Source organism: Marinobacterium sp. YM272, assembly GCF_050908845.1.
GTDB lineage: Bacteria > Pseudomonadota > Gammaproteobacteria > Pseudomonadales > Balneatricaceae > Marinobacterium_D.
The window spans coordinates 4,179,980-4,235,402 of the sequence record NZ_CP194171.1 but is presented as its reverse complement, the minus strand read 5'-3'; the positions used below and the strand labels follow the sequence as shown (position 1 = coordinate 4,235,402).

Annotated in this window: 57 protein-coding genes (2 of these 57 cut by a window edge); 33 read left to right on the top strand and 24 right to left on the bottom strand. The window is 59.5% G+C overall.

Annotated features, from left to right (window positions below; all coding sequences use genetic code 11):
• On the bottom strand, positions 1-189 hold the beginning of the coding sequence (locus ACQUQP_RS19030) for a paraquat-inducible protein A (protein ID WP_432696607.1). The gene continues 462 nt to the left of window position 1, outside the view; only the first 189 of its 651 coding nucleotides appear in the window; the start codon lies at positions 187-189; its stop codon lies off the left edge, out of view.
• 104 nt (positions 190-293) lie between these two features.
• On the opposite strand from ACQUQP_RS19030, the gene pdxH reads away from it, so the two are divergent.
• Both pdxH and ACQUQP_RS19020 read left to right on the top strand, forming a co-directional pair.
• Positions 294-944 carry a pyridoxamine 5'-phosphate oxidase gene (gene pdxH, locus ACQUQP_RS19025; protein WP_432696606.1) on the top strand — a complete coding sequence of 217 codons (651 nt, stop codon included), beginning with the start codon at positions 294-296 and terminating at the stop codon, positions 942-944.
• Between the two features lie 44 nt (positions 945-988).
• Complete coding sequence (locus ACQUQP_RS19020; protein WP_432696605.1) at positions 989-1,456, top strand: FKBP-type peptidyl-prolyl cis-trans isomerase; 468 nt, start codon at positions 989-991, stop codon at positions 1,454-1,456.
• A 99-nt stretch (positions 1,457-1,555) separates the two neighbouring features.
• Here the strand turns inward: ACQUQP_RS19020 and ACQUQP_RS19015 are convergent, their stop codons facing one another.
• Both ACQUQP_RS19015 and ACQUQP_RS19010 read right to left on the bottom strand, forming a co-directional pair.
• Complete coding sequence (locus ACQUQP_RS19015; RefSeq protein ID WP_432696604.1) at positions 1,556-1,888, bottom strand: hypothetical protein; 333 nt, start codon at positions 1,886-1,888, stop codon at positions 1,556-1,558.
• A gap of 613 nt (positions 1,889-2,501) precedes the next feature.
• Positions 2,502-2,702 carry a hypothetical protein gene (locus ACQUQP_RS19010; protein ID WP_432696603.1) on the bottom strand — a complete coding sequence of 67 codons (201 nt, stop codon included), beginning with the start codon at positions 2,700-2,702 and terminating at the stop codon, positions 2,502-2,504.
• Between the two features lie 214 nt (positions 2,703-2,916).
• On the opposite strand from ACQUQP_RS19010, the gene ACQUQP_RS19005 reads away from it, so the two are divergent.
• Positions 2,917-3,051: a hypothetical protein gene (locus tag ACQUQP_RS19005; RefSeq protein WP_432696602.1), complete on the top strand. Its 135-nt coding sequence runs from the start codon at positions 2,917-2,919 to the stop codon at positions 3,049-3,051.
• Positions 3,052-3,103: 52 nt separating this feature from the next.
• Here ACQUQP_RS19005 and ACQUQP_RS19000 read toward each other — a convergent pair whose 3' ends face one another.
• Positions 3,104-5,830 (bottom strand): DUF2339 domain-containing protein, encoded by a 2,727-nt coding sequence (locus ACQUQP_RS19000; protein WP_432696601.1) that lies wholly within the window; start codon positions 5,828-5,830, stop codon positions 3,104-3,106.
• Positions 5,831-5,946: 116 nt separating this feature from the next.
• Here ACQUQP_RS19000 and ACQUQP_RS18995 point away from each other — a divergent pair, with 116 nt between their 5' ends.
• Together ACQUQP_RS18995 and ACQUQP_RS18990 are read left to right on the top strand one after the other, a co-directional pair.
• Positions 5,947-6,282 (top strand): hypothetical protein, encoded by a 336-nt coding sequence (locus ACQUQP_RS18995; protein ID WP_432696600.1) that lies wholly within the window; start codon positions 5,947-5,949, stop codon positions 6,280-6,282.
• A 69-nt stretch (positions 6,283-6,351) separates the two neighbouring features.
• Positions 6,352-6,756: a DNA-J related domain-containing protein gene (locus tag ACQUQP_RS18990; RefSeq protein ID WP_432696599.1), complete on the top strand. Its 405-nt coding sequence runs from the start codon at positions 6,352-6,354 to the stop codon at positions 6,754-6,756.
• A gap of 1 nt (position 6,757) precedes the next feature.
• Here ACQUQP_RS18990 and ACQUQP_RS18985 read toward each other — a convergent pair whose 3' ends face one another.
• Positions 6,758-7,210, bottom strand: a complete 453-nt coding sequence (locus ACQUQP_RS18985; protein WP_432696598.1) for a YaiI/YqxD family protein — start codon at positions 7,208-7,210, stop codon at positions 6,758-6,760.
• Between the two features lie 64 nt (positions 7,211-7,274).
• Positions 7,275-7,805 (bottom strand): DUF3750 domain-containing protein, encoded by a 531-nt coding sequence (locus ACQUQP_RS18980; protein WP_432696597.1) that lies wholly within the window; start codon positions 7,803-7,805, stop codon positions 7,275-7,277.
• A gap of 129 nt (positions 7,806-7,934) precedes the next feature.
• Between ACQUQP_RS18980 and ACQUQP_RS18975 the strand changes: the two genes are divergently transcribed.
• Complete coding sequence (locus tag ACQUQP_RS18975; protein WP_432696596.1) at positions 7,935-8,282, top strand: DUF4870 family protein; 348 nt, start codon at positions 7,935-7,937, stop codon at positions 8,280-8,282.
• Positions 8,283-8,330: 48 nt separating this feature from the next.
• Here the strand turns inward: ACQUQP_RS18975 and ACQUQP_RS18970 are convergent, their stop codons facing one another.
• Both ACQUQP_RS18970 and ACQUQP_RS18965 read right to left on the bottom strand, forming a co-directional pair.
• Positions 8,331-8,900: a DJ-1/PfpI family protein gene (locus ACQUQP_RS18970; RefSeq protein WP_432696595.1), complete on the bottom strand. Its 570-nt coding sequence runs from the start codon at positions 8,898-8,900 to the stop codon at positions 8,331-8,333.
• A 59-nt stretch (positions 8,901-8,959) separates the two neighbouring features.
• The gene (locus tag ACQUQP_RS18965; RefSeq protein WP_432696594.1) at positions 8,960-9,757 is read right to left on the bottom strand and encodes a TSUP family transporter; all 798 of its coding nucleotides are present in this window, start codon (positions 9,755-9,757) and stop codon (positions 8,960-8,962) included.
• 232 nt (positions 9,758-9,989) lie between these two features.
• Between ACQUQP_RS18965 and ACQUQP_RS18960 the strand changes: the two genes are divergently transcribed.
• The 6 genes from ACQUQP_RS18960 to ACQUQP_RS18935 all read left to right on the top strand — a co-directional run bounded on the left by ACQUQP_RS18960 (position 9,990) and on the right by ACQUQP_RS18935 (position 14,853).
• Complete coding sequence (locus ACQUQP_RS18960; RefSeq protein WP_432696593.1) at positions 9,990-11,006, top strand: ABC transporter substrate-binding protein; 1,017 nt, start codon at positions 9,990-9,992, stop codon at positions 11,004-11,006.
• A gap of 9 nt (positions 11,007-11,015) precedes the next feature.
• Positions 11,016-11,798, top strand: a complete 783-nt coding sequence (locus ACQUQP_RS18955; RefSeq protein WP_432696592.1) for an ABC transporter permease — start codon at positions 11,016-11,018, stop codon at positions 11,796-11,798.
• The gene (locus ACQUQP_RS18950; protein WP_432696591.1) at positions 11,783-12,514 is read left to right on the top strand and encodes an ABC transporter ATP-binding protein; all 732 of its coding nucleotides are present in this window, start codon (positions 11,783-11,785) and stop codon (positions 12,512-12,514) included. Before ACQUQP_RS18955 ends, ACQUQP_RS18950 begins: the two co-directional genes overlap by 16 nt.
• 17 nt (positions 12,515-12,531) lie before the next feature.
• Positions 12,532-12,834 carry a hypothetical protein gene (locus ACQUQP_RS18945; RefSeq protein WP_432696590.1) on the top strand — a complete coding sequence of 101 codons (303 nt, stop codon included), beginning with the start codon at positions 12,532-12,534 and terminating at the stop codon, positions 12,832-12,834.
• 298 nt (positions 12,835-13,132) lie between these two features.
• Complete coding sequence (locus ACQUQP_RS18940) at positions 13,133-14,464, top strand: sulfite oxidase (protein WP_432696589.1); 1,332 nt, start codon at positions 13,133-13,135, stop codon at positions 14,462-14,464.
• A gap of 11 nt (positions 14,465-14,475) precedes the next feature.
• Positions 14,476-14,853: a hypothetical protein gene (locus ACQUQP_RS18935; protein WP_432696588.1), complete on the top strand. Its 378-nt coding sequence runs from the start codon at positions 14,476-14,478 to the stop codon at positions 14,851-14,853.
• A 160-nt stretch (positions 14,854-15,013) separates the two neighbouring features.
• Here the strand turns inward: ACQUQP_RS18935 and ACQUQP_RS18930 are convergent, their stop codons facing one another.
• On the bottom strand, positions 15,014-16,189 hold the full coding sequence (locus ACQUQP_RS18930; protein WP_432696587.1) for an acetylornithine transaminase: 1,176 nt from the start codon (positions 16,187-16,189) through the stop codon (positions 15,014-15,016).
• Positions 16,190-16,603: 414 nt separating this feature from the next.
• Between ACQUQP_RS18930 and ACQUQP_RS18925 the strand changes: the two genes are divergently transcribed.
• The 6 genes from ACQUQP_RS18925 (at position 16,604) to ACQUQP_RS18900 (ending at position 22,496) form a co-directional block, all read left to right on the top strand.
• Positions 16,604-18,055, top strand: coding sequence for a C13 family peptidase (locus tag ACQUQP_RS18925; RefSeq protein ID WP_432696586.1), 1,452 nt, complete (start codon positions 16,604-16,606; stop codon positions 18,053-18,055).
• Positions 18,056-18,159: 104 nt separating this feature from the next.
• On the top strand, positions 18,160-19,026 hold the full coding sequence (locus tag ACQUQP_RS18920; RefSeq protein WP_432696585.1) for a bifunctional methionine sulfoxide reductase B/A protein: 867 nt from the start codon (positions 18,160-18,162) through the stop codon (positions 19,024-19,026).
• Positions 19,026-19,442 carry an alternative ribosome rescue aminoacyl-tRNA hydrolase ArfB gene (gene arfB, locus ACQUQP_RS18915; protein ID WP_432696584.1) on the top strand — a complete coding sequence of 139 codons (417 nt, stop codon included), beginning with the start codon at positions 19,026-19,028 and terminating at the stop codon, positions 19,440-19,442. Before ACQUQP_RS18920 ends, arfB begins: the two co-directional genes overlap by 1 nt.
• A 109-nt stretch (positions 19,443-19,551) precedes the next feature.
• Positions 19,552-20,223 carry a hypothetical protein gene (locus ACQUQP_RS18910; protein ID WP_432696583.1) on the top strand — a complete coding sequence of 224 codons (672 nt, stop codon included), beginning with the start codon at positions 19,552-19,554 and terminating at the stop codon, positions 20,221-20,223.
• Positions 20,224-20,312: 89 nt separating this feature from the next.
• On the top strand, positions 20,313-20,738 hold the full coding sequence (locus tag ACQUQP_RS18905) for a YbaN family protein (RefSeq protein ID WP_432696582.1): 426 nt from the start codon (positions 20,313-20,315) through the stop codon (positions 20,736-20,738).
• Between the two features lie 171 nt (positions 20,739-20,909).
• Positions 20,910-22,496: an ABC-F family ATPase gene (locus ACQUQP_RS18900; protein ID WP_432696581.1), complete on the top strand. Its 1,587-nt coding sequence runs from the start codon at positions 20,910-20,912 to the stop codon at positions 22,494-22,496.
• A gap of 42 nt (positions 22,497-22,538) precedes the next feature.
• On the opposite strand, the gene ACQUQP_RS18895 is transcribed toward ACQUQP_RS18900, so the two are convergent.
• The 12 genes from ACQUQP_RS18895 to ACQUQP_RS18840 form a co-directional block, all read right to left on the bottom strand.
• Complete coding sequence (locus ACQUQP_RS18895; RefSeq protein ID WP_432696580.1) at positions 22,539-23,528, bottom strand: ABC transporter ATP-binding protein; 990 nt, start codon at positions 23,526-23,528, stop codon at positions 22,539-22,541.
• The gene (locus ACQUQP_RS18890; protein ID WP_432696579.1) at positions 23,525-25,222 is read right to left on the bottom strand and encodes an ABC transporter permease; all 1,698 of its coding nucleotides are present in this window, start codon (positions 25,220-25,222) and stop codon (positions 23,525-23,527) included. Before ACQUQP_RS18890 ends, ACQUQP_RS18895 begins: the two co-directional genes overlap by 4 nt.
• The gene (locus ACQUQP_RS18885) at positions 25,223-26,182 is read right to left on the bottom strand and encodes an ABC transporter substrate-binding protein (RefSeq protein WP_432696578.1); all 960 of its coding nucleotides are present in this window, start codon (positions 26,180-26,182) and stop codon (positions 25,223-25,225) included.
• Positions 26,183-26,366: 184 nt separating this feature from the next.
• Positions 26,367-27,059 (bottom strand): mobilization protein, encoded by a 693-nt coding sequence (locus ACQUQP_RS18880; protein WP_432696577.1) that lies wholly within the window; start codon positions 27,057-27,059, stop codon positions 26,367-26,369.
• 195 nt (positions 27,060-27,254) lie between these two features.
• Positions 27,255-28,007, bottom strand: coding sequence for an aspartate/glutamate racemase family protein (locus tag ACQUQP_RS18875; protein ID WP_432696576.1), 753 nt, complete (start codon positions 28,005-28,007; stop codon positions 27,255-27,257).
• A 16-nt stretch (positions 28,008-28,023) separates the two neighbouring features.
• Complete coding sequence (locus ACQUQP_RS18870; RefSeq protein WP_432696575.1) at positions 28,024-29,304, bottom strand: TRAP transporter large permease; 1,281 nt, start codon at positions 29,302-29,304, stop codon at positions 28,024-28,026.
• The gene (locus ACQUQP_RS18865) at positions 29,301-29,837 is read right to left on the bottom strand and encodes a TRAP transporter small permease (RefSeq protein ID WP_432696574.1); all 537 of its coding nucleotides are present in this window, start codon (positions 29,835-29,837) and stop codon (positions 29,301-29,303) included. Before ACQUQP_RS18865 ends, ACQUQP_RS18870 begins: the two co-directional genes overlap by 4 nt.
• Positions 29,834-30,829 (bottom strand): TRAP transporter substrate-binding protein, encoded by a 996-nt coding sequence (locus tag ACQUQP_RS18860; protein WP_432696573.1) that lies wholly within the window; start codon positions 30,827-30,829, stop codon positions 29,834-29,836. Before ACQUQP_RS18860 ends, ACQUQP_RS18865 begins: the two co-directional genes overlap by 4 nt.
• A gap of 54 nt (positions 30,830-30,883) precedes the next feature.
• The gene (locus tag ACQUQP_RS18855) at positions 30,884-31,708 is read right to left on the bottom strand and encodes a fumarylacetoacetate hydrolase family protein (protein ID WP_432696572.1); all 825 of its coding nucleotides are present in this window, start codon (positions 31,706-31,708) and stop codon (positions 30,884-30,886) included.
• Entirely contained in the window at positions 31,708-33,159 is a 1,452-nt protein-coding gene (gene hydA, locus ACQUQP_RS18850; RefSeq protein WP_432696571.1) for a dihydropyrimidinase, read from the bottom strand. Before hydA ends, ACQUQP_RS18855 begins: the two co-directional genes overlap by 1 nt.
• On the bottom strand, positions 33,159-33,911 hold the full coding sequence (locus tag ACQUQP_RS18845) for a maleate cis-trans isomerase family protein (protein ID WP_432696570.1): 753 nt from the start codon (positions 33,909-33,911) through the stop codon (positions 33,159-33,161). The genes hydA and ACQUQP_RS18845 overlap by 1 nt, the downstream gene beginning before the upstream one ends.
• Positions 33,912-34,104: 193 nt before the next feature.
• Complete coding sequence (locus tag ACQUQP_RS18840; RefSeq protein ID WP_432696569.1) at positions 34,105-34,791, bottom strand: GntR family transcriptional regulator; 687 nt, start codon at positions 34,789-34,791, stop codon at positions 34,105-34,107.
• Between the two features lie 331 nt (positions 34,792-35,122).
• On the opposite strand from ACQUQP_RS18840, the gene ACQUQP_RS18835 reads away from it, so the two are divergent.
• From ACQUQP_RS18835 to ACQUQP_RS18815, 5 genes are read left to right on the top strand one after another with little or no spacing between them, the layout of a single operon-like run.
• A complete protein-coding gene (locus ACQUQP_RS18835) occupies positions 35,123-36,160 on the top strand; it encodes a TRAP transporter substrate-binding protein (RefSeq protein ID WP_432696568.1) in 1,038 nt (345 codons plus the stop codon).
• A 19-nt stretch (positions 36,161-36,179) separates the two neighbouring features.
• Positions 36,180-36,770 (top strand): TRAP transporter small permease subunit, encoded by a 591-nt coding sequence (locus ACQUQP_RS18830; protein ID WP_432696567.1) that lies wholly within the window; start codon positions 36,180-36,182, stop codon positions 36,768-36,770.
• Positions 36,770-38,065: a TRAP transporter large permease gene (locus ACQUQP_RS18825; RefSeq protein WP_432696566.1), complete on the top strand. Its 1,296-nt coding sequence runs from the start codon at positions 36,770-36,772 to the stop codon at positions 38,063-38,065. Before ACQUQP_RS18830 ends, ACQUQP_RS18825 begins: the two co-directional genes overlap by 1 nt.
• An 18-nt stretch (positions 38,066-38,083) precedes the next feature.
• Entirely contained in the window at positions 38,084-39,517 is a 1,434-nt protein-coding gene (locus ACQUQP_RS18820) for an amidase (RefSeq protein WP_432696565.1), read from the top strand.
• Positions 39,518-39,577: 60 nt separating this feature from the next.
• A complete protein-coding gene (locus ACQUQP_RS18815; RefSeq protein ID WP_432696564.1) occupies positions 39,578-40,891 on the top strand; it encodes a DEAD/DEAH box helicase in 1,314 nt (437 codons plus the stop codon).
• A 5-nt stretch (positions 40,892-40,896) separates the two neighbouring features.
• Here ACQUQP_RS18815 and ACQUQP_RS18810 read toward each other — a convergent pair whose 3' ends face one another.
• Positions 40,897-41,919 carry a GlxA family transcriptional regulator gene (locus tag ACQUQP_RS18810; protein ID WP_432696563.1) on the bottom strand — a complete coding sequence of 341 codons (1,023 nt, stop codon included), beginning with the start codon at positions 41,917-41,919 and terminating at the stop codon, positions 40,897-40,899.
• A gap of 138 nt (positions 41,920-42,057) precedes the next feature.
• Between ACQUQP_RS18810 and ACQUQP_RS18805 the strand changes: the two genes are divergently transcribed.
• The 5 genes from ACQUQP_RS18805 (at position 42,058) to ACQUQP_RS18785 (ending at position 46,649) form a co-directional block, all read left to right on the top strand.
• Entirely contained in the window at positions 42,058-43,149 is a 1,092-nt protein-coding gene (locus tag ACQUQP_RS18805; protein WP_432696562.1) for a class I SAM-dependent methyltransferase, read from the top strand.
• 50 nt (positions 43,150-43,199) lie between these two features.
• Entirely contained in the window at positions 43,200-43,979 is a 780-nt protein-coding gene (locus ACQUQP_RS18800; RefSeq protein WP_432696561.1) for a PhzF family phenazine biosynthesis protein, read from the top strand.
• A 117-nt stretch (positions 43,980-44,096) separates the two neighbouring features.
• Complete coding sequence (locus ACQUQP_RS18795; protein WP_432696560.1) at positions 44,097-45,095, top strand: acyltransferase family protein; 999 nt, start codon at positions 44,097-44,099, stop codon at positions 45,093-45,095.
• A gap of 41 nt (positions 45,096-45,136) precedes the next feature.
• On the top strand, positions 45,137-45,793 hold the full coding sequence (locus tag ACQUQP_RS18790; RefSeq protein WP_432696559.1) for a DsbA family oxidoreductase: 657 nt from the start codon (positions 45,137-45,139) through the stop codon (positions 45,791-45,793).
• Between the two features lie 226 nt (positions 45,794-46,019).
• On the top strand, positions 46,020-46,649 hold the full coding sequence (locus ACQUQP_RS18785; RefSeq protein WP_432696558.1) for a hypothetical protein: 630 nt from the start codon (positions 46,020-46,022) through the stop codon (positions 46,647-46,649).
• A gap of 87 nt (positions 46,650-46,736) precedes the next feature.
• On the opposite strand, the gene ACQUQP_RS18780 is transcribed toward ACQUQP_RS18785, so the two are convergent.
• Positions 46,737-47,147 (bottom strand): host attachment protein, encoded by a 411-nt coding sequence (locus ACQUQP_RS18780; protein WP_432696557.1) that lies wholly within the window; start codon positions 47,145-47,147, stop codon positions 46,737-46,739.
• Between the two features lie 404 nt (positions 47,148-47,551).
• Between ACQUQP_RS18780 and ACQUQP_RS18775 the strand changes: the two genes are divergently transcribed.
• Together ACQUQP_RS18775 and trpB are read left to right on the top strand one after the other, a co-directional pair.
• Positions 47,552-48,148 carry a YitT family protein gene (locus tag ACQUQP_RS18775; protein WP_432696556.1) on the top strand — a complete coding sequence of 199 codons (597 nt, stop codon included), beginning with the start codon at positions 47,552-47,554 and terminating at the stop codon, positions 48,146-48,148.
• Between the two features lie 101 nt (positions 48,149-48,249).
• Entirely contained in the window at positions 48,250-49,449 is a 1,200-nt protein-coding gene (gene trpB / locus ACQUQP_RS18770) for a tryptophan synthase subunit beta (protein ID WP_432696555.1), read from the top strand.
• 184 nt (positions 49,450-49,633) lie between these two features.
• Here trpB and ACQUQP_RS18765 read toward each other — a convergent pair whose 3' ends face one another.
• Positions 49,634-52,489 carry a valine--tRNA ligase gene (locus tag ACQUQP_RS18765; protein ID WP_432696554.1) on the bottom strand — a complete coding sequence of 952 codons (2,856 nt, stop codon included), beginning with the start codon at positions 52,487-52,489 and terminating at the stop codon, positions 49,634-49,636.
• A gap of 220 nt (positions 52,490-52,709) precedes the next feature.
• On the opposite strand from ACQUQP_RS18765, the gene ACQUQP_RS18760 reads away from it, so the two are divergent.
• The 3 genes in view from ACQUQP_RS18760 to ACQUQP_RS18750 are tightly spaced (at most 1 nt apart) and all read left to right on the top strand, a layout consistent with a single transcriptional unit that may run on beyond the window.
• Entirely contained in the window at positions 52,710-53,819 is a 1,110-nt protein-coding gene (locus tag ACQUQP_RS18760) for an MlaE family ABC transporter permease (protein ID WP_432696553.1), read from the top strand.
• Entirely contained in the window at positions 53,819-54,655 is an 837-nt protein-coding gene (locus ACQUQP_RS18755; protein WP_432696552.1) for an ABC transporter ATP-binding protein, read from the top strand. Before ACQUQP_RS18760 ends, ACQUQP_RS18755 begins: the two co-directional genes overlap by 1 nt.
• 1 nt (position 54,656) lies before the next feature.
• On the top strand, positions 54,657-55,423 hold the 5' portion of the coding sequence (locus tag ACQUQP_RS18750) for an MlaD family protein (protein WP_432696551.1). The gene runs 172 nt beyond the window's last position; only the first 767 of its 939 coding nucleotides appear in the window; its start codon is at positions 54,657-54,659; the stop codon falls past the right edge of the window.

Here is a 55,423-nt window from a genome sequence, read left to right as displayed (position 1 = left end):
CGGCAGCAGCAGGATCAGTCCGGCCAGGGCCAGGGCCAGCGAGCGTTCCACGCTGTTAGGGTGACTGGAGATCAGGCGGGAACCGCAGCGGGGGCAGTAAACGACCTCGTCGCCGCTGATGACAGGTCGGCTCAGCAGCAGGTCGCATTCGTGGCAGGCGATGTGATCGTTGCGATTCAGGGTACTCATCCAGCTCCGGCTCAAGCAAACTGCGCGCAAAATGATCGGGCGCAGAACATCCGCTTTCGTATCGTATATAGTACCGCCTTCGAAGTTTCCCACAGGAGAGCCCAATGGCAAACCAGATTAGCGACATCAGTGCACTGAGACGCGAATATGCGGCCACAGGCCTGCACCAGGCCGACCTGAATGCCGACCCCTTCGCACAGTTTCAGCTGTGGCTCGACAAGGCCCGCGAGGCACACCCCGATGATGCCACCTCGATGACGCTGGCCACCGCCGATAGCGAGGGGCGTCCCGCTGCACGCATCGTACTGCTGAAGCACTTCGACAGTCATGGCTTCTGTTGGTTTACCGATTTTCGCAGTGAAAAGGGCCAGCACCTGGAGCAGAACCCCTATGCGGAGCTGATGTTCTACTGGTACGGACTGGATCGCCAGGTGCGTATTCGCGGACCGGTGGAACAGCTTGAGTACGCCTTCGGTGAGCGTTACTTCAATGAACGCCCGTTGGGCAGCCGGCTCAGCGCCGCGGTTTCGCACCAGAGTTCGACCGTGGACAGCCGCGCTACACTGGAAAAAGCGGTCAGCGAGATGAGCGCACAGAACCCTGATGGTAAGATTGCGTGCCCGGACACCTGGGGCGGTTACCGCCTGATCCCGGAGCGTTTCGAGTTCTGGCAGGGGCGGGAAAACCGTCTGCACGACCGCTTTGTCTACGCCCTGGAAGATGGCAAGTGGCAGACCTGTCGCCTGCAGCCCTGAGACTTTACCACCCGAATTAATACCGGCTATCGGACACGAGAACGATGAAAATCACCCGCGACTGTGCAGTTTACTTCCGTTACAACCTGGCTCCGGCAGGAGAAACCCTGGAGGCGCCGGTCGATGACGATCCGGTACTGAGCTATCTGCATGGTCAGGGGCAGATCGTGCCTGGACTGGAAGCGGCACTGGAAGGCCACGAAGCCGGCGACAGTTTCAACGTCGAGGTGAGCGCGGATCAGGCCTACGGCCCGCGCGACGAAAGCCGCATCGAGCGGGTGGAACGGGAGGCATTTGCCGGCGTTAAAAGCCTGCGCAAGGGAGCCCTGGTGCAGGTTAGTGATGAGTCGGGTAAGCCTGCACTTGCCCGGGTGCTGGCGCTTGATACCCGCGAGGTCGAGCTGGACATGAACCACCCCTATGCGGGCATGGACCTGGCCTTCAGTGTCGTTGTGGTTGAGGTACGCCCGGCCACGGAGCAGGAGTTGGCTGAAAAGTCTGTCAGCAACTGAACCTGGGCGTCGACGCCGGCTTGGCGTAGATCCGCCCTAACCCGCGAATCTCCTTCGCACTCTCAGCCCCGATTATCCGAGCTGCCGAAACTCGGCGGCTCAGGATACCTTTTCCCGCCATTTCAGATCGCCAATCTGCACGTTCAGCCATTCAAAGCCTATACGCCGTGCGACCGCAGCGGCCCCATCCAGGCTTTTAAATTCACGTTCCCCTTTTGAGCGCTGAAGATTCAGTGTCACGACTTCGCTATCGCGAGTTACAAATTTCAATGTCCATCCACGGGACATCGAAATCGGAATCGCCTGGCATGACTCAAACACTCCAGCTTTGAAAAGCAGCTTAATCTCCCTTTCCTGCATCTTTAAAACCTCTTTTTGATTAATCGTTAATCTTATATTGATTATTCTATAGCCAATGTTTGATTTGAGCAACTAAATCGTCGCTTTTTTAACCAAATAAGCTATTGTTTTTAAAGAGATTTTTTGACTTTACTCCAGGCGTTTTTCAGGGTTTGAGTTTTGGTTTTAAGCTATTGATTTATAAGTAAATTTTTCATTAATTCTTTTATAATAATTTGTTTTATGAATGTTTGATTTTATATTTAGATTTCTAGTTATTGGGTTTTTGATCAATCAAAAAATAGAAAATGAAAGACTGTAAGCGGAAAGTGAATAACGGCTGTTGAAAATGCCGATAGAAAGAGGCCGTTGGGGAAGGAGAATGAGCAGGAGAGCAGGAGAGTGAATGATGTTGTTAACCGGAGCAGCAGGCCGGAGTGGGAACAGGCGCGGGACAAGGGCTCGAAAATAGCCGGGTAGCAACGTTTCTGGATACAGACACCTCAGCGGGGCGCTGGGCACCTGGTGGCGGTCTTAGACCTGAAAACAGAATACGCGGGGCTGGGAGCCCAGGCTCCGGGGCCGGCGGGTCGGTTTAGGGGATAAAGCGGGGAGTGGCGCGGGGCAATAATCGTAAAATCCAGGTATGACAGGGTCTCGGCGGGAGGGAATCCGAACCCTGTTATACCTCGATGTAGAGCGTCGATCAGCTCTCTTTGGCGACCGCCAGGCGGGCTCGCAGAGCATCTTCAACCCGTGTCAGATGCTCCTGCATCTCCTTGACGGCGGCGTCACTCTCGCTGAGCTCGGGGGTGTAGCGGAACATATCCAGCATCTCGACCAGGAAGCGTTCCTCATTCATCTGTTTGAGCTGTTCAGCTGACCAGATTTTAGTTTTGGTGGGCATGGTCTTCTCCTTAATCAACAGGTCTCTGCTCTGCGTTTACTGTAGATAATAAAACTCTATCAAGCCGGCAGATTATTGCATCTTGTCTACTTCAGTAATGGGACAGAAGACCTTTTTTTTCAAGAGAAGAGTGGCTTGAGCTGGGTCAATATACCAGGGGGCGGTGAGGAGTATTCTAGCTTCAACGTTAATACAGAAAGAAAGGGTGACTGTTATGTTTGGTGTTGATGCCTACAGCCTTGAAGTGCTTGTCCCCAGCGTAGTCGGCGTTGTCGCAATGGCCGGGGTTATGATCTGGGCGTTTGTAAAAGTGCGCAAATTGATGAACGAAGAGCACAGCCACAAGTAACAGTACTGTCGGTAAAAAGTACTGTCGGTTGTCCCTCGTAATACAGGCTCGCTTAGGCGGGCCTGTTTCGTTTTTGGCCCTCTCTAGTAGTGCTTGGCCCCAAGTGTTGATGAATCCAGGCCAGTAGCAGCAGAACCAGTCCCAATCCCATGAAGGAGGCGACGCGCAGAAGCCCGTCGAGCCCTTCCATATCGATGACGAATATTTTCAGGATATCCAGAAACAGCAGCGCCATGGCAGCGCGGTACAGCTGTTGGCTGTCACGCCGAATAGCCCAGGTCATACCGGCGGCGGCCATCAGCAACCAGACCACTGAATAGGTATAGAGCTCTGGATTATCCGTTGGCAGCGCCAGGCTCACTGCTCCCTGCCAGAGGTGCCTGATCTCCAGTGATACGAACAGCAGCAGGCTCAGGCCGGCGCCCAGCATCGCCCAGGGTCGAACTCTTGGCCGGTAAAAGCGCCCCAGCGCCAGCAATAGCAGCACCGGCGCGCCGTAGGCCAACAACAGCATATTCCAGATCGGTGTGGGCGCAATCGGCGTAGCGCCCCAGAGAGGATTATCCCGCATCAGCACGATCAGCAGATGATTCAGCGTGGCCATCAGCAGGAGTGCCGCGGCAAGAAACCGGTACAGGCGGCCCAGAACCTGACTCAATCCGGCTCGCCAGTAATAGACGAGGCCGGCACAGCCCCAGATCAGCGTATTGATCGATGCTTCGGTAAAGCTGTAGCGGTGTCCGAAAATCTCGCCGTCATACAGCCAGTAGCGCAGTTCCGTGCCCAGCGTCAGCACCAGTAATGTCGCGGCGGCACCCTGCAACCAGGCGCGCAGCTTGATATCGCTTTGGCTCAGTTGAGCGGCGATGAAGCAGCTGAGTGTTGAGCCGCCATAGGTCCATAGAGACCAATGCGTATCGTTGGCGTAGGTGGCAAGCCAGGGGTTCAGTGTCAGCCGGCAACCGACCGCGATAATCACCAGCCGGATCAGCCAGGGGATCAGTGGCTGCGGGCAGCGCTGTTGTATGGCGGCCAGCGACATCAACTGCAGGGCCAATGCGAGTGTCAGCGTGGCTTCATCGAACCAGATCACCGCGGCCAGTGAATAGGCCAGGTGCGAGCTTGCGATCAGGGCAATAATCACCGCCGAGGGCGCCGATTGGGCGCGTAGCTGGCGCGCCAGTGCCAGGTAGCCGATGCCGAGCGCCAGTGATGCGCCACCCCAGCGCCACTCCGTATCGAGTTCCGCCAGCAGCAGGTAGGCCAGTGCCAGCATCAACAGTGGTGACAGGCAGGCGGTGCTGGACCAGATGCCGGGGACAGCGCCTTTGCGGTTCAGGTTCCAGCTGCCGAAGGCGGCACCGAGCAGGCCGAGTAGTGCCAGCAGTGCGATCAGATAATCCCGTTCGCTCTCGCCGGGTGCCCGCAGCGTCACGCCATGGATATCCAGCTGCAGGAACTGACCGAGCAGAGCAGCCGCCAGACCCATCAAAAGCAGGCCGGGCAGTGGTGCCAGCAGCGCGCGACGGCTGGCCGCGTGCAACAACAGTAGCGGCAGCAACAGCTGGCTCCATACTGAGGTAAAGCTCAGCGTCTGGGTAAGCAGGTCGAAACTCTGCGCGGCGCACACCAGCAGCAGTGCCAGTAACAGCGCATGTTCATCGCCGCTGGCGGCGATAAATCTGTGCAGATAATGATGCTCAGTCTTCGCCTTGTCTTTTTGAATCAGCAGCCAATCCAGTCGCGGCGCCGCGAGCAGGGCCCAGCCGGTGCCGAACAGGTAAAGCGTGCGGCTAACCTCATCGGCCGGCGGTGTCAGCCAGCTCAGTCCCCACCAGGCCAGGGCACCGATGACCACACCACACCAGAGCCATAGCCGCCAGACATAGCGCAGCAACACCAGCACCGAGATGGTCAGTATCAACGAGTAGATCAGCGCGCCCTCGATCTGCTGGCTACCGGTATCGACCAGAACCGGCACCAGGTAACCACCGAGCATACCCAGTGCGGCGAGCAGCGGGCCGTGGACCAGGGCCAGTCCCAGGGTGATGACGGAGACCAGCGCCATAGCGGCAAAGACCAGCCCGGGTGGTACATAATCGAGTTGGTGCAGGCTGGCCAGCAGTGCAGCATAAAGCACAATGCTGGCGCCACCGGCCAGAGCGGCGAAGACATCATTCTGTCCCTGGCGCTGGCGTAACCACTCGGCGAGACCGTGTAACACAACCCCGGTCAGCAGCGACAGGATGATGCGGCCTCCCGGTCCCAGCAGGCCCTGTTCGATGGAGTAGCGCACCATGAAGATACCGGCCAGGCCGACACAGGTGCCGCCGAGCCAGATCATCCAGTGCCGGCGCAGATGTTCAGCCAGTAGATCGGAACGCGCAGTGCTACCGGGCAAGGGGGCTGATTGTTCCTGCCTGGATGCCGTGGCGGCGGAAACGTCGGCGGCCACTTTGCCGGGTTCCCGGCCCCAGGCATCCATGGGTTCCGGTTGCGGTTGCGGTTGCGGTGGCTGTGGAGCGGGCGGTATCTGTTCAGGGCTGGGCGGTTCAGGGATGTCAGGTTTCGGGGGCGGTTGTTCGGAAGGTGCGGCGGGGGTGGATGATTCCGGACCTGAGGGCTGGATCAACTGCCTGCGCAGCTGCTCGATCTCTGCTTCCATCTCCCTCAGCCGCTCATTCAGCGAGTTTTGGCGGCTAAACGCCAGCATGCCGAGGATGCCGCCGGTCAGCAGAACCAGCAGAAGCAGCAACAGTAAAATCAGTAACACGGCCATGTGTTGATTTCCCTCAACCCGGTTGTCTGAAGCATAATCGATGCACTCACTATTGCCCATGTGGCGAGCAGGGGTATAGGTTTTCCCCTCTGGGTGATGGAAGGAGAGGTCGATTGATGAATATCTGGGCACTGGACAAGGATCAGAGTATCCGCCATCTACTGCTGATGCTGACCACCCAACTGGGTGCTGGCGCCTTTGTTGTCGATGAGCAGACAGAGTGCGATCGCAACGCCGTGTTCATCCATCATGCCGAGGATCCTGCCCTGCGTGCTTACCTCTATACGGTTGGCCAGCAGGAGGGGCGCTATGGGATACACCTCGAATATCCGCCGACGTCGGCCGCCGCCGTGCTGTTCGAGGCCAATGAGAACCAGTCACTGGAGGCGGTGGTCGAGAGCCTGGCCGTCCATTTCGATATACCGGTCATTGCGCCTCTGCCGAGCCGCTGAAGCCTGTCTATAATTTAATCATGACGTTGTCACAGAGCCGGCTGGGAAACGAAGGTAGCAGGTGTCGTTATGGTTAACCCGGTATTGCCCCAAGTACTTGCCGAATTGCGCGCGCACCCGGAAGGGGTCAGCGAATACGGCCTGATGAAAATCCTGGATCGGCAGCAGCTGTTCGAGGAGCAAAATGAAGCGGGGCCGGGACTGCTGCCGCTGTATCGCAAACATTTCCTGATCATGAATGCGCTCTACGATCTGCAGGATATCCTCTGGCAGGAGGAGCACCGCGTGCTGGATATATCACCCATGCATATCGCGCTGCATGAACGCCAGGCGGATAACGCCGATGAGGAGCCGGACTGGTATCCGCTGCTCAGTGAGTATTACCTGGATTGGGATGTCTACCGTGAAACCACCGCCGAGGATGTCGACCGGATGATGGCGGCCCTGAAGGAGCAGTCTTCACTGCCCCATTAGTTCACTGGCGTTTTGCCTTGGCGATCAGCGTATCCAGGTGGCGTGCGAACTCACGGCGGTCGGTCTGGTTGAGGGCGGCCGGGCCTGCGGTTTGAACGCCGCTGGAACGCAGGGTCTCAAAAAAGTCGCGCATGTTCAGGCGCGCCCGCACATTGTTGGCGGTAAAGAGTTCACCGCGGGGGCTCAGTGCCAGGGCGCCCTTGTCGATCACCTCGGCGGCCAGCGGAATGTCGCTGGTGATCACCAGGTCGCCGGCTTCGGCGCGGCGCACGATTTCGTTATCGGCAACGTCAAACCCGGCGCTGACCTGGATCGCCCGAATCAGCTTCGATGGCGGCGTGCGGATATACTGGTTGGCGACCAACAGGGTTTCGATCTCTGCGCGTTCGGCGGCACGAAAGATAATCTCCTTGATCACCACCGGACAGGCGTCCGCATCTACCCAGATTTTCATCGCAAACCCCCGCTTAATCAGAAGGCCGCCACTCTAGAGCAGTGGCGGTCGATGCGCCAGTGATTCAGTCCGCCCAGCCGGAACCGATGGCACGGAACGGCATATCCAGCCCCAGTTCCGGAATCTGCAGGCCGACCCAGGCGGGGAAGGTGTTGCTGTTGGGACCGGGGAACACCCGGTACTCGTGCTTCCACGGATAGCGCTGCACTGCGGATTCGATCTTGTCGATCAATGCCTCAGCCTCAGGCCCGCGCTTGTCGAGAATGATCTCCGGTCGGGCGCCATACCAGTAACGGTCCGGTTTATCCCGGGTCGAGCGCAGCACCGGCAGTCCCTGACGTTCGCGCCAGCCCACCACTTCATGCACGGTGTAATGATCGGCATTGCTCGGCTTGGTCGCTATCCAGGTGTGCACCGCGAAAATGCCACGCCAACCCCAGGCGTCCGCGGCATAGACCTGCACCACGGCTTCCGGCGTTGCCGAGGGGGCCGGGGCGATGCCGGCGGACTCGCGGCTCGCCGTTTGCCAGCCATCATTGGAACAGCCAGCGACCAGTGCGGTCAGCAAAAACATGGCGGATATGCGTTTCAACATCTGTCTCTCCCCGGGTCTGGTAACGTCGGCAGTCAGTCACTGCCTGGTGGCTTGGAGCGGCAACGCTTCCTTGTCATACTGACTTCTGAAAACCTCTCTTTGTTCACGATCTTTCTTCAAGGCATCTCCATGACCTATACCCTGATACCCGAAGACGAAGACCGGAACCTGAAGAATATCACCACCCTGGTTTACGCTCTGCAGGCCGCCTCGTTCCTGATCGGGATTAGCTTCCTGGTAGCACTGATCATTAACTACGTGAAACTCCAGGATGTCCGCGGAACCCTGTATGAATCCCACTTCAGATGGCAGCTGCGCACCTTCTGGTACAGCGCCTTCTGGTTTTTCGTCGGTTTCCTGTCGACGATCATCCTGGTGGGTTACGCGATCCTGGCTATCAATACGGTCTGGGTAATCTATCGGATTATCAAGGGCTGGCTGCGTCTCAGCGAGGGGCGACCGATGTATATCGACTGATGAGCGATAACAGCGGGCCGACAGATCTGCCGGCCCGGCAGGACAGTATCAGTTGTTAAGCAGCGTCATAAACTGGGACAGCCAGGCGGGGTGAGCGGGCCATGCGGGAGCAGTGACCAGGTTGCCATCGGTGGTCGCCTGATCCACCTCGATCTCGGCGAACTCGCCGCCGGCCAGGCGCACCTCCGGTGAGCAGGCCGGGTAGGCGGAGCAGCGGCGCCCCTTGAGTACGCCAGCGGCGGCCAGCAGCTGGGCACCATGGCAGATAGCGGCCACCGGTTTGTTGGTATCGAAGAAGTGGCGCACCATCTCGATGACTTTTGCATTCAGGCGCAGATACTCCGGTGCGCGGCCACCGGGAATCACCAGGGCATCGTAGCTGGCCGGGTCGATCTCATCGAAGCTGGCGTTCAATGCAAAACGGTGCCCCGGTTTCTCGGTATAGGTCTGATCACCCTCAAAATCGTGAATCGCAGTGGCCACGCTGTCGCCGGCTTTTTTGTCCGGGCAAACCGCATCTACCTGGTGGCCTACTGCCATTAGTGCCTGGAAGGGCACCATGGTTTCGTAATCTTCGGTGAAGTCGCCGGTGATCATCAGAATCTTCTTGCTCATCACACTCTCCTTGAATGGGACTGCCTGTTATTGAATCGGCATCGGTACGGGTGTGCCTTACATCAGCCGGCGAAGAAGCTGTCGATCAATTCGCCGGGCGAAAGTCCGAACCGGTCCAGCAGCAGTTTAGCCGACATCAACAGAGTGATAATGACAATCAGCGGACGGACCAGGCGGGTACCACGACTGACCACCAGCCGGGCACCGAGTTGGCCGCCGATCAGTTGTCCCGCCGCCATGGCGAAACCGGCCAGCCAGACTATATGGCCGCTGAACAGGAAGAAAAGCAGTGAGGCGAAATTGGAGGTGAAGTTCAGCACCTTGGTATGCGCGGTGGCACGGGCCAGGCCGAAACCGGCCAGTGTGACGAAAGCGAGGGTGAAAAAGGTACCGGTGCCAGGACCGAAAAATCCGTCATAAAAACCGATCGAGAAGGTGATGGCGGTGCTGAACAGCAGTACGCTGATCCGCCGCTCCCGGTCCTGGTCGCCGATCCTGGGTGAAAAAGCGAAGTAGAGTGCGATCACAATCAGCAGCGCCGGCATCACCGCGGCAAGAACAGTGCTATCGATCAACTGAACCGCCAGCGTGCCCAGCGCCGAGCCGACAAACGTACAGAGGATCATGGTGCGCATCTCACGCAGATCGACCAGGCGTTTGCGTACAAAGTAGAGAGTCGCGGCCAGGGTGCCGAAACTCCCCTGTAGCTTGTTGGTGGCCAGCGCCTGCACCGGACTGAGACCGCTGGCCAGCAGCACCGGCAGCGTAATCAGACCGCCGCCCCCGGCGATCGCATCGATGGTGCCAGCACCGAGGCCGGTGATCAGTAACAGCAGGATCAGATTGAGATCCAGTTCCATGGTGGTCTTCCTGATGGGCCGCGAATGGCAGTAGAAAAGATCTGCCGCGGATTATCCCGTAAATCAAACGGGGCGTCATGGAGAGCCGCGTTTCCTGCCCCGGTGACGGCGCCTGGATAGGCAATATTCGAAAATAATCATATTCATAAACGATCTAATTCCGACCTTTTTACTTTGTTTTTGTTTATATAGGATTATTGCTCCCGATAAACACTGTCTCTGGAGTGCCATCATGCGTCGTTTATTTTCCCTGCTCTCCGCCGTGCTCCTGGGTTGGAGCAGTTTTGCCTTTGCCAACCAATCGCTTGAAGTCGGTTACATGCCGATCATCCCTGTTTCCCAGTCCTTTGTGGTGCTGGAAGGGGATGCCCTGGAGCATGCGGGCGTCAGCGATCCCGACCTGATCAAGTTCCAGAATGGCCCCGCCATAGTTCAGGCACTGCTGGCCGGTCAGCTTGATGTGGCGTACATGGGTATTGGCCCGGCCATGGTGGCCCGCGCCAAGGGCGCTGATATCAAGGTGGTTGCCTCCAATATCGTTGAACAGATCAGCCTGATCTCACTGGGCGAGCTGGCGCCTTACTTTGCCGACGGCGAAGCGGCCACAGCTTTCCAGCGCTTCAAGGCGGACAAGGGGCGTAAGGCGGTGATCACCACCTTCCCCCAGGGCTCGGTTCCTGAGACCGTGCTGCAGTACTGGCTGCGCAATCAGCTGGGTCTGAGCGAGCAGCAGATTGGCGACAACATCGACATCATCTACCAGGGCGCGGCCCAGGTGCAGCAGTCGCTGATGACCGGCGCTGTGGACGGTGCCGCGATCCTCGAGCCGATTGTCAGCATCGTGCTGGATCGCAAGGAGGAGGCAAAGGTTGTGGCGGCCGGCTCCGAGATGTTCCCGAACCAGCCCGGTGCAGTGCTGGCGGTGCGCGAACACCTGATCAACGACCGGCCCGAGCTGGTCAAGGCGCTGGTTAAAGCGCACATCGACGCCACCGAGCAGCTGCGCAACCAGCCGGAACAGGTGGCCAGCGCGGTGGGTAAATACGTGGGCGGTGGACGTCTGCCGGCGGATATCGTGCTCAAGGCGCTGCAGCGCTCCGGCCATCAGTTTGAAGCCAACCCCAATGCCATTGTCGATGGCACCCTCACCATGCGCGACTTCCAGGCCGAGCTGGGTACGCTGAAAGCGCAGGTCAACCTGGACGAGCTGTTCGATACCCGTTTCTACGATGAGCTGGCTCAGGAGTAAGGGCCAGCGATGACGCAACAGGTACATCCTCTGGCCCGCTCCCCCTGGGGGCGGGCTTTGCTAGGTCTGATCGGTGTGGCGGCCTTTGTCGCCCTGTGGAAGTTCGCTCAGGTGTCCGGCTGGGCACCCTCCGGCACCATTCCCGATCCTTTCCTGCTGCCACAGGCGCTCGAGGATGAGTGGAGCTCCGACCGGCTGCTGCCGGCGATCCTGTCGAGCCTGGTGCATTACGCCTGGGGTCTGGCCCTGGGCACGCTGTTTGGTTTTCTGGTGGGCACTCTGGCCGCCTCTTCATCGATGCTGGATGCGCTGCACGCCTGGCTGGCGCGGATTCTGCGGCCGATTCCCCCCTTGGCCTGGGTGGTGTTTGCCATCGCCTGGTTCAAGGTCAGCCATGCCGGCGCGGCCTTCGTTATCGCCATCGGCGTATTCTGGGTGAACTACTTCGCCACCTATTCCGCCGTGCGTCATGTGGACCCGAAATACTATGAATTGGCTCGTGCTTTCGGTCAGGCCGGCCATCTGCGTCAGGGGCTGCAGGTGACCCTGCCCGGTGCTGCGCCGGGGATCTTCTCCGGTATCCGTACCGGCATCGGCCAGGCGTGGATGACGTTGATCGCCGCCGAGCTGCTCGGCGTGCCCGGCATGGGGCAGGAGATGAACTCCGCCGCCGGCGTCGGTGCCTATGAAGCGGTGGTGGTCTACATGCTGGTTATTTCACTGGTTTATACCCTCAGCGATACGATTTTTGCCCAGGTTGAGAAGCGAGTACTGAGATGGCGTCCATCCTGAATATCGAGAACCTCAGCTACCACTACGGCAACAGCGAGTCGCCGGTCTTCAGCGGACTGAATCTGCGCCTGGAACCGGGGGAGTTCATCGCTGTGGTCGGCGGCTCCGGTGTGGGCAAGTCCACGCTGCTGCGCTGCGTGGCGGGTCTCGCCGATGCCAGCGGTGGCAATATCACCTTGAACGTGCCCCATAACGACACCCGCCGCCGTCGCGGCATCGTGTTTCAGGATGGCCGCCTGATGCCCTGGCGCCGGCTGCGCGCCAACGTGGCTTACGGCCTCAAGGGCCTGAAACTGACTGCCGAGCAGAAACGGGAACGGGTCGATGAGGTGCTCAAACTGACGCGACTGGAAGAGTTTGCCGACCGCTGGCCACATCAACTCTCCGGCGGGCAGGTGCAGCGCGGCGGCATTGCGCGGGCACTGGCAGTACATCCGCATCTGCTGCTGATGGATGAGCCGTTCAGCGCGGTGGACGCGATCACCCGCCGTCACCTGCAGGATCAGCTGCTGAGTATTTGGGACAAGACCCGCAAGGCGGTGCTGTTTATCACCCACGATATCGAAGAGGCGGTTTATCTGGCGGACCGGGTGATCGTACTCGCTGGTTCGCCTGCTAAAATCGCTCTGGACCGTCGGATCGAACTGCCCCGGCCGCGGGGACGCGGCGCTGAAGAGTTACAGCATCTGGCGGACGAAATCTCCCAAGCCATCTGATTGTTGAGGATAGAGCCATGGCGGCGATCAAACTGATGATTCATGCGCCCACCCCAGAGGCGCTGAAGCGTGCACAGAACAATGCCCGTAACCTGCTGAAGCTTGAAGACGATGCCGAGGTGGAGATCGTCGTCAACGGCCCCGCGGCTGCCAGTGCCGTGACGATAAGCGACGAAACGATTCTGCCGCTGCTGGTTCTTTGCCGTAACAGCCTGGATGGCCAGCAGCTTGAAGAACCCGAGGGCGTGCGTGTGGTTGCCGCTGCGGTGCAGTACCTGGCGAGGCAGCAGGCCAGCGGCTGGGCTTATATCCGCGCATAAGCCAAAGCAGGGTTTATAGATCCAACAATCATTAGAATAAATTAATATAAGGAAAGACGAATTTAAAAGTGGCTGCTAGTCTTGAAACTGACATTTCATAGAAATGAGTTGGTTTCGGCTGGTTGGCCCGGGAGGCCCTGATTTAAAACATAACTCCCCTGACCAGCTCCGAAGGGTAATACCTATAAAAATATGCCCGGTAAACAGTGAAGGTCAGGCGCAGGTATTCATAGATGAATAGCTCCGCCGCTTGCCGATTACGCTGAACTCCTGAACCGGGCCCTTAGGAGAGTGCGTGATGTCCAAAAACAAAGAGAACGAGACGCGCGGCCTGCACGCGCTTTATTCTGAGGACCCCGAAAAGGCGGATCGCCTGCTCTGGGGGCGGGTTGTCGACCCGGAATCGCGACGCGGTTTTCTCAAGAAAAGCGGGCTTGCCGCCATGGGGGCAGCGATCGGTGCCGCAGCCATTCCCTTTGCCGATAAAATGCCGGGTGGCCTGATCCCGGTTGCCCTGGCCGACGACCAGACCCCCTTCATGCTGGAGGGCAAGGATGGTCTCACCATCCTCAATGACCGACCAATCAACGCCGAAACCCCGCCTCATCTGCTTGATGATGATATTACGCCGGGAAGCCGCATGTTCGTGCGCAACAACGGTATTCCGCCGGCCATCGAGAATATCGATCCGGCCACCTGGGAGCTGCGCATCGACGGTGAATCCTGCGCCAACCCGATGACCTTCACCATCGCCGAGCTGAAGCAGAAGTTTGAACACCACACCTACCAGTTGCAGGTCGAGTGTGGCGGTAATGGCCGCAGTGAGTATGTGCCTTCGGCCAGTGGTAACCAGTGGACCACCGGCGCCGTGGCCTGTCCGACCTTTACCGGCGTGCGGCTGCGCGATGTGCTCGAAGCCTGCGGCATCAAGGACGACGCTGTCTATATCGGTTACTACGGTGCCGATACCCACGTCAGCGGTGATCCCAGCCGCACCCCGATCTCCCGTGGCGTACCTATGCATAAGGCGCTGGAAGATGAGTCGCTGATCGCCTGGGCGATGAACGGCGAAGATATTCCGTATCTCAACGGTTATCCGCTGCGCGTTGTCTGCGGTGGCTGGCCGGGTTCAGTGTCCGGCAAGTGGTTGCAGCGGATCGTTATCCGCAACCAGAAACATGACGGCACCAAGATGGGAGCGCCGTCATACAGCGTGCCGAAGAATCCGGTGGCGCCGGGTACCGACGTGCCCAAGTCCGATTTCGTCACCATCGAGTCGATGCCGGTGAAATCGCTGATCACTTATCCCGAGTCGGGGCTTACCCAGTCCAAGGGCGAGACGCTGGTGGTGCGTGGCCATGCCTGGGCCGGCGATCTGGCGGTGGATAAGGTGCATATCTCCATCGACTTTGGAGCCACCTGGATCGAAGCGGATCTGAAGGCACCGGCCAACCGGCTGGCCTGGCAGCGCTGGAGTACGGCGATCAATTTCCCCGAGATCGGCTATTATGAGATCTGGGCCAAGGCCACAGATTCGGAAGGTCGCTCGCAACCGATGGTCGTTCCCGGATGGAACCCGAAAGGCTATCTCAATAACGCCTGTCACCGCATCGCGGTGCAGATAGTCTGAGGGGGTGTGCCATGTTAGCGCGACGCATGCGCCGGCTGCTGTTGCCGCTGGCGCTGACGCTCCCTCTGGGAGCCTGGGCTGAAACCGATCCGGATAGCGGGCTGGTGATCGACGATGGCTGGGAAACGGTGAAATCCACCTGTACCGCCTGCCACTCCGGTGCGCTGGTGACGCAGAATGCCGGCTCCCGTAACCGCTGGGAGTACCTGATCCGCTGGATGCAGGAAACCCAGGGACTCTGGCCTCTGCCACCGGAGATGGAGAATACGATTCTCGATTACCTCGCCAAGCATTATGGACCCAAGGAGGGCGCCCGCAGGCCGCCGCTACCGCCGTCCATGATGCCGGAAAATCCTTACAAGGCCGCGAAGGAGGATACGGCCGGATAAGCGTGGAAGTCAGGGGAAGGTTGCTCTGCCCCTGCGCCCGACCCGCCGGATTCTGGCGGGTCGGGCTTTCGCATAGAATGAGGCGCGCCCCCGCGCAGATTGGCCGTGGCATGGTGGTTATTTTCGACCTCGGCGGTCAATCGCGACGGTGTCGTCGCTCCTACTTTGATTGGGTGCGCTGAATCGCCAGCTCCAGCAACCTGCCCATCTCGATGATCTCCTCACTGGTCACATTCAATGCCGGCATAAACCTCAGGCTGTTGGGCCGCGGCGCGTTCAACAACAGGCCCAGATCAAAAGCATGCTTAACCAGTGCCGGCGCATTGACAGTGCCGGTATCCAGTGCCAGCAGAAGCCCGGCGCCCCTGACTCTGCCCATGCCGTATCTGGCCGCAAGGTCGGTCAGCACCGCGCTGAGTGCCCGGCTGCTCAGGTTTATCTGCTCCATAAACCTGTCATTTGTGACCTGCTCCAGTACAGCCAGCGCCACAGCGCAGACCAGCGGATTACCGTTGAAGGTGCCGCCCTGATCACCGGGCTCAAAACAGCAGACCCGCTCTTTGGCCAGCAGGGCCGAGATCGGCACACCTCCGCCGAGCCCCTTGCCCAGGGTCATTACATCCGGCTCGATGCCCAGCGCCTGGAAGCGGAACAGGCTACCGGTCCGGCCGATACCGGTCTGCACCTCGTCCAGCATCAACAGTATTCCGTGCTGGTCCGCCAGCGCTCTCAGCCCCTGCATAAACGTCTCGCTGGCCGGTACTACCCCGGCTTCGCCCTGTATCGGCTCCAGCATAATTGCCACGGTATCGGCGTCGATGGCCCCGGCCACCGCGTCCAGGTCGCCATAGGGGACTTTGGTAAAACCGGGCACCTTGGGATTGAACAGCGGTTCGAAGGCGGGTTTGCCGGTGGCCGACATGGTGGCCAGGGTCCGGCCGTGAAAGCCGTTTTCAAAGGTGATGATTTTCCAGGCGCCGTTACGCTGCTTGGCGCCCCATTTCCGGGCCAGCTTGATCGCGCCCTCGTTGGCTTCTGCTCCGCTGTTGGCGAAGAATACCTGGTCCAGGCCGCTGAGTGCCGCCAGGCGGTTGGCCAGCTTTACCGCCGGTCCGTTATAAAACGCGGGGCCGGGGTTGAGCAGTTGGCGGCTCTGTTCAACCAGTGCGGTGCTGATCACTGCCGGGCTGTGGCCCAGGGTATTGACGGCCCAGCCCTGGACAAAGTCGAGCCAGGCGTTGTTCTGTTCGTCGAACAGGTAACTGCCGGCACCCCGGGTAAAGGTGATTTGCGGCCTGGGCGCTATCTGCATTAGTGCGCTGTAATCGTTGTTCATGCTGTTTCCTCAGGTTTTTCAACAGCGGAGATCTGCCGCATCCGGTCAGCACAGGACGGGGCTCGTGAGCTGTTGTTGAGTAGTCAGAGATATCGGTGAAGTGGCTGGATTCAGTCAGCCGGAAACGACAAAGGCCGCCGGGGATACCGGCGGCCTTTGTCGAAAACCTCGGCCTGACTCAGTCAGGCAGGGGAGCACTTATCGGGCAGGCAGGCGAGATCCCAAGGGAAACCTTGTGGAGTGAGCCTGTCGTCGAAGTGCGGATGTGATCGTCATAACCTCGAGTATTTCAGAGTTTTCCTGGCGGCGGAAGGGGCGTGCTGACAAAAGTTCATTCCGGCGCCGGCTCTGAATAGCCGACATTCAGGTACACTGAAAAATGATCGACAGAGGTGTGCGAACGACAGGTGGAAGATGACAGAGCAGCGGCGGGAAATCGACAAGCTGGGCGCCAATCTGGGTGGTGGTTTCCGCCTCGCCTTCGGGTTCTCGCTCAGCAAAGCCCGTTTCCATTACAGCCTTGGTCAACTGATCGCACTGGTGGTGCTGTTAGGCCTGCTTCAGGTGGTGCTGGCTTTTGCTGCGGTTGATCCTCCTCGGGTATTCAATCCCTATGGCGCCAACTACCTGGCGGCACTGAACCTCGGGGTGATGCTTCTACTGCTGGTTATTACGCGGCTTGCCGGCGGCGGGGCGAGAGTATTCGGGCGCACGCTGATCGCTGTGGCGGCGGCAGAGTGTTTCATGCTGCTGGGGGCGCAGCTGGGCACCGGGCTTATTGCCCTGCTAGAGCTGCCGTTCAGTTATTACTGGGCCGGCTTGTGCCTGTTTCTTGGCTGGCAGTGGCTGGTGCTGGCTCGTGCGCTGGGGGCAAACCGGCAGCTGGCCCGGTTGCGCGTTGCCCTAACCGCCGGGTTGTTTCCACTCGGCCTGCTGGCCAGTTTCTGGGTGTTCCCGCAGATCCTGCTCTGGTACACCGACTATCCCGAGCAGGAGCGAGCCCCCCGGGCTGCGCTGAATGTGGAAAAAATCTATTACGCCCAGCCGCAGTTGCTGGCCGAGTCCCTGTCGGCGCTTGCGCCGGGTGAAAGCGGCAAGACAGAACTCTATCTGCTGGCGCTGGGCGGCTACGGTGAAGAAAATGTGTTCCTCAACGAAGTGGAATATGTGCGTGAGCAGTTCGACACTCATTTCGGTACCGCGGGGCGTTCGCTGGTGCTGGCCAATAACCCGGCCACCACGGAGCGATACCCGCTGGCCAATGCGCATAATCTTCAGAGCGCGCTGGATGCGCTCGCTGAGCGGATGAACCTGAACGAAGACCTGCTGTTTCTGTTCATGACCTCCCACGGCAGTTCTGACCACCACTTCTCTTTGCAACTCGGTGATCTCGGCCTCAATGACCTGCGGCCGGTACAGCTGCGCGAAGCGCTGGACAAGGCCGGTATCCGCTGGCGGGTGCTGCTGGTCTCAAGCTGCTACTCCGGCGGGTTTGTCGAGGCCCTGAAGTCCCCTGAAACCCTGGTGATCACGGCAGCGGCGGCGGATCGAAGCTCCTTTGGCTGTGGCGCGCAGAGCAACTTTACCTATTTTGGCGATGCTTATTTCCGCCAGGCTCTGCCACGTGAGCCACGCTTTATCCAAGCCTTCGATCTGGCCCGTGACTGGGTAACGCAGCGGGAAGCGTCCGAGTCATTCATACCTTCCAGACCGCAGCGTTTTGTCGGTGCCGAGATCGAGACCAGGTTGCGTGCCCTGTACCGCGAATCAGCGATGAACAGGGCCATCGAGCTGGCGGAACGTGCCGAGGCGTGCCGACTTGAAACCGGGCGCAAGCCCTGTAGCCTGAGCATTGACCGGGATTAAAGCGCCGACTCATCCTTTTTTCGGCAGCATCCGTACCCATAAACAGATTAGCGGCCAGTTCGGCAGCAGCCGGACCGGCAACCAGACAGAGATTGAGGGTGAACATGAGTTACAAGCAGCTGACACCGGAAGAGCAGTACGTGATTCTGCGCAAGGGTACAGAGCGGCCCTTTACCGGCAAATATGACGACTTTTTCGAAACCGGCGTGTACACCTGCAAACAGTGTGGTGCGCCGCTTTACCGCTCGGAAGACAAATTCCCCTCCCATTGCGGCTGGCCCAGCTTTGATGACGAGATCGAGGGGGCGATTCGCCGTGAGGTGGATGCGGACGGACGTCGGACCGAGATCCTCTGCGCCAACTGCGACGGGCACCTCGGGCACGTTTTCGAAGGTGAAATGCTCACCCGCAAGAACGTGCGCCACTGCGTTAACTCCATTTCCATGGATTTTATCAGCGCTGAAGAGCTGGCCGACAAAGCGGGTGGTCACCTGAAAAAGGCGTATTTTGCCGGCGGCTGCTTCTGGGGCGTGGAACATCTGCTGCAGCAGGTTCCGGGCGTGGTTTCCGTGGTGTCCGGCTATATGGGCGGGCATGTGGAAAACCCAAGCTACGAGCAGGTGTGTTCGAAAACCACCGGGCACCTTGAGACGGTGGAGGTGCTTTACGATTCTGCCCAGACCGACTTCGAAACCCTGGCAAAACTGTTCTTCGAGATTCACGATCCGACCCAGGACAACGGCCAGGGGCCGGATATCGGTCCGCAGTACGCCTCTGCCATCTTTGTTAATGATGACAAGGAGCGTGGCATCAGCGACAAGCTGATCGGGCTGCTGGAAAACAAGGGGCTGGATGTGGTGACCCGGGTGCTGCCGATGCAAAAGTTCTGGCGTGCCGAAGAGTTCCACCAGGACTACTACGTGCGCACCGGTAAAACCCCTTACTGCCACAGCTATCAGAAGCGGTTCTGATGCTGGAGATATCACGCAGCGTTCAGATACCGGACGATGAGATCGAGCTGACCGCCATCCGCGCCCAGGGTGCGGGCGGTCAGAACGTCAATAAGGTGTCCAGTGCGATCCATCTGCGCTTCGATATCCGCGCTTCATCGCTGCCGGACTTCTACAAGGAGCGGCTGCTGAGTCTGAGTGATAACCGCATCAGCCAGGACGGTGTCATCGTGATCAAGGCGCAGCAGTTCCGTACCCAGGAGAAGAACCGGCTGGATGCTCTGGAGCGGCTGCGCGAGCTGATTCAGAGTGTCGCCAAGGTGCAGAAAGCACGGCGCGCCACCAAGCCCAGCCGCAGTTCGCAGAAAAAACGTATGGACAAGAAAACCCAGCGCGGCAAAACCAAATCGATGCGCGGCCGGGTCAAGGATTTCTAAGGCTGCAGCCGGTCGTCTGCAACGCTATACCTGGCGTCCAACTTACTGACTCCCCCGGTTGGCTCTGGTAGGGTCAGGTTCAGGACTTAGAAGCTTACCGAGGGACCCCATGCGAGTATCGATCTTTGCAACCGCGTTGGCCGCGCTGCTGAGCACCGGCCCTGTTTTTGCGGCAGCTGCCGATGACGCGGCGCTGGAAAACTACCTGCGCAGCAAGCACTACATGGACCGTTTGTTCAAACTTGGGCTCTACTGGGACCGCACAGTGCTCAAGCGACAGACACAGTGTGAACAGCAGTACGAGGTGGAACCCACCACCTTCATGCTGATGGATCCGCCGCTCTTTGAGCCGGGTAACCCGGTGCCGATGCGGGGCATCTGGCAGCAGCGTTTCCGTCTCAGTCGTTGTGGCGAGACGGTCACCTATAACGCCATAGCGGTCGCGAAACAGGGGAATGTGGAACTGCAGCCTCAGGTGCCGGGTGAGTCCCGTGCCGGCCCCAGTCTGATCAAGGATCTATACGAGCAGGCGGTTGCTGTCGAGTCATCACACCTGGCGGCGTCTCAGGGAGAGTGTAAAAAGGTGCTGGTCACCGACACCTGGGTCAGTCTGCCGCCGGCGGAACGCTTGATCGCCGGGAAGAAAGTACAGAATGTCTGGGAAGAGGTCTGGACCATGGACCGTTGCGGTGCCGACTTCAGGATGAGCTTCTGTTTTAAACCCAGCGCGCAGCAGGGCGGTGTGGACTGGGCACCACGTAACTGTGATTCCCTATTATAGCATCGCTTTATTAAACGCATTGACAGGATCTGGCGCGCTCGGTCAGCGGGTTATCTATACTGAATGGCATGGGCGCGGAGGTTAAGCGAATGAACAGAGTCAACGAGCAGGAGGTGAACAGTCGCGGCGGTTTGCGCTGGTTCTGGCTGGCGTTGACTGGTGTTGCACTCGGCTTGGCGATACTCGGTGCCATCCTGCCGGGCCTGCCGACGACGGTGTTTGTACTGATAGCCGCCTGGAGCGCGTCAAAATGTTCGCCGCGGCTGCGCAACTGGCTGGAAAATCACTCCCTGTTTGGAGAGCGCCTGCGTAACTGGGAGCAGGGCGGTGTGATCGACCGTAAATCCAAGATCACCGCCAGTATCGGCATGTGCCTTGCGGCGGTGATAGTGGTGTATGTGATCGGCCATCCGCTGCTGCTGATGCTGATTCTAGGCACCATCGGGGTGGGGGCGCTGGTGGTCTGGTCGCGTCCCGAACAGTTACCGGAGAGCTCCCGAAATTCCCGCTGCTAATCGGGCTGTTAATCCGTACGCTTTTCCCTTGCTTTGTCAGCGCTTTATCCGGGCTTGCCCTGTGGTTAGATGCTGTCCTGTGGCATAATGTCGGCCATACAGAGCGGTCTCTTCAAATCGTCAGTCCGCCTTCCGAATAACTCCCCCTCTTTATAGTTTCAGGTGTCTCCATTGCTGACCACTGCCAACATTACTATGCAGTTTGGCGCCAAGCCGCTGTTTGAAAACGTCTCCGTCAAATTTGGCGACGGTAACCGCTACGGCCTTATCGGCGCCAACGGCTGCGGTAAGTCCACCTTCATGAAAATCCTCGGTGGTGACCTGGAGCCGAGCAGCGGTAACGTTTCCACCGATCCGAACGAACGTCTCGGCAAGCTGCGCCAGGATCAGTTCGCTTACGAAGAATACAGCGTGATCGATACCGTCATCATGGGCAACGAAGAGCTCTGGGCGGTGAAGTCCGAGCGCGATGCCATCTACGCCAAGGCGGAGATGACCGAGGAAGACGGTATCCGCGCCGGTGAGCTGGAAGCGGAGTTCGCCGAGATGGACGGCTATACCGCCGACTCCCGTGCCGGCGAGCTGCTGCTGGGTCTGGAGATTCCTGTGGAACAGCACTACGGCCCGATGAGCGAAATCGCGCCGGGCTGGAAGCTGCGTGTGCTGCTGGCACAGGCGCTGTTCTCCGATCCCGATATTCTGTTGCTCGACGAGCCGACCAACAACCTGGATATCAACACCATCCGCTGGCTCGAGGGCGTACTCAATCAGCGCACCTGTACCATGGTGATCATCTCGCATGACCGTCACTTCCTGAACTCGGTCTGCACCCACATGGCGGATATCGATTACGGTGAGCTGCGCGTCTATCCGGGCAACTACGATGAGTACATGACCGCGTCGACCCAGGCGCGGGAGAAGATGCTCTCCGATAACGCCAAGAAAAAGGCCCAGATCGCTGATCTGAAATCCTTCGTCAGCCGCTTCTCCGCCAACGCCTCCAAGTCACGCCAGGCGACTTCACGGCTGAAGCAGATCGACAAGATCCAGCTGGAAGAGGTGAAACCGTCCAGCCGTCAGAACCCGTTTATCCGTTTTGAGCAGGCGAAGAAGCTGCACCGTACCGCGCTGGAAGTGGAAGGCCTGGCCAAGTCCTTCGATGAGCCGGTGTTTGCGGGCCTGAACCTGAATGTGGCGGTGGGTGAGCGGATCGCGATCATCGGCCCCAACGGTATCGGCAAGTCCACGCTGCTGAAGTGCCTGGTCGGCGATCTGGAACCGGATGCCGGCACTGTGAAATGGTCGGAAAACTCCGAGCTTGGCTACTACGCCCAGGACCACGCCCACGAGTTTGAAGAGGACAAGAACCTCTACGACTGGATGTCCTACTGGGGCAAAGAGGGCGATGACGAGCAGGTGATCCGTGGCACCCTGGGGCGTCTGCTGTTCTCGCAGAAGGAGATCGGCAAGTCGGTGAAGGTGATCTCCGGTGGTGAGCAGGGCCGCATGATTTTCGGCAAGCTGATCCTGCAGCAGCCCAACATCATGCTGCTGGACGAGCCCACCAACCACCTGGATATGGAATCGATCGAGTCGCTTAACCTGGCGCTGGAAAACTACCCCGGCACGCTGCTGTTCGTCAGCCACGACCGGGAGTTCGTCTCCTCACTGGCGACCCGTATCATCGAACTGACTCCCAATGGGGTCGTCGATTTCCACGGCGACTACGAAGAGTACCTGAAAAGCCAGGGAAACTGATTTAAGGCTCCGGTCAGTGGGCAGAGAACGCGGCTTCAGCTATCAGAGATAACTGAGCAGCGTTTCCTGCTCCACGGTGATCCGCACCGGCTGGCCTGCCGAGAGCAGCCGGTCAGTGAACAGTTTCACCGGGTGGCCATCTACCTCGGCTACCACCTCGTAACGATCATCGATATAGAGGCTACTGAGCACAGTGGCTTCTATCCCTTCACCCGTTTCAGCCAAACGTACCGCGCTGCGCGGAATCATCACCTCTGCGGTGGCATCAGGCCGGCCGGGCAGCACCCGGGCTGGCAGGATATTTCCGGCATCGAGAAAACGTGCCGCCCAGACATCCACCGGAGCGCGGAACAGCTCCTCCGGGCGCCCATACTGGTGGCAGACGCCATCCTTCATTAGCGCAATGCGATCCGATAAAAGCTGTGCCTCGCGCCGGTCGTGGGTGACGTTGACGCAGGTCTGGCCAAACTGCTGCGCAAGCATACGGATCTCCTGGCCCAGCTCCTCCCGCAGGTTGGCATCCAGGTTGGATAGGGGTTCGTCAAACAAGATCAGTGCCGGGCGGGCCGCAAGCGCGCGGGCGATGGAGACGCGCTGTTTCTGACCGCCTGACAGTTGTTCGGGCAGCTTGGCGGCCTGATCGGTCAGGCGCACGGCGCCGAGCACCTCGGTAATGCGGCTATCGATTTCGTGCCGCGGGAGCTTGAGCATTTTCAGTGGAAAGGCGATGTTCTTCGCTACGCTCATATGGGGCCAGAGTCCGTAATCCTGGAACACGAAGCCGAGGCGGCGCAGCTGCGGTGGCAGGATCAATCCTTTGTCGCAGTCCAAAAATTCCCGCTCACCGGCGCGGATCACACCGCTATCAGGTGTTTCCAGCCCGGCAATAATGCGCAGTAGCGTGGTTTTGCCGCAGCCGGAGGGACCGAGCAGTGTCATGATGCTGCCGGCTTCCACCTCCAGCGTAATGTCGCGCAGTATCTGGCTGGCGCCAAAGCTTTTTGAGACCTGTTTGATCACCAGTTGGCTCATCGGATCTTACCCCCGGGCAGACGCTGGCCCAGCAGGATAATCGAACCCGAGACCAGAATAGTGACCAGGCTCATCGCCATGCCGGCGTTGATGGAACCCTGGTCGAATTGATGGAAAACGTAGGTGGCGACGGTCTGCACCCCGGGCGGTGCCAGCATCAGCGAGCTGACCAGTTCCCGGGTCGAGATGGCAAAAACGATAAAGCCCGCCGCCAGTGCCACCGGTGCCAGCAGCGGCGTCAGTATGCGCAGGATCACCCGCGCTTCGCTGGCACCAGCGATGTACGCGGCATCATCCAGCGACTGCGGCAGCTGCTTCAGCGCTGCACTGAGCATGCGGATCGGGTAGGGCAGGGTCAGGCAGATATAGGCCACCAGCAGAATCGCCGAGCTGTTGTACGGTGTGACCGGCCAGAACGGTTGATTCCAGGTCAGGATCAGCCCCACGGCGATCGCCATGCCCGGAATCGCGTTGGGCAGGATCGACAGAAAATCGAGCAGTGCGGTGCCGCGGGTGCGCAGCCGTACCAGGGTGAAGGCCACCAGCACGGCGATGATGACGCTGCAGACGGCCGCCAGCAGTGCCAGGCCAAAGCTTGTAGTGATCGCTCCCCAGGCTTCGCTATCCAGGTCGAACAGGCCGGCCAGGTGTTTCAGGCTCATGTTTGAGAGTGCCAGTCCACCGGAGAGAGTATCCAGCATGGCACTGGCCGTGATGGTGAGCAGCGGCAGCAGCACGGCGAAGAAGAAGGTGCTGCCGAACAGAAGCAGATCGATGCTCCGCTGCACACCGTTTCTTTCCAGGGCGCGTGCTTCGACCTGCTGGTTATCGATGGCGGCGCTGAAACGGTTGGCCAAGCGCAGATGCATGCGGAAGGCGAAAAACGCGATCAGAATCAGAATGATCGACAGTACCGAGGCGCCGGGCAGGTCGATGGGCCAGTCGGAGAGCTTTTCATGGATCGAGGTGACGATCACGCGAAAGCCGAAACGGCTGCCGAGAATCTCCGGTGTGCCGAACTCCTCGATGGTCAGTACAAATACGATCAGGCCGCTGGAGAGCAGGGTGGGCAGCACCATCGGCAGATGAATACGGGTAAATATCTGCAGCGTGGAGCCGCCAAACACCCGGCCCACATCGCCGTAACGCCCGCCGATCACCGCGAACGCCTTGGACGTTGCCAGGTAGATCATCGGAAACAGATGCAGCGCCATCACCGTGACGATGCCGGGAAAGGAGTAGAGAAAACCGGCCAGGTTAAAGCCCAGCAGCTGCTCGCTGAAACCGTTGACCTGCAGCAGCTGCATCCATGAAAGCGCGCCGATATAGGGCGGAATCAGAAAGGGTACCATCAGCAGCGCGTCCCAGATCCGGCCGCTGCTTTCGGGCAACTGAGCGCGGCGATAGGCCAGTGGTAGCGCGATGGCTGCAGACAGCAGGGTCACGCCGAGCGATAGCGCCAGGGAGTTGAGCGTGGCGCCTATCAGGTGCGGGTCTGCCAGGTTGGGCAGAAGCGCACTGAACGGCTCCGTCAAAGACCACTCATTAATATGCGGGAACAGCGCGTACAGCAAAATCGCCAGCACCGGCAGTCCCACCAGTGTCAGCATGATGAGGGCGGCGACTCCGAGCAGCAGCGGTCGTAACGACCGCGTCTGCCCGGTGGTTGCCGCGACTATGGCCGGCGCGGTCATCTATTTTGCGGCCATGACTTCGGCAAACCTGCTCTGGGTATCGGCGGCGTGGGCAGCCGCTTCCCGGGCGTCGAAATCGATGATCTTCAGATCATTCCAGCCGGCGCGTTTGGCTTCGATATCGGTGCGCGATGGCAGGATATAGCGCTCGGCCACCAGTTTCTGACCCTGTTCGGACAGCACGAAATCGACGAACTGCTTGGCGGCATCCTGATGCTTTGAGGATTTTATGATCATGATCGGGCGCGGCGCCAGCACGGTGCCTTCGCTGGGATAGACCACTTCGATGCTCTCGCCCTTCTGTTTTGCGCCGATGGCGATGTAATCGACAGCACCGAAGACTGCGCTCTTGGCGCCCTGAAGCACCGGGTTCAGGGCTGCCTTGTTGGCACCGGGGATCAGAATCTCATTGGCAGCCAGCTGATCGAACAGATTCCAGGCCTTGTCGGCATCCAGCGTCACCAGACCCTGTACCAGGGTCAGCGCAGAGCCGGATTTGGACGGATCCGGCATGGTCACCTGGCCGCGATACTCCGGCAGCGTCAGGTCGGCCCAGTGCTGCGGAACTGCCATGCCCGATTTCGGGTTATAGGCGATCGCCAGTGCAGCGGCACCCTGGGCCACGTAGCTGTCGGTCTTCAGCGAAGCCGGTACATTGGCCGCGTTGGGCGAGGTGTAGGCGAGCAGATCCCCATCCTGTTCCAGGGTGATGGCGTGGCCCCAGGAGGCGGAGATCATCACGTCGGCGTGGGGGTTGGATTTCTCTGCCTGGTAGCGCGCCATGATCTTGCCGGCGGTGGACTGGAACAGCTCCACATCGATCCCCGTCTTTTCAGTGAACGCCTGGGCCAGCCCGCCGGAGAGCGGTTTGGGACCGGCGCTGTAGACGACCAGGGTTTCGGCGAAGGCGGGAATGGAAAGGGTGAGTCCGATCGCAAGACCGGCAACTAGCTTTTTCATTGGCTGCTCCATGCTCAGAACGTAGATGGTCGATAGGTTATTAATCGAACAATCATAGAACTGACATATGACCGCAGCGTGACCGCAGGGCAGCGTTGATAGTCTGGCGAGCCTGGGGGTAAGGGAGAGACCACCCGGAAGATACCGGGTGGTGGGTGGCGCTTTTAATGGCTGCCGGGCGGGTTCAGTCGTCGCCGAGCAGGCTATTCAGCTGGCTGTAGTTGTTTCTCAGCCACACCTTCATACGCTGGCGTTCCGCGATATTAGCGATCTCTTTGTTGTTGGCCGCAGCCCAGAAACTGGCGTTGGCGAAATCCACCTTGTGGGTCAGCTTCGGATGCAGTTTGCCCAGTTCAAATACATGTGCGCCGCGCTCTTCAGCGGTGCGATAGGCCTCGGAATCCTGCAGCTCGCTGAAGTCGCTACCGCGTCCCAGGTTTTTAACAACCACGAACTGAAGTTCAGGCTGGGTGTAGCGCGCTAGCGCCGTTTCCAGCAGGTCTACAGAGTCGGCGCCGTCATCCATCACGTGCCAGAGATGCACCTTGTAACCCAGCTCGTCGAGCAGGCCGAAGACATCGGTCTCTTCGATCCATTCGCCCAGGCGTGCGGAGGTCTGGGCCGCAAGGTCGATAATCAGATCGTGATCGGGGCTGGATTCGCTGGCCTCCAGGATACCGTCGAGGCTGTCATCCTCACCGACGATGACAGGTGATGCGAACTCACCGTAGAAGCGCGAAAAAGTGCCGTGTGAAGCGTCGGAGTCGAAACCGAGAAACGGACGCTGCTGATCGATGTAGTACTGAGCCAGCAGTCTTGCGGTCATCGATTTACCGACGCCGCCTTTTTCACCGCCGATGAAATGAACGTTGCTCATGTGCTTTCCCTGTTAATGCAAGTCGAGGTGTAGTCTGCAGATGAATGCAGGATGTGCTTTGGCACATTCATCCGATCATACCCTAATCCTGTTGCAATACGGTGGCTTCATTGCGCAGCAAGCGCGAAGGTTTAAGACAACAGGCTGCGTATGAATGAAAACGTTGTTGTTTGCCGTCGGGCCGGGCTGTCGATGTCAGCTATCGGATGCCCGGCCGATCAGTGCGGCAAGTGCCAGAGGCAGACCCTGGTGCCCCTTCTCGGGCGGTGGTGCATAGCTGCCGGCACTGCGCACCTGACTTCCCGCCAGGACCTGCACCTGTGCCTGGCGCACGGCACAGCTGACGCCATCGAGCACGGGTACCGGTATCTGTTCCGATACGGAGCGCGCCAGTCCTGCCAAGGGAGCGCCGGCCATAATGAGGCAATCGGCGCCATCCTGCTCGATCGCTTCATGAGCCAGGGCGATCAGGCGGGTGCCCTGGTCTTGCTGGACAGTTCCAATATTGGCAAGCGATTCGCTGAGTGAACGGATACTGCTGAGCCGGCTGCCAAAGCCCTGCTGCTCGGCTGTTTCGCGGTACCAGCTTTTGATGCGGTTCGAGATCGCGATGATCGAGCAGCGGCCGCCATAGAGGGCAGCACTGGCCAGCGCCGCTTCGGTCATGCCGATGACCGGGCAGGGCAGCATTTCGCGTATTGCTTCCAGGCCAGGATCGCCAAAAGCGGCGATGATGACAGCGTCGTAATCGGCGTAGTGCTCAGCAGCGAGCTGCATGGCGGCATAGCCGCCTATGAGGGCCTCGGCTCGGGTCTCAATATAGGCAACGCCAAATGGCGCGGTCATCACCTCGATGCTTGTGCCTGGCATCAGGCAGCGCTCGGCTTCCGTGCGGATCAGGTCGCTGACGGAAGTGGAGATGTTGGGATTTATTATTAGCAGTTTCATTCGCTTTCCTGGGAACTCAGTAGCCCAGCGCTGTCGGCAGCGCGGTTACGATTTGAGGGAAGGTAAGGCACAGGCCCAATACAAAATACTGGAACAGAATGAATGGCCAGGCACTGCGAATCAGTGTCTGCAGGCGCACGCCCGATACGCCGCACATGACGAACAGCAGCACACCCACAGGTGGCGTCATCATCCCGATCACCAGGTTGAAGACAAACAGGAAACCGAACAGCAGCGGGTCAATACCGTAGGAGAGTGCTACCGGGGCCAGCAGCGGAACCAGCATGATGTAGGCGGCGTTGGACTCGATGAACATGCCTACAACCAGCAGCAGCGCCATGACGATCAGGATAAAGATGGTCGGACTGTCGGTCAGGCCCTGAATCCAGCTCGACAGTCGCATCGGTACCAGATCGATGGTGAAGGCGAAGGTCAGGGTCGAAGCGAAGGCGATCAGTGCGCCGACCATGGCTGCGGTAATTGCCGCGTGGAACATCGCTTTGGGCAGGTCCGACAGGCGCAGTTCCCGGGTGACGAAAAAGCCCATTACCAGCGCATAGACCACGGCGATTGCCGCGCCTTCGGTGGCGGTGAATGCACCCGCCACGATGCCGCCGACAACGATAACCGGCATCAGCAGGATCGGCAGGGCACGCACGGTCTGGCCGGCGATCTGTTTCATATCCAGGGAGTGTTCACTCAAGGGGTAGCGTCTGCGCCAGGCAATCAGGCTGGCCAGCGCCATAAAACCCAGGGTCAGAATCAGGCCCGGCACGACACCTGCCATGAACAGGCCGCCCACGGATACGGTAGAGCCCGCCATCAGTGCATAGACGATCATCGCGTTACTGGGAGGAATAATCGCACCGAGGTTGGCGGCGGAGGCGATGACGGCACAGCTGTAACCGGAATCGTATTGTTTGCGCATTGAGGGGACCAGTGTGCTGCCCAGGGCGCTGGCACTGGCCGCCGCGGCACCACTGACCGCGGCCAGGATCATGCCTGCGACGATGGCCACGTGTGCCAGGCCACCGTGTACACGGCCGATCAATGCGTTGGAAAAATCGACCAGGCGCTGAAGTATCCCGGCAGCGACCATCAGTTCGCCGGCAAGCATGAACAGTGGAATCGCCATCAATGGGAAATTATCGATGGCGTGCATCATACGCTGCGGCATGATTGCCAGGTTCATATCCCCGATCAGAAGACCGGCCAGGGAAGAGAGCCCCAGCGCAAAGGCCAGTGGCATTCCCAGCAGTGCCAGGACGATAAAGCTAAGGATAATAGTCAGGCTCATGGTGCCTCCGGAGTCTCAACCCTGCTGTCTTCCAGCAACATCAGGAGCAGGTGCAGAGAAGCGTGAATGGAGCAGATCAGCACCGGTATGTAGTAGACCGCCGCCGTGACATCGAGGGTCGGCATCAGCTCCTGCCACTTGTCGCCGATCGCGCCGATGGACAGCCAGCTCAACGCCAGCATCAGCACCAGACTGAGCAACGTGGTCAGGCGCCAGCACCAGTGCTTTAACCAGCCGGGCATGACATTGATGAGTGCGTCGATGCCGACATGGACGCCGCGTGATATCCCCTGAGGCAGGGCGAGAAAGATAGTCCAGACAAAAAACAGGCGTGACAGCTCAGCCGCCGAGTCGATCGACGACGACAGCACATAACGCATGAACACCTGGACCGACACCAGTGTTGCCATCAAACCGAAGGCCACTGCGATAGTGATGAATGACAGCCGGTCAATCCGCGCAACCACTGCTTTCAGGCCGCGAAGGAAAGGAGCGCGGGCATCTGCCCGGCTCCCGGTTGTTGCGCCGTTCACTTTGCCAGTTCCGCTTCAACTTGGTCGATGATTTCGGCACCCAGCTTTTCGCGCAGACTCTCCTTGATGCTGGCACTGCGCTTGCGCAGTTCGGCACGGGTTTCGGCGGAGATCGGGGTGAACTCCATGCCAGCGTCGATCAGCGCCTCGCGGGCCTGCTCATCTTCGGTGGCCGCCTGCTCACGCTGCCAGCTGACCGCTTTGGCCAGTGCTGCGCGCACCGCTTCCTGTTTCTCGGCGTTCAGCGAATCGAAGCTGTCCTTGTTAGCCAGTATCACGATGAAGTCGTAGAAATGTTTGGAATCGGAAAGGTACTTCTGCACTTCGTTGAAACGCTTGGTGTGGATGATGCTGTAGGGGTTTTCCTGTCCATCGAGTACGCCCTGCTGCAACGCACCGTAGAGTTCTTTGACATCCATGGAAACCGGGTTCGCGCCCAGTGCCCTGAAAGTAGAAAGATGGGTCTCGTTAGGCTGCAGACGGATCTTCAGACCTTCCAGGTCATCGGCGCTTGTGATCGGGCGCTGGTTGTTGGTGATATTGCGAAAGCCCAGTTCCATGTAGCCAAGGGCGGTGAAACCCTTCTTGGCCAGCAGCTCGTTGAATTTGTCACCAACCGGGCCATCGATCAGCTGAAATGCCTGCTCGCGGCTATCGAAGGCAAAGGGAAGGCTGACCGCTTCCAGCTCGGGCACTATGCGTGAGACATAGGCGATACCGATCCAGGTGCCAAAGACAGCGCCGGAGCGCACCTGGTCCACGTTCTCCTGGGCGCCACCGAGCTGCATGGCCGGGAACAGCGCTGCGTCGAGGTCGACATCGGCTTTCTCCAGCTCGGTTTTGAAGATCTCCATCGCACGGCTGCTGGAATGGTCGGCGGCGAAGTTACCGCCCAGGCGCAGGGTCTGTGCCTGGCTCAGAGCCGGTACAGTAAGCCCTGCACACAACAGTGCCAGGGAACAGCCTTTCAGGAGAGTCTGTTTGATCTGCATGGAGTGAACTCCTTCCAATGTATTTTAGTTAGTTTTGTTAATTAGAGTTGTCAGTTAGTTCGTTTGCTTGAAGGCATCCAGGAAACGCACCGCTGTGGAGCCTTCGGCTTCGGCGTCAAGTGTGACGTTGACCCTGTCGAAACCGTCTACTGCCACCCTGAAATGGTCGCCAGGGGCCAGTAGGTGCATACCCGCCCAGGTGCCAGTAGCGATGACGGTTCCTGCGGTCAGAGGCGTGCCGTATAGGGCAACACTGAGGTTGGCCAGCCAGGGCAACGCCGCCAATGGATGATCCAGCGGGTGAGTGAGTAGCCCTTCGCTGATAAGGGTGTCGTTGATACTGATTGCTGGCGCAATCTGTTTAAGTTCGTCCTTCCAGCCTGCAATGGGTTTGCCCATAAGGAGGAAGCCACGACTCATCTGCTGATCCGCCAGCCGATAGGTCAGAGGAAGTTCCTGCCAGTTCTCTGCCCGCAGATCGCACACCTCTATGGCCAGGTAAACCTCGGCGACCGCAGAGCAGGCATCCGCCAGGGTGCAGCCCGGCTCAAGTGTCCGCCCCAGGCGCACAGCCAGTTCAACCTCAAGTGCGGTGAAGTTGCAGGCATCGTCGCTGAACAGCTGGACAGGAGTGCCGCCTGGAACCTGTCGTACCAGCGAGTCGGTAACTCCAGCCCCCGTTGAGCCCCCCTTGGGGCCGCCCAGCTTCCAGAATTTGGGGCCGGTTTCGTCGAACCAGTTAAGGGCTTCCGCAACCTTCTGCTGAACACGGTATGCGCTGGGGAAGTCTGCGGGGGCAAGCTTCGTTGCCTGCTCGGTACTCATTGCAGAACCGGTCGTCCAGGCTTCACTCAAAAGATCGATCAATGGGTTGGTCATCAGCTGATCTCCCTGAAGAAAGGCGAGTGGGTGACTTTGGGGCGTGCAGGCTCTGGTCGCTCGCAGGGCAGGAATTCACCAAGGCCTTCATGGCCGAGGTATTGTCCATCCTTCCAGAGGATCCGGCCGCGACTTAGGGTGATGGCGGGCCAGGCGTTCAGATGGATCCCCTCGTAGGGGGTGTAGTCCACGTTATGGTGAAGATCGTTATTGCGGATGACCCTGTGGGTATCGTTATCCCAGATCACCAGGTCGGCATCGGCGCCCACAGCAATTGAACCCTTGCGCGGATACAGGCCGTACATCTTGGCCACGTTGGTGGAGGTCAGTGCGACGAACTGCTGAATGCTGATCCGTCCGCTAAGCACGCCGTGAGAAAACAGCAGCGGCATGCGGGTCTCGACCCCGGGAATACCGTTGGCGACCTTGTCGAAGCTGGGTTCAGAGCCTGCAGCCTGTTTGCCCTTGTCGTCCGCAAACCTGAAAGGCGCGTGATCGGAGGAGAACAGGTCGAAGGTGCCAGACTCCAGCGCATTCCAGATCACCTGCTGGTTACCTTTATCGCGCGGCGGCGGACTGCAGATGCACTTGGTGCCCTCGTAGTCATCATCGCCCCCCAGGTCCTCGGCACTGAGGAAAAGATACTGCGGACAGGTCTCACCATAGATCCTCAGGCCTTTGCTCTGCGCCCACTGGATCTGTTCCACAGCCTCCCGTCCGGAGACATGCACGATCAGGATCGGTACATCGACCAGTTCGGCAAAACTGATAGCCCGGTGGGTCGCTTCGCGTTCCACCAGCATCGGTCGCGATTCGGCATGGTACTTGGGTGCGGTATGGCCCGCCTTGAGCAGGCGCTCGGTCATCCAGGCGATGCAGTCGGCGTTTTCGGCATGCACCATCACCATCGCACCCTGATTGCGTGCCACCGCGAGCACATCGATAAACTCCCGGTCAGATAGCTTCAGATCGTCATAGGTCATGTAGATCTTGAAGGAGGTATAACCCGCGGCGATCAGCTCGGGCAGCTCTCGACTCAGTACCTCCTCGGTCGGGTCGCTGATGATCATATGGAAGGCGTAGTCGATACAGGCTTTCTCGCCGGCCCGGCGGTGATAGTCGGCAACGGCGTCTTTCAGACTCTGGCCGCGCTGCTGCAGGGCGAAGGGGATGACCGTCGTGGTACCGCCGCAGACCGCTGAGCGGGTACCACTGAGAAAGTCGTCCGCCATCTCGGTACCGTCATTGGTGGGCTGATCGAAATGGCAGTGGCCATCGATGCCGCCAGGTGTGACCCAGGCGCCGGCGGCGTCGATCTCCTCGTGCCCCGCGGGCAGCGCTTTTCCGAGAGCCTCGATAACACCGTTACGGATGCCGATATCGGATTCAAAGGTATCGGCCGCGGTCGCACAGCGGGCGTTACGGATCACAAGGTCGAAAGCTTGGCTCATTACCTGGCCTCCTGAAAGAAGCGGCCCCACCCCTGGATGCCGGTGGTGTCATAACCGGTTTCACGCAGCATTTTCCAAACAACGGTTGAAGTGGTGTCGATGACGGGAATACCGAAACGACGCTCCCACTCTTCCGCCAGCTGGGCCGAGCGCAGGTTGGTGCAGTAGAGCAGGATCGCCTGCGGGGCTGCCTCAGCGACCTGTTGCACAGAGTCGGTCAGGGTGTCGGTGGTGACTTCGGAGAAACTGAAGTTGTCACTGATATCCAGATGGCGCTCGGCCACGCAGTCGATGCCGATGTCACGGTAGTTGTCGATGATTCTCTGCTGGACGTCGTCCGTGTAGGGCGATACCAGGGCAATGCGGGAGATGCCGAGACGGTTCAGCACTTCATTGAGCGCAAGAATGGAGGAGGTGGCGCGAATTCCGGTGACCTCCTCTATGGCTGCGCACAGGCGCTGATCCTGTTCGAACCCCAGCCAGCCGGCTGCGGTGCCGCTCCAGCCGATCATGTCGACACGGGCATCAGCCAGCAATCGGGCAGCTTCAAGAACCGGCGTCTGGTCGAACTGGTTAAGGCCTTTCTCGTCCAGCGTTATCTGGGTAACGCGAAAACGGGAAAAGTGTGCGCTGACCCCATCGGCCTGGCTCAGTAGCTGGCTGGTGAGGGGTTCAAGGGCTGTATTTGAAGAGGGGGTCAGTACCCCCAGCAGGGTACGCGGATCCGGTTTGATTGATGCGGCTGACGACATACTTATCCACTCATTTCGTAACGGATTGAATTAACCTTAAACGGTAAATTCAAATATTGCACATTTAATTGTCAAAAATATTGTATGCAATAATGTTAAGCAGAAAGCGTGCCAGAGGTGCTTGTAGAGGTTGGGTAGAGAAGAGGCTAAGGGCGAAAGGTGCTTCTTCGCCCTTTAATAGGGAAGGAGGGAATCAGCCCAGAACCTTGTCCCAGTCGACCTGATCGTCGTCTGAACGGCCGTCCAGGTTGAGGGCGTTTTCAATGTGTTCCAGGTGGTGTTGCATCAGTGCGATGGCGCTTTCCTCGTCGCCGGTCTCGATCGCCTCGACGATTCTGTCATGCTCATCCTCCGGGCATGCCGGGGTCTGCGGAACGTCATAGAGGGCAATGATCAAGCAGGTCAGGGGGCAGAGCTCGGTCATCATTTTGTCGATATAACGGTTGCCGCTCAGGCTCGCCAGCAGCATGTGAAAGTCACCGGAAAGGCGGATGATCGCGCGCCGGTTGGAGCTGGCGCGAGCCTCTTTTTCAGCCTGGAGGTGGAGTTTTAACTGTTTGATATCATTCTTGTTTGTTCTTGAGATTACGCCGCGAATGATCTCGGGTTCCAGCACCCGTCGCAGGGCGAATACTTCTCGTGCTTCCTGAACGGTCGGGCTGGCAATAAAGGCGCCGCGATTGGGTAGCAGCCTCACCAGCCCGCTTTCGGCAAGGATGGTAAGCGCCTGGCGGATCTTCGTGCGTGAAACCTTGAACGCTTCGGCCATGCGTGATTCGGACAGCTTGCTGCCCGGCGCGATGCGATGCTCCATCACCGCGTTGGTGATGGTTTCGGCGATCTTCTCCGCCTGGGTTTTGTTGGCGTCGGCAACCGGCATTCTGAGTACCTGTATGGATGTAAATAGAATCGGAAAAATTGTGTTCCAGCGATTATAACTTTATTTACAGCAATCTGGAGGACGATTTTGTGAACTATATAGGTGCATTTTTATTCTTAATGCACCTGCTTGGGTCCTGGCGGGTCGTTAGTTTGGGTCGGGTTTAGAGTCTGATAAGGAGGGTTCTAGCCAATTCTCTTGAAAATAGTGTGCTTTTTAAAGTTGGCACGTTTACTGCGTTGTATTTCTTATTGTTGGCAAAATTGTATGCAATTTGGTTTGTGTGCTGCCAGCAACTCTCAGACCAACTGACTCGTGATGAGGATGCAACATGAAAGCAGTGAAGATGATCGCCGCCGGCGCAGTCGCCGCTACTCTGGCTGGTAATGTGCTAGCCGAAAACATGCAGTGGAAGGCGCTGGGCCAGCCAGTCGCGACGGGCCTTATTCAGAACCAGAAGGAGCAACCCTTCTTTGAGAACTTTGCCGAGCGCACCGGGCTGCCGATCGATGTGGACTACAAACCGGTGGATACCACCGGGATCAAGGACACCGAAGAGCTGCGCATGCTCAAGTCCGGTTTGTTCGATATTGTTTCTATCCGTGTCTCGCAAAACTCACGTGATGAACCGGCACTGCTTGGTCTCGATCTGGTTGGTCTGAACACAGAGTATGACAAGGGCGCAAAGGTCGCAGAAGCCTATACCCCGGTGCTGGATGCGCAGCTGCAGAGTCGCTTCAATACCAAGCTGCTGGGTGTCTGGCCGTTTGGCCCTCAAATCCTTTTCTGCAACGCACCCGTTGATAGCTTTGCCGATATCAAGGGGCTGAAAGTGCGTGTCTATGACCAGAGCCTGGCCAACTTCGTTGAGTCGGTCGGCGCAACGCCGGTGCCGATCAGTTTCCCGGATGTACACCAGGCGCTGTCCACCGGTGTAATCGACTGCGCGATTACAGGTCCCAGCTCAGCCAACTCCGCCGGCTGGCCTGAAGTGGCAACCCACCAGGTACCGCTGGGGATGGGCATTGCAATGAACGGCTACGGCATTTCGCTGAAAGCCTGGAATTCGCTGGATGCTGAACAGCAGCAGAAACTGCAAGCGGCCTTCGATGAGCTCGGTGCCGAGATCTGGAGCTACTCCGAGTCGCTGTACGACGATGCGCTGAGCTGCAATACCGGTGGCGAGTGCAAGACCGGCAAACCCTTCGACCTTGTCAATGTGGATCCCACCGCGAACGACATGGAGCTGGTGAATGAAGCGCTGATCAATATCTCGCTGCCGGCCTGGGCCGAAATTTGCGATGCCTCAACCAGTGGTTGCTCCGACAACTGGAAGTCCAGTGTCGGTCCGATCATCGGCCTGAACTAAAAAGCACCCGGAGGTCACTATGTCTGCACGTATTGAAACCCTGCTGGCAACGATCTTCGGGGCGATATTTCTCGCCCTGTCGGTGCTGGTCACGGTAGAGGTGCTGGCTCGAAAGTTCTTCGGCATTGCGCTGGAGGGCTCGTTCGAGCTGGGGGGGTATGCCCTGGCGGTGGGGTCGACGCTGGCCTTCACGCTGGCACTGTTCGGACGTAATCATATCCGCATAGACATACTGCATGACCGGATGCCGGCGGCCATCCGGGCGGCATTGAACCTGATGTCGTTGTTGTTGATGGCCGCGTTTGCCGGCTTATTGGGGTATCTGTCGGTGGCTGTGATCACCGATACGCTCGATTATAGATCCACAGCCCAGACCTCCTGGGCGACACCGCTGATCTATCCACAGAGTGCCTGGTTCGCAGGCCAGGTGATCTTCATGCTGGTCAGTTTTGTGATGCTCTGCAAAGGGCTGTGGCTGCTGATTGGCGGCCGTATGGAGCAGATGAACGAAGTGTTTCATCCCAAGAGTATCAAGCAGGAGCTCGAAGAGGAGCTCGATAATATGACGGAACGTTCTGAGCAGCCTGAACGTTTAAAGGAGGTGGCTTGATGTCCGTCGCCTATGTTTTGATCGCCTTTGTGGCGATGCTGGGAATGATGTTGATCGGCATGCCTATCGCGGTCGCGATGGCGGCCGTGGGTATTATCGGCGGGGTTCTGGCCTACGGTGCTCCGTTTATGGATTCGATCTCTCCCGTGGTCTGGGGGGTACAGAATAACTTCCTGTTGACCTCCATACCCCTGTTTATCCTGCTTGGCGAGCTGCTGCTGCGTGCCGGTATCGCTGATGGCATGTACCGCGCTTTCTCTGCCTGGCTGGGTCGTTTACCCGGTGGGTTACTGCACTCGAATATCGGTACCTGTGCGCTGTTTGCGGCCACTTCCGGCTCTTCTGTAGCCACCGCCGCCACTGTGGGTACGGTGGCACTGCCGTCGCTCAATAGTCGCGGCTACCGCATGAGTACGGCGCTGGGCTCGCTGGCTGCCGGTGGCGCACTGGGCATCCTGATTCCGCCGAGCGTTAACCTGATCGTCTATGGCTCGCTGACCAACACGTCTATCGGCCAGCTGTTTGTCGGTGGCATTCTGCCGGGGATAATCCTGACACTGCTGTTCATGTTCTTTATTGCCCTGAGCAGCATCTGGACTAAAGAAGCGACCGATGCCGAGTCTGTCAGCTGGGCCGAGCGCTGGCGCTTATCCCTGGACCTGATACCGCCACTGATCGTATTTCTGGTGGTGATGGGCAGCATCTACCTGGGACTGGCCACCGCCACGGAATCTGCCGCTCTGGGCGTAGTGACGGCGCTGATTTTTGCCGGCTTGAAAAAGCGGCTGACCTGGCCGGTACTGCAGACCTGCTTTATCCAGACCGCGCGGGTCACCGGCATGATTCTGCTGATTATCACTGCGGCGTTCATTCTCAACCTGACTATCAGCCTGACGGGCGTAGCCGAGGAGATGTCTGAATGGATCACCTCGCTGGGGCTGACGCCGACCGGCTTCCTGTTCGCTTTAGTGGTGTTTTACATCGTGCTTGGCATGTTCATGGATGTGCTGTCGATGCAGGTGGCTACCATTCCTATCACTTATCCGATGGCGGTAGCGTTGGGCATCGATCCGATCTGGTTTGGCATCTTCGTGGTAATGATGTGCGAAATGGGGCTGATTACGCCGCCGGTGGGGATGAACCTCTTTGTCGTCCAGGGGATCCGTCCCGATAACGGCAGTATCGCCGATGCCATGTGGGGCGCGCTGCCGTTCGCGCTGTTGATGTTGGCGTTCACCCTGTTGCTGATCGCTGTGCCGGGTATAGTCACCTGGCTGCCAGGGTTGATGCACTAAGCGCTAAAGAGCATGCCAATGGAGTTGACCGAAATGACACCGCCTTTATGGCAACTGAGTGCGACAGCGCTCGTGGAAGGATTTAAACAGCAGCGCTGGACGCCGGTGCAGGCACTGGAATCGGTGCTGGCGCGTATGGAGGCGGTAAATCCGCAGCTGAACGCCGTAGTGGCGCTGGCGCCGGATGCGGCTGCCAGCGCAGAAGCGGCCAGCGAACGTTACCGGCGGGGAGTGCCCTGCAGTGCGCTTGATGGTGTTCCGATCAGCATCAAGGACAACCTGATGCTTAAGGGGGTGCCCTGTACCTGGGGCACCAAAGCGCTGGCCGGGGCTATCGCCGATCACGACGAACGGCCGGTAGCCCGGCTGCGTGAACTGGGTGCCGTGCTGTTCGCGAAAACCAATGTGCCCGAGTTTACGCTGGAGGGTTATACCGGTAACCCGGTCTACGGCGTCACCCGCAATCCCTGGGATCCGGCCACGACACCGGGTGGATCCAGTGGCGGTGCAGTTGCGGCGGTCGCCGCCGGCATCGGACCCCTGGCACTGTGCACCGACGGCGGCGGCTCCATCCGCCGTCCGGCGGCACACTCACATCTATTTGGCTTTAAACCGGCCATCGGTGCCATTGAGCGCGGCGAAGGCTTACCTCAGCTTCTGCTCGATATGGAGGTGGTGGGCCCGGTAGCGCGCTGTGCGGAAGATCTGGAGCTGCTTTATCTGGCCTTGTCCGATAAGCCGGGTACCGCAAAAAATGAACTGGATCAGGCATCGCCGCCGTTGCGGCGGGTGTTGAGTGTTGAGCAGCTGGGCGGAGATACCCCGGTCGATCCGCAGATCCGAACCGCGATGGCACAGGGACGTGCGCTGCTCGAGGCGCAGGGGATAGAGGTGGTGCAGGGCCCGTTACCGATCGATCTCGAAGCGCTGAATCAGTGCTGGAGTCAGGTTGGCGAGATCGGCTTGGCTCGGTTGGCGCAAAGGTATCCGCAGTGGCTGGCGATGGCCTCGGAACCATACCAGGCCATGGCTGAGCGGGGGGCGGGTGCCTCGGCGGTACAGCTTTGGCAGATACTCGATCTGTTGAACGAGCTGCGTGGGCAGATCGCCAACATCTTCACTGAGTGGGATGCGATACTGACACCGTCGATTGCCGCGCCCGCCTGGCCTGCCGAACAGCGCTTTCCGGAGCAGATCGATGGCGAAACCGTCGGGCCTCGCGGGCACGCGGTGTTTACCGGCTGGGTCAATGCGGTTGGCAGTGCGTCGATCAACCTGCCTCTGCCGGTGGAGGCCTCGGCTCCCCGTGCCGGGATGCAGTTGATCGCGCCGATGGGACGGGAGCCGGCATTGTTTGCAGTGGCGCGACGCTACCAGGCGCAAACCGATCCGGGGGCGCAGTTCTCCGGGCTATGGCAGCAGCTTGGAGCGGTTGCCAGCCCCGTGACATAATAGGCCCTTCCTTTCCGGTTAACTTCTGGCCGTATCGCCAATAATGCGGGGCTTCTGCGCGTGACTAACTTTGCCGATCTCAACCTGTGCCCCGAACTCAATGCCACGCTGGAAGCCCTGGGCTACCGGGAACCGACGCCGATCCAGGCCAAGGCGATCCCGCTGGTACTGGCGGGGCATGATCTGATCGCAGAGGCGCAGACCGGCACCGGCAAGACGGCCAGCTTCGCCCTGCCGATGATCGAGCGCCTGAGCAAACAGCCGGGTAATCCTGAATACCACGATATCCGCGGGCTGGTGCTGGTGCCGACCCGTGAGCTGGCGATCCAGGTGGGCGATAACACCCTGGAATACGGTCAGCTGCTGGGAATGCGGGTGACCTCCATCTATGGCGGGGTACGTTTCGATAACCAGATCCGCAAAATGAAACGAGGCGCCGATATCCTCGTGGCCACACCCGGCCGTCTGCTCGACATGCTGAAGCAGAAAAAGCTCACCCTGGAGCATCTGGAAATACTGGTCTTTGACGAGGCCGACCGCATGCTCGATCTGGGCTTTATCAACGAAATCAAGGCGCTGCTGGCGTTCATGCCGGAAAAGAAACAGACCCTGCTGTTTTCTGCCACGCTGGACGAAAGCGTGGAGGTGCTGGCCGATGCGCTGCTGAACGATCCGAAGCGGGTGCAAGTAGCCCCCCGCAATGCTGCCGCCAGCCAGGTCAGACAGCGGGTCTACGCCGTGGATAATGCCGACAAGGCCGATGTACTGAGCTACCTGATCAAGGGCGCGCACTGGCAGCAGACGTTGGTATTTACCCGCACCAAGCGCCGTGCGGACGAGCTCTGCGCCGCGCTGCAGGCGGACGGTATCGCAGCGCTGGCGATCCACGGTGACAAGCATCAGCGTGAACGTATTGCGGCACTGGCTGCCTTTGCCGAGGGTGACATAAGCGTGCTGGTGGCTACCGACGTGGCGGCCCGCGGTCTGGATATCGAAAGCCTGCCCCAGGTGGTCAACTACGATCTGCCCAACCAGCCGCAGGACTATGTTCACCGCATCGGCCGTACCGGTCGTGCCGGTCAGAAAGGCCTGGCGGTTTCGCTGGTCGGCCCCGATGAGCGTCGCTTCCTCAAGCCAATCTCGGAGCTGATCAACAAGCCGCTGCAGCTGCAGCCGGTGCCGGTGGCGGAAAACGGCAAGCTGGTGGATGGCAAGGCGCTGCCGGACAAGCAGTCGGGCGCGAAAGCCAAGACGAAAGCGAGGCCGGGCAAGGGTGGCAAGAAACCCAAGCCCGCAGCGAAAAACGCCCCGCAACCGACAGAAGAGAAAGCGCCCAGCCGCTCCGCCGGCCGGCGTTCGCTGTTTTCGAAATAGCCAGCTTAACGGCCCGGTCGCAGCTGCCTGAACTTGAGCCGGTAGCGCGCCGGCGTGATGCCGGTCATGCGCTTGAACAGGCGCCGGAAAGAGGCGGGATCCGTGTAGCCCACCTCGGCGCCGATCTGCTCGGTACCCATCTCCGTGGCCTCCAGCATCTGTTTCGCCTCTTCTATTCTCAATGTCTGAACATATTCAATGGGCGTGTAGCCGGTGGCGGCCTGGAAGCGCCGTTTGAACGTGCGCTCGGCCAGGCCTGACTGCGCCACCATCCGTTCGACCGGATTATCCAGCTCGTAATTGTTGGCTATCCACGCCTGCACCTGGTCGATAATCGCATCGCTGTGGCTCGCCGGGCGGGTTATCGCGGCAAAAGGCAACTGGCCGTCACTGCGATCGCCCAGCAGAAAGACCTTGGATGAACGTGTGGCTTCCTCGGCCCCGCAGAAGTGGGCGATCAGGTAGAGTGCGAGCTCAATCCAGGACGAGGCACCACCGGCGGTGACGATACGATGGCTGGCGCCGGTCAGTGACAGGATGCGCTCCGGTTTCAGCTGCACCCGCGGATAATACTCTCTGAACTGCGTCGCTATGCCCCAGTGGGTGGTGGCTTCAAGGCCATCCAGCAGTCCCGCCTCGGCCAGCAGCAAGCCACCGGTGCAGACGGAGGTGACCAGGGCGCCACCTGCGTACTGCCGAGCCAGCCAGCGGCTGGCACCGGGCCAGCGCCCGCGCGGATCGGTAGCAGTGTCCAGCAGCAGGTCGGTGGCGACGATCAGGTCATATTGCCGATTCGATGCGAAGGTTGCTGTTGGTTTGACCGGGGTATCCATGGCGCACTGGGTGACCTCTTTGGTATCGGCCACCAGCCAGGGATGCATGTGCACCTGGCCTGCTCGTTGCCCCGTCATCGACTCCCAGGCGTGACCGACGCTGGCGAATATCTCATGCAGGCTATAGAGCGCCGCCGGTGCGGTTTCGGGCACGACAATCAGTGCAACCTCAATGATATCGGGTGAACTCTTCATCTGTTCAGGGTGGCACAAATGCCACGTTTTAGTCTTTTTTCACGCTCGTTGGCCAGTGGGCGCGGGCGTACCTTTTCAGTGTCGGTGCTTGCAAAAGCACACCTCCAACGACAGGTCTAAAAACAGAGGTAATTCTTAATGACGACACTGAATATTAACCCGCCCCCGACCTTTGACCAGGCACGCGCGGATGCATTTGCCGATCGCATCGTCGCAACACTGGATGCCGGCGCCGTTTCCGTAATGCTGTCGATAGGACATCGCACCGGACTGCTGGCGCGGATGGCGCAGCTGTCGCCATCCACCAGCGTGGAAATCGCTGCCGCCAGTGATTTGAATGAGCGTTACGTGCGCGAGTGGCTGGCCTGCATGGTGACCGGCGGGATTATCGACTACCGGCCCGAGGATCGGACCTACTCGCTGCCACAGGAACATGCAGCCAGTATCACCCCGGAGGGTGCACTGGGTAATCTGGCGGTCTACAGCCAGCACATCGCGTTGCTGGGCCGCGTGCAGGATTCGATTCTGCAGCGCTTTGAAACCGGTGAGGGCACAAGCTACGGCGACTATCCCTGTTTCCACTCGATCATGGCGGAAGATAGTGCGATGACGGTTCTGAGCCAGGTCTTTGACACCCTGCTGCCGCTGGCGGAAGGGCTTTCGGAGCGGCTGGAGCAGGGCATTGATGTGCTCGATGCCGGCTGCGGCCGCGGCAAGGTGTTGATCGCCCTTGCACGCCGTTTTCCCAACAGCCGGTTTACCGGTTACGACCTGTGTGACGATGCCATCACCGCTGCCAGCGGGGAGGTTACGGCACTGGGTATAAGCAATATCCGTTTCGGCGTCCGTGATCTCACCTATTTCGGTGCGGATCAGCAGTTCGACCTGATCACATCCTTCGATGCGGTGCATGATCAGAAGGATCCTGATGAACTGGTGCGCTCCTACCACCGGGCCCTGCGTCATGGGGGTGTTTACCTGATGCAGGATATCGGCGGTTCGGCCTATCTTGAAAACAATCTGGAGTTTCCGCTGGCGTCGCTGCTGTATGCGATCTCCTGTTGCCACTGCATGCCGATCTCGCTCGGCCAGGGTGGCCAGGGGTTGGGTACCCTGTGGGGCTGGGAAACCGCAGAGCGGATACTGCATGACGCAGGTTTCGCCTCCGTGGAACGCCATACCCTGGAGCATGACCCGACCAACGTCTGGTTCGTGTCTACCAAAAGCTGATTGAGCAATCGTTGCGCCCGCCGGGCGCAACGTACAAACGGGAGGAAAAGATGGAGATCAAACTCTACCAGGTCGATGCGTTTGCATCGCGCTGCTTTGAGGGCAATCCGGCAGCGGTTTGCCCTCTTGAACACTGGCTGGACGACGCGTTGATGCAGGCGATTGCGGCCGAGAACAACCTGGCCGAAACCGCGTTTTTTGTACCCGTCGATGCCGGCTTCGAGATCCGCTGGTTCACACCTGCCTGCGAAGTGGATCTGTGTGGACACGCCACGCTCGCCAGTGCCTGGGTGCTGTTCAACTGCCTCGACTACGGCGCGGAACGGGTGACCTTCCAGTCGCGCAGTGGACCACTGCAGGTCAGCCGGCAGGGGGACTGGCTGGAGCTGGATTTCCCGGCGGTGACGCCGGCGCCCTGCGAAACGCCCCCGGCGCTGAAAAGCGCATTTTCCGTCGAACCCCGAGCCTGTTTGTGTGGCGACGATTATCTGCTGGTGTTTGACCGGGAGCAGGCGGTGATCGGGGCGCAGCCGGATCTGGAAAAACTGCGCTCGCTGGGTGCACGGGGCGTGATCATTACCGCGCCGTCCCAGCGTTATGACTTTGTCTGCCGGTTCTTTGCGCCCAAGCTTGGCATCGATGAAGACCCGGTGACCGGCTCCGCTTTTACCCAGTTGATCCCCTACTGGGCGGCGCGATTGGAGAAGGCGAAGCTGAGCGCAAAGCAGGTATCCTCGCGTGGCGGAGAGGTAGGCTGCGAGCTGGCCGGTGAACGGGTGAAAATCCGGGGCCGGGCTGTTCTCTACCTGGTTGGCAGCATCCAGATCTGATCCGGGGCGGTTGGGTGGGCTCCGGAGTCCGGGGGCCTGACGCTGAAGTGTCAGATTGCGCCTGTATAAAGGGCAGTGTCCCAACAGCGCTTTTTGATAGCCAGCTAAGGTGCCGCCATGAACCGGTCAGTGCTTTTGGATCTGTTACGAATCTTCGCCATCGCGTTGGTTTTTATCGCTCATTTCGGTCAGCTGCTGGGTACCTCCGCCGGCGGCTTTTTCGGTATCAAGAATTTCTATTATGTGAGCCTCGGCGGCGTCGGCGTCAGTCTGTTTCTGATCCTCTCCGGCGTGCTGGCGGGGCTCACGAGTTCGACCGGGAAAACCGGGTACCTCACCTACCAGCTGAAAAAGCTGCTGCGTATCTATCCCCTGTATCTGCTGTCGGTGCCGCTGGCGATGATCGGCTACCTGCTTGGCGATCTGCTGCTTAACGGCGATCTGCCGGTGCTGTTTCCCAACGGTTTTGGCATCGATCTGCTGGGCAGCCTGACCGGATTTTACGCCTGGATGGGGCTCTGGGGCGGCCCCTACAACGCGCCGAGCTGGTTTATCGCGTTGATCATCGTCATGTACCTGCTGTTTCCGCCGCTTTACCAGATGCTGAAACGCTGGCCCCATCGGGTGCTGCTGGCAACCTTCCTTATCAGTGTTGTCTCGCGGATCTACGTCGGGCAGCAGGGCGTCCCCTTTGTCGATGAGGGCCTATATGGCAGCGTTGAAAGCTGGGTATACCGGCAGTTTGGTTTTATGCCGGGTCGCCCCGGTGACTGGTTTCCGCCCTGCCGCCTGTTTGAGTTTGCGCTGGGCATCTACCTGGCGATTATCCTGCCGGGGTCTGTCTGGAGCTGGCTGAAAGCTGGTTTTCTGGCTCGACCCGTGCACTATCTCAGCGACCTCTCCTTTGCACTCTTCCTGCTGCATTACCCCTTCCTGTTCCTGGTGGTGTGGCTGGAGGAGCTGGGGTTGCCGCTGCCGTTGTCGATCGGTTTATACCTGGTGCTGCTGATGGCGCTGGCGCACGGGGTCGACAGACTGGATCAGCGCTTGCCGCGCAAAGCGGTTCTCGGGTGGTTGAGCCCTGGGCGTAAAAGCCGTTACGCTGCGCAGCATTAACCTGCCCACCTGGAGCAGGCCTAAACTGGCGGGAGCCCGTAATGAGCCGACCTCTTAGAATCGATTTCGTATCCGATATTGTCTGCCCCTGGTGTGCTATCGGCCTGCATAGCCTGCTACAGGCGCTGCAGCAGCTTGGCGACGAGGTGTCTGCAGAGATCTATTTTCACCCGTTCGAACTGACCCCTGATATGCCGGCGGAAGGGGAGCGGGTTATACCCTATCTCTGCCACAAGTACGGCATGAGCGAGGTGGAGGTGGCGCACAACCAGGCTCATATCACCGAGCGTGGTGCGCAGCTTGGATTCGCGTTCGATTTCCGCGCCGACAGCCGCAAGTGGAATACTTTCCATACTCACCGTCTGCTCCACTGGGCCGGCGAGCAGGGGCGTGACCAACAGCTGGCACTGAAACTCGCACTGTTTGAGGCCTACTTCAGCCGCAATCTCAATCCGTCCGATCGGACGCTGTTGTGTGAGCTGGCAGCAGAGGCAAGCCTGGATGCCGCCGAGGCGGGCCGGGTCTACGACAGTGGCGAATACGCCGAGGCGGTGCGCAGTGAAGAGCGTCTCTGGCAGCAGCGTGGTGTCAGTTCGGTGCCGGCGATCGTTTTCGATCAGCGTTACCTGGTCTCCGGTGGTCAGCCGGTAGAGACCTTCGTGCAGGTGATCCGTGATCTCCCCAGTGAGGCGGTTTGAGCGCGTGCCTGGCGATCCCCGGTACCTGCTCGTGGCGGGTATTTATGGTCTTGCGGAGCCGCTGGAGTGTATGAAAGCGGCGGGCGACAGGTAGGTAAGAGTAAAAACGCTAATATTAGGGAAACTGCGCATAGGTCGAGTGCGTTGCGACCTGACCGGGGCACCCGGTTAATACGGGGTGTTAGTCGTGACGCCTTGTCCTGCTGTTATCAAGGGAGGAGCGTGAATGAAATCTTCGATTCTGGCTGTCGGGCTTAGCGCGCTGTGGCTGACAGGTTGCGCCGGGCCGTCCTACTGGCACGAACCTCCGGAGGCTTCTGCCGGTCCGCAGCAGGCCGATACCTGGCAGGGGCTGGTGCGTAATGGTCCGCTGCACTATTACGGTCGTGACCGCCTGATGCGACCGATCTCTGTCCGTTGTGCTGCCTACACCGATCTGGTCAGCCTGACCCGTAACGGGGACAGGCTGGAGGTCAGTCTGGGCAGTGATCCGGCGCTCGCGTTTGAGACAGGTATAGATGCCGATGGCCGCTTCAGCCGGGTTCAACCGGTCCAGGGTGACACCTGGGTTTACGGCGGTGTCATGCTGTTAGATACCTCGCCGATGATGCATGTCTGGGGGCAGCTGGACGAAACAACGGGGTTGGGCACCGGCCGGGTCAACGTATCGCCGGGGGATGAACGGCTCGGCTGTGTCGGTTATTTTGAGGTCAGTCGTAACAGCGCAGCACCGGACGAGGCCGAGCGCGGCGATGCGTTCAAAATACGTTACTGGATCGATGAGGTGGACAGGTTCGATGAGCCCTGGGTGTTTGGCATCCACCGCAACCGTTTCCCTGGGTTCTGGGGTTTCTAGCGGCGTTGAGGATAGCTTGGGGGGGGGCTTGGGAAGCCACGAACAGGTTCGTGGATTCCCAGCGGCACAGGGCCAGATTAAACAGAGTCAGTCATGCAAAGTGGGGAAGGAGGCAAACGCCTTCTGTACCTCTGAAATCGGCAGGTTGGTGAGTTTCTTGTCGATGTCACCACGCAGATGCTGACGCACGTGGTCATCCATCGCGTCCCGCACCAGGCCTAAAAAGTGGGGCGGTGCTGACAGGTAAAATCCCTTGATCTCATTAGTGTCCACGGCGCTACGCAGCTTGGCGACAATATCGCGGGCGAAGCGTTTGTCTTCGGTTTCCCTGGCTGAGGTTTTTGTCGCGATACTTTGGGCATCGGTCACCAGGTCGCTTTCCTTAACCCGGGCCTGTGGGTGTACCAGATTCGTCAGCTCTTCCAGCCCTCCGCGGGGTTTCTCCTGAGAATAAATAACAGCTTTAGACGCATCTGCAACGACTATCCAATCCGGCATAGCACACCTCTTATTTTGGTTTTTCGAACGGGGCGGCTTCCTGTCCTGCACTCCTCTCTTCGGTAGGGCTTTATCCAAGCGACAAGACCCTGAGCAATGGCGTTCCATCCAGCAGCCACTTCTTTATTTGTAGACCAATTTGACGCTATCAGCCTCTGTTATGCGCCCGTCTGGGGCGAAACAGCACCAGTCTGGAAAGGTCGCTTACGGCGACTCGGGGTAAGTGTTTGATTTGTCTTGTTGGGGCTATGGCATACCTGCTGCATGAACTCTGCTGTATCATCACGCGCTGTTTCATCTGGGCTTACCGGCCCAAAGAGTGAAACGCAGGTGGAGAATTCAAAAGATTCTTATCCACATCACATTTTCGCCTCGGACCGCCACAAGCGGAGGGAGTCGTACACATGGTTACTACACATCGCTGGCTTTCCATTCTGGAAGGCTGTCTGCTCGTTGCCTTGGGCATACATCTGCTGGAAACCTCGGATCTGCTGATCAGCGGCACTGCGGGTATGGGCCTGATCCTGAAGCAGGTTACGCAGCTGAGTTTCGGACAATTGTTTTTTCTGTTGAACCTGCCGTTTTATCTGCTGGCACTACGCTGTCTAGGCTGGGCTTTTGCCTGGCGCACCTTTATCGCCGTCAGCATGCTGGCGGGACTGTCCGAGTTGATGCGGCTCTGGGCCGATTTCACTATGGAGCCGATACTGGCGGCGGTGCTTGGCGGCATGCTGGTGGGGTTTGGCCTGATTATCCTGTTTCGTCACCAGGCATCGCTCGGCGGTGTGAATATCCTCGCGATCTATCTTGAGAAGCGGTTCGATATCCATGCCGGCAAAACCACCCTGGGCTGTGATCTGCTGATCGGCGCCTGCGGCTTTGCGGTCTATTCGCCGCTGCAGATGGCCTGGTCCCTGGCGGTGTTTCTGGCGTTGAGCTCAGTGGTCGGCCGCTATCACCGTCCACCGCGCTGGGCGCGGGTGCCGCAGCAGGTCGGCTGAAGGGGCTGATAAGCGTCGTATCAAACAAAGGTTGAGTTGCTTCGCCAGGCCGTTGATTTTATGTTGTCCGTCACAACAAATAGACAGCATAAGGCAGCGGTATGAGTTATCTGAAGCAGTATCCAAACCATGACGGCTATTTCGGTGATTTCGGCGGTGCGTTTCTGCCGCCGGAGCTGGAGTCCCAGTTCGCCGAGATCAACAAGGCGTATCTGGCGCTGGGCCGTTCAGCGGATTTTCTCAATGAGCTGCGTTATATCCGTAAGCACTACCAGGGCCGCCCGACACCGGTTTACTACGCCCGCAATCTGAGCCGCGAAACCGGCGCGCAGATCTACCTCAAGCGTGAAGACCTGAACCACTCTGGCGCTCACAAGCTCAACCACTGCATGGCGGAAGCGCTGCTGGCCAAGCATATGGGCAAGACCAAGCTGATTGCCGAAACCGGTGCCGGCCAGCACGGCGTGGCTTTGGCCACTGCTGCCGCCTATTTCGGCATGGAGTGCGAGATCCATATGGGCGAGATCGATATCGCCAAGGAGTCACCCAACGTCACCCGCATGAAGCTGCTGGGTGCCGAGGTGGTGCCGGTGGGCTTTGGCGGTCGCAGCCTTAAAGAGGCGGTGGATTCTGCGTTCCAGTCCTATCTGGGGCAGGCGGAAACGGCTCTGTTCGCGATCGGCTCTGTGGTCGGTCCGCATCCCTTCCCGCTGATGGTGCGCGACTTCCAGTCCGTGATCGGTACCGAAGCCAAGGAGCAGTTCCTGGAGCTGGTTGGCGAGCTGCCGGACCAGGTCGGTGCCTGTGTCGGTGGCGGTTCCAACGCCATGGGCATCTTCAGTGCCTTCCTCGATGACGAGGGCGTCAGCCTTAACGGTGTCGAGCCGCTGGGCAAGGGCACCAAGCTGGGAGAGCACTCGGCCACCATGACCTTCGGTAAGCCCGGCATGATTCACGGCTTCAAATGCCTGCTGTTGAGCGACGAGGAAGGCAATCCGGCACCGGTTCACTCTATCGCCTCGGGTCTAGATTATCCGGGCGTGGGTCCGGAGCACTCCTTCCTGAAGACATCGGGCCGCGTTAACTACCACGCCATCAGCGATGATGAAACGCTGGATGCCTTCTACAAGCTGTCACGCATGGAGGGAATCATCCCGGCACTGGAAAGCGCCCATGCGGTCGCCTGGGCAATGAAGCACGGCCGCGAAAATCCGGGCGAGACGATCCTGATCAACCTGTCCGGCCGCGGTGACAAGGATATCGATTACGTCAGCGAGAATTTCGGCTTCGAAGCCCGCTGATCCTGGCAGGTTTTCTGTACGGGGTACGTCCCCGTGCCGATTGAGGTTGGCACGATGGTTATTTAAAACAGGGCGGTCGATCGCGAAGGGGCCGTCGCTCCTGCCACTAGGTGATTTGTACATATCAACAAAAAGCCCGCCTGTGAAAAGGCGGGCTTTTTAGTTCATCGACCGAAGCTGCTGATTACAACGCTTCGATCTTGGCGCATTGCTCCTGCAGCTTGGCCTGGGATGCCTGAGCAGCGGCAATCTTCTCGCGCTCCTTGGCGACCACGGCCTCCGGGGCGTTGGCGACGAACTTCTCGTTGGACAGCTTGCCTTCCACGCGCTTGATCTCGCCGGTGAGGCGGTCGATCTCTTTCTGCAGACGGGCCAGTTCCGCTTCCTTGTCGATCAGGTCGGCCATCGGCACCAGTACTTCCATGGAGCCTACCAGCTGAGTGGCGGACATCGGTGCGTCTTCCGGGTTGTCCAGCCAGGTCAGGGAGCTGAGCTTGGCCAGTTTCTTCAGGAAGGCGGCGTTCTCTTCCATGCGGCGCTTGTCATCGGCGTCGCCGTGAGCGAACAGCAGATCCAGGTCCTGGGACGGCGCGATCTTCATCTCGCCGCGGATGTTACGCACGCCGGTGATAACACCCTTGAGCCACTCGATATCGGTTTCCGCCTGGGCGTCGATCTTGCTCTCTTCGGCTACCGGGTAGGACTTCAGCATGATGGTGTCGCCATCGGTGCCGGCCAGTTCCTTGATCGCCTGCCAGATCTCTTCGGTGAGGAACGGCATGATCGGGTGCGCCAGACGCAGGATCGCTTCCAGCACGCGCACCAGGGTGCGACGGGTGCCGCGTTTGGCTTCCGCGGAGGCGTTTTCGTCCCATAGAACCGGCTTGGACAGTTCCAGGTACCAGTCGCAGTACTGGTTCCAGACGAAGTCGTAGATGGTCTGCGCCGCCAGGTCGAAGCGGAACTCGTCCATATGCTTGGTGACGGTGCTTTCTGCGCGCTGCAGCTCGCTGATAATCCAGCGGTCCGCCAGGGACAGGTCTACATTTCCACCGTTCTGGCCGCAGTCTTCGCCTTCGGTGTTCATCTGCACGTAACGGGCAGCGTTCCAGATCTTGTTACAGAAGTTGCGGTAACCTTCCAGACGTTTCATATCCCAGTTGATATCGCGGCCGGTGGAGGCCAGCGCCGCCAGGGTAAAGCGCAGGGCGTCGGTGCCGTGAGCGGCGATCCCTTCCGGGAACTGCTTTTCGGTACGCTTGCCGATCTTCTCGGCCAGCTGCGGCTGCATCATGTTGCCGGTACGTTTTTCCAGCAGTTCCGGCAGACCGATACCGTCGATCATGTCCAGCGGGTCGAGTACGTTACCCTTGGACTTGGACATCTTGTCGCCGCTCTCGTCGCGGATCAGACCGGTCACGTAGACGTTCTTGAACGGTACCTGCGGCTTGCCGTCCTCGTCCTTCATGAAGTGCAGCGTGAACATGATCATGCGTGCAACCCAGAAGAAGATGATGTCGAAGCCGGTGACCAGCGTATCGGTCGGGTGGAAGGTCTTCAGACGATCGGTATTTTCCGGCCAGCCGAGGGTGCCGAAGGTCCACAGCGCGGAGCTGAACCAGGTGTCGAGCACGTCGTCGTCCTGGCGCAGCTCAAGCTCCAGGTCCAGGCCGTATTTCTCGCGGGCGGCTTCGGCGGAGGCGGCGACATAGACGTTGCCGGCATCGTCATAGAACGCCGGGATACGGTGACCCCACCATAGCTGACGGGAGATACACCAGTCCTGAATGTCGCGCATCCAGGCGAAGTACATGTTTTCGTACTGCTTGGGCACGAACTTGATATCGCCATCCTCGACCGCCTTGATCGCCGGCTTGGCCAGGGTCTTGGCATCGCAGAACCACTGGTCGGTCAGCATCGGCTCGATCACCACGCCGCCACGGTCGCCGTAGGGCACGGTCATATCGTTTTCATCGATCTTGACCAGCAGGCCCGCTTCTTCCATATCGGCAACGATCTGCTTACGCGCGGCGAAGCGCTCCATGCCGTGATATTTCTCCGGCAGACTCGGATCCAGTTCGTTGTTAACGCTGCCGTCGAAGTTGAACACCTGGGCTTCATCGCGGATATCGGCGTTCAGGGTCAGCACGTTGATCATCGGCAGCTGCTGACGCTGACCAACCTGGTAGTCGTTGAAGTCGTGCGCCGGGGTGATCTTCACGCAGCCGGTACCCTTCTCCATGCTGGCGTGTTCGTCAGCGACGATGGGGATGCGGCGGCCGGTCAGGGGCAGTGCCACGAACTTGCCGACCAGGTTGTCGTAACGTTCGTCTTCCGGGTTAACCGCTACACCGGTGTCACCGAGCAGGGTTTCCGGACGGGTGGTACCAACGACGATGTAATCCAGGCCGTCTTTGGTCTTTTCGCCATCGGCCAGCGGGTAGCGCAGGTACCACATCTTGCCTTTGACTTCGCGGTTCTCCACTTCCAGGTCGGAGATGGCGGTGTGCAGTTTCGGATCCCAGTTGACCAGGCGCTTGCCGCGGTAGATCAGACCTTCATCGTGCAGGCGGATAAATACTTCCTGCACCGCGTGGTAGAAACCGGAGTCCATGGTGAAACGTTCGGTAGGCCAGTCAACCGAGTTACCCAGGCGGCGCATCTGACCGGTGATGGTGCCACCGGACTGCTCTTTCCACTCCCAGACCTTCTCGATAAACGCATCGCGGCCCAGGTCGTAGCGGCTCTCGCCGGTTTCGGCGGCCAGCTTGCGCTCAACAACCATCTGGGTGGCGATACCGGCGTGGTCGGTGCCGACCTGCCACAGGGTGTTGCGGCCCTGCATACGACGGTAGCGGATCAGAGAATCCATGATAGTGTGCTGGAAGGCGTGGCCCATGTGCAGGCTGCCGGTGACGTTGGGCGGCGGGATCATGATGCTGTAGGCATCACCTTCGCCGGAAGGGGCGAAGTAGCCCTTCTCTTCCCAGGTCTGGTACCAGGATTTCTCGATCTCGTGGGGCTGGTAGGTCTTGTCCATTGGGTCCGTATCTCTGATCGTTTTGGCCACTCGGGTGGCTGCCGGACTCGGGCTCGGCGTGTATGCCTGAAACAGCTGGCGTACACGGGGCGTCGGCAACTCGGTCGAAACCGGGCATTATACAGGCTGGGGGAGGGCGATTACAGGGCCTGGGAGCGGCTGGAACGGGCCACTAAGCGCTGCAAAAATAACTCTGAGTCAACAAGCGTGGAATCAACGGATGGATCAGGCTGAACCCGTCATCGAACGGGGAGCAACAACGCGACTTCTGGGCACCTGGACGCTGTCCCGCCACCGGCAGTTGAAGCGCCTGCTGACGCAGACGCCGGTGCCTGAGGGGGAGGTACAGTTGCGCCATATCGGCGCGCTGGATACCGCGGGCGCCGCACTGCTTGCGCGCTGGCTGGGGCTGGAGCGGCTTGAAGCGATTATCAATGCCGAAACCGGGCTGCAACCGGAGCGCCGTGCGCTGCTGGAAACCCTGCTGCGCGCCATGGGACGCGAGCCCGCCCCGGCGGCGAAAAAGCCGGCAGCACTGCTGCAGGCACTGGCGCTATTGGGTGAGCAGAGCGAATACCTGGCGCGTCATTTCTGGCAGCTGAGCGGTTTTGTCGGCCTGGTGCTGCAGACCCTGGCTGTTGTGCTGCCGAGGCCCTCCCGCTGGCGCCTCACGGCGCTGGTCAACCAGATCCATCAGACCGGCCTCAATGCGGTGCCGATCGTCGCGCTGCTGACCTTTCTGGTGGGTGCGGTGGTCGCTTTTCTTGGCGCCACGGTGCTGGGTGAGTTCGGCGCCGAGATCTATACCGTCAACCTGGTGGCCTACTCCTTCCTGCGAGAGTTCGGCGTGATTCTGGCGTCGATAATGCTCGCCGGGCGCACGGCCAGTGCCTTTACTGCCCAGATCGGCTCCATGAACGCCAACGAGGAACTCGATGCCCTGCGCACCCTGGGGCTCAGCCCCATTGAGCTGCTGGTGGTTCCCCGGGTGCTGGCGCTGCTGGTCACCCTGCCGCTGCTGACCTTCGTGGCGATGATCTCGGGGCTGGTCGGTGGCGCCGTGGTGTCGGTGGTCTCGCTGGACATCGCCCTGAGCCAGTATCTGTCGATTGTCGCCGATGTGCCGCTGAAACATTACCTGGTTGGCATGGTGAAGGCGCCGGTGTTTGCCTTTGTCATTGCGGTGATCGGTTGCATGGAAGGCTTCAAAGTCAGTGGTAGTGCGGAGTCGGTGGGCCGGCATACGACCTCCAGCGTGGTGCAGTCGATCTTTATGGTGATCCTGCTTGATGCGGTGGCGGCGCTATTCTTTATGGAGCTGGGCTGGTGATGGAGGTTCAACAAGGCATGGCCGAGGCGATTATCGAGGTGCGCGGGTTGAGTAACCGGTTCGGTGACAATTCGGTACATGAGGATCTGGATCTGGACCTCTACCGCGGAGAAATCCTGGGGGTGGTCGGTGGCTCCGGCACGGGCAAGTCGGTGCTGCTCAGATCCATCGTCGGTCTGAACCGCCCCAACAGCGGTGAGGTTCGTCTGTTTGGTCAGAACCTGCTTGAGCTGCCGGCCCAGGAGCGGGCGGAGCTGGAACAGCGCCTGGGCGTGCTGTTTCAGGGCGGAGCGCTGTTCAGCTCGCTGACGGTGCGTGAGAACGTGGCGCTGCCGCTGATCGAACATGCGGGCCTTAGTCGCGACGATGCCGAGGAGCTGGCCGAGGTGAAGCTGGCGCTGTCGGGCCTTGCGCCCCACGCCGGCGATCTTTATCCCGCCTCGCTGTCCGGCGGCATGATCAAACGTGCTTCGCTGGCACGCTCACTGGCCCTGGATCCGGATGTGCTGTTTCTCGATGAGCCTACCGCCGGACTCGACCCCATCGGCGCGGCGGAGTTTGACCAGCTGCTGCTGACCCTGCGTAACGCGCTGGGGCTGACCGTATTCATGGTGACCCATGATCTGGACTCGCTCTGGACCGTGTGTGACCGCATCGCCGTGCTGTCGCAGAAGCGTGTGCTGGTGGCGGATGCGCCTGAGCGGGTGGCCGAATATCAGGACGACTGGATTCAACGCTATTTCCAAGGTCCGCGTGGGCGGGCCGCCCATAGCTCAGTAAAAAAGAGCGCGGCGGAAAATAGCGCGGTGCTAAATAGTGCGGTGAAAGGGAACTGAGATGGAAACGCGTGCACATCATGTGATCATTGGGCTGTTTACACTGCTGGCGTTGCTGGCGGCGCTGGGCTTTGGTGTCTGGCTGGTGAAGTCGGGCAAGCAGGAGGAAACTCTCAGCTACCGGGTGGTATTCACCGAAGCGGTCAGCGGCCTGAGCGTGGGCAGCCAGGTGAAGTACAGCGGCCTGCGCGTCGGCGAGGTGCGACAGCTGGCGCTGGACCCGACAGATCCGCGCCGGGTGCTGGCCGATATCGAGGTTAGTGCCACCACACCGATCAACCAGGGTACGGTGGCGAAACAGGCGATCGCCAACATCACCGGGTCCGCCAATATCCTGCTGAGCACCGATAACCCCCAGGCGCCGCCGCTGGAGAGAGACGGGGACTCGCCGCCGATTATTCAGGCCGAGCCCTCCGCGTTTGGCTCGCTGATCGGTAACAGCGAAACCCTGTTCGCCAACGTCAATGAGCTGGTGGATCAGGGCGCCAGGCTGCTCTCGGCGGATAATATCGAACGTATCGGCAACATTATCCACAACCTGGAGCGGGTCACCGGGGACCTGGCGGACTCCCGCGCCGATGTGGCCGAGTCCCTGGATGAGCTGACCCAGGCGGCGCAGGATGCACAGCGGGTGATGCGCGATGCCAGTGCGCTGATGACCCACGCCGATGAGCTGCTGGTGTCACGCGGTGGGCCGATGTTTGCCGAGGGTCAGAAGGTGATGCGTTCGCTGGCACAGAGCAGCGAGCAGCTGGAAGGACTGCTGAG

Coding starts and splice junctions, on each gene's coding strand:
- pdxH (WP_432696606.1), top strand. CDS start 294: ATGGCAAACCAGATTAGCGACATCAGTGCACTGAGACGCGAATATGCG.
- ACQUQP_RS19020 (WP_432696605.1), top strand. CDS start 989: ATGAAAATCACCCGCGACTGTGCAGTTTACTTCCGTTACAACCTGGCT.
- ACQUQP_RS19010 (WP_432696603.1), bottom strand. CDS start 2,702: ATGCCCACCAAAACTAAAATCTGGTCAGCTGAACAGCTCAAACAGATG.
- ACQUQP_RS19005 (WP_432696602.1), top strand. CDS start 2,917: ATGTTTGGTGTTGATGCCTACAGCCTTGAAGTGCTTGTCCCCAGCGTA.
- ACQUQP_RS19000 (WP_432696601.1), bottom strand. CDS start 5,830: ATGGCCGTGTTACTGATTTTACTGTTGCTGCTTCTGCTGGTTCTGCTG.
- ACQUQP_RS18995 (WP_432696600.1), top strand. CDS start 5,947: ATGAATATCTGGGCACTGGACAAGGATCAGAGTATCCGCCATCTACTG.
- ACQUQP_RS18990 (WP_432696599.1), top strand. CDS start 6,352: ATGGTTAACCCGGTATTGCCCCAAGTACTTGCCGAATTGCGCGCGCAC.
- ACQUQP_RS18985 (WP_432696598.1), bottom strand. CDS start 7,210: ATGAAAATCTGGGTAGATGCGGACGCCTGTCCGGTGGTGATCAAGGAG.
- ACQUQP_RS18980 (WP_432696597.1), bottom strand. CDS start 7,805: ATGTTGAAACGCATATCCGCCATGTTTTTGCTGACCGCACTGGTCGCT.
- ACQUQP_RS18975 (WP_432696596.1), top strand. CDS start 7,935: ATGACCTATACCCTGATACCCGAAGACGAAGACCGGAACCTGAAGAAT.
- ACQUQP_RS18965 (WP_432696594.1), bottom strand. CDS start 9,757: ATGGAACTGGATCTCAATCTGATCCTGCTGTTACTGATCACCGGCCTC.
- ACQUQP_RS18960 (WP_432696593.1), top strand. CDS start 9,990: ATGCGTCGTTTATTTTCCCTGCTCTCCGCCGTGCTCCTGGGTTGGAGC.
- ACQUQP_RS18955 (WP_432696592.1), top strand. CDS start 11,016: ATGACGCAACAGGTACATCCTCTGGCCCGCTCCCCCTGGGGGCGGGCT.
- ACQUQP_RS18950 (WP_432696591.1), top strand. CDS start 11,783: ATGGCGTCCATCCTGAATATCGAGAACCTCAGCTACCACTACGGCAAC.
- ACQUQP_RS18945 (WP_432696590.1), top strand. CDS start 12,532: ATGGCGGCGATCAAACTGATGATTCATGCGCCCACCCCAGAGGCGCTG.
- ACQUQP_RS18940 (WP_432696589.1), top strand. CDS start 13,133: ATGTCCAAAAACAAAGAGAACGAGACGCGCGGCCTGCACGCGCTTTAT.
- ACQUQP_RS18935 (WP_432696588.1), top strand. CDS start 14,476: ATGTTAGCGCGACGCATGCGCCGGCTGCTGTTGCCGCTGGCGCTGACG.
- ACQUQP_RS18930 (WP_432696587.1), bottom strand. CDS start 16,189: ATGAACAACGATTACAGCGCACTAATGCAGATAGCGCCCAGGCCGCAA.
- ACQUQP_RS18925 (WP_432696586.1), top strand. CDS start 16,604: ATGACAGAGCAGCGGCGGGAAATCGACAAGCTGGGCGCCAATCTGGGT.
- ACQUQP_RS18920 (WP_432696585.1), top strand. CDS start 18,160: ATGAGTTACAAGCAGCTGACACCGGAAGAGCAGTACGTGATTCTGCGC.
- arfB (WP_432696584.1), top strand. CDS start 19,026: ATGCTGGAGATATCACGCAGCGTTCAGATACCGGACGATGAGATCGAG.
- ACQUQP_RS18910 (WP_432696583.1), top strand. CDS start 19,552: ATGCGAGTATCGATCTTTGCAACCGCGTTGGCCGCGCTGCTGAGCACC.
- ACQUQP_RS18905 (WP_432696582.1), top strand. CDS start 20,313: ATGAACAGAGTCAACGAGCAGGAGGTGAACAGTCGCGGCGGTTTGCGC.
- ACQUQP_RS18895 (WP_432696580.1), bottom strand. CDS start 23,528: ATGAGCCAACTGGTGATCAAACAGGTCTCAAAAAGCTTTGGCGCCAGC.
- ACQUQP_RS18890 (WP_432696579.1), bottom strand. CDS start 25,222: ATGACCGCGCCGGCCATAGTCGCGGCAACCACCGGGCAGACGCGGTCG.
- ACQUQP_RS18885 (WP_432696578.1), bottom strand. CDS start 26,182: ATGAAAAAGCTAGTTGCCGGTCTTGCGATCGGACTCACCCTTTCCATT.
- ACQUQP_RS18880 (WP_432696577.1), bottom strand. CDS start 27,059: ATGAGCAACGTTCATTTCATCGGCGGTGAAAAAGGCGGCGTCGGTAAA.
- ACQUQP_RS18875 (WP_432696576.1), bottom strand. CDS start 28,007: ATGAAACTGCTAATAATAAATCCCAACATCTCCACTTCCGTCAGCGAC.
- ACQUQP_RS18870 (WP_432696575.1), bottom strand. CDS start 29,304: ATGAGCCTGACTATTATCCTTAGCTTTATCGTCCTGGCACTGCTGGGA.
- ACQUQP_RS18860 (WP_432696573.1), bottom strand. CDS start 30,829: ATGCAGATCAAACAGACTCTCCTGAAAGGCTGTTCCCTGGCACTGTTG.
- ACQUQP_RS18855 (WP_432696572.1), bottom strand. CDS start 31,708: ATGACCAACCCATTGATCGATCTTTTGAGTGAAGCCTGGACGACCGGT.
- hydA (WP_432696571.1), bottom strand. CDS start 33,159: ATGAGCCAAGCTTTCGACCTTGTGATCCGTAACGCCCGCTGTGCGACC.
- ACQUQP_RS18845 (WP_432696570.1), bottom strand. CDS start 33,911: ATGTCGTCAGCCGCATCAATCAAACCGGATCCGCGTACCCTGCTGGGG.
- ACQUQP_RS18840 (WP_432696569.1), bottom strand. CDS start 34,791: ATGCCGGTTGCCGACGCCAACAAAACCCAGGCGGAGAAGATCGCCGAA.
- ACQUQP_RS18835 (WP_432696568.1), top strand. CDS start 35,123: ATGAAAGCAGTGAAGATGATCGCCGCCGGCGCAGTCGCCGCTACTCTG.
- ACQUQP_RS18830 (WP_432696567.1), top strand. CDS start 36,180: ATGTCTGCACGTATTGAAACCCTGCTGGCAACGATCTTCGGGGCGATA.
- ACQUQP_RS18825 (WP_432696566.1), top strand. CDS start 36,770: ATGTCCGTCGCCTATGTTTTGATCGCCTTTGTGGCGATGCTGGGAATG.
- ACQUQP_RS18820 (WP_432696565.1), top strand. CDS start 38,084: ATGGAGTTGACCGAAATGACACCGCCTTTATGGCAACTGAGTGCGACA.
- ACQUQP_RS18810 (WP_432696563.1), bottom strand. CDS start 41,919: ATGAAGAGTTCACCCGATATCATTGAGGTTGCACTGATTGTCGTGCCC.
- ACQUQP_RS18805 (WP_432696562.1), top strand. CDS start 42,058: ATGACGACACTGAATATTAACCCGCCCCCGACCTTTGACCAGGCACGC.
- ACQUQP_RS18800 (WP_432696561.1), top strand. CDS start 43,200: ATGGAGATCAAACTCTACCAGGTCGATGCGTTTGCATCGCGCTGCTTT.
- ACQUQP_RS18795 (WP_432696560.1), top strand. CDS start 44,097: ATGAACCGGTCAGTGCTTTTGGATCTGTTACGAATCTTCGCCATCGCG.
- ACQUQP_RS18790 (WP_432696559.1), top strand. CDS start 45,137: ATGAGCCGACCTCTTAGAATCGATTTCGTATCCGATATTGTCTGCCCC.
- ACQUQP_RS18785 (WP_432696558.1), top strand. CDS start 46,020: ATGAAATCTTCGATTCTGGCTGTCGGGCTTAGCGCGCTGTGGCTGACA.
- ACQUQP_RS18780 (WP_432696557.1), bottom strand. CDS start 47,147: ATGCCGGATTGGATAGTCGTTGCAGATGCGTCTAAAGCTGTTATTTAT.
- ACQUQP_RS18775 (WP_432696556.1), top strand. CDS start 47,552: ATGGTTACTACACATCGCTGGCTTTCCATTCTGGAAGGCTGTCTGCTC.
- trpB (WP_432696555.1), top strand. CDS start 48,250: ATGAGTTATCTGAAGCAGTATCCAAACCATGACGGCTATTTCGGTGAT.
- ACQUQP_RS18765 (WP_432696554.1), bottom strand. CDS start 52,489: ATGGACAAGACCTACCAGCCCCACGAGATCGAGAAATCCTGGTACCAG.
- ACQUQP_RS18760 (WP_432696553.1), top strand. CDS start 52,710: ATGGATCAGGCTGAACCCGTCATCGAACGGGGAGCAACAACGCGACTT.
- ACQUQP_RS18755 (WP_432696552.1), top strand. CDS start 53,819: ATGGAGGTTCAACAAGGCATGGCCGAGGCGATTATCGAGGTGCGCGGG.